The sequence below is a fragment of the Thalassococcus halodurans genome, assembly GCF_900108225.1.
Lineage (GTDB): Bacteria > Pseudomonadota > Alphaproteobacteria > Rhodobacterales > Rhodobacteraceae > Thalassococcus > Thalassococcus halodurans.
The window spans coordinates 1-57,409 of record NZ_FNUZ01000009.1; the positions used below are offsets into that span (position 1 = coordinate 1).

Genomic DNA, 57,409 nt, shown 5'->3' on the forward strand with positions numbered 1-57,409 from the left:
CCGACGCCCTTGGCGGTTTCGATGTCGGCGCTGGTGAATTTGATGCAGTTCGTGGTCATTGCTCTTCTCCTTGTTTGCGTTGCAATGATGGTCACCTTGCAGCTGGCCAAGGCCCGGTCACACCGAAGGCGAAGCGTAGCGGAGAGGGGCAGGCGCCGGTCTATTTGCTCCGCGCGGAATGGCCCGCAGGGACAGGGGAAAAAGATCGGCGACAACCTTTGTGGACGGGTCGACAGCTGCGACCAGCATGTCATGCAACTCAGACACCAGGAGAAGTGCGGTGGCCGCGAAGAAAGGAGGGTGAACAACCGAATGAGAGAAATGCCTGTGGTGGCGATATTTCTGTCCTCTCGCACCGAGCCGCATCCCGGCCAGTCAGAGCTTTGCTGACCCTGCCTCACGTGCCGCGACGGCTGGTTTCCGTGGCAACCCGATCTGTGTTGTCTGGAAGAGCTGCAGGGAGATCGTCGAAGCCTCGACACCGTTCCGCCCCCCCCGGATTTCGAACGGTCCCTCCACGGCACCCCGTAACGTGCGATCCGCGCAGCACGACCATCACCGGCCTGATGCCAGCTGCGGTCAAGGCAATCCGGCGGTCGTAGAACGCCGTTTGCGACCTATGATGACGGGGCGGCACGGCACGTCCGGCAAAGCAAGGAGCAACACCGGCCGAGACGCGAGATACGAGATCGATGTTGTCACGCGCCCGCCCAAGCGACCGTAACCGGAACGGCCGAGATGAAGCGTTGCCACGACCATGCGACGGCTGGCCGGGCTGGCTCCGGAGGAGACTGCACCGCCAGCAGCACGTCGCAGCGAGAGGCGGCGTTTCAGCTCGGGGCGGGCGGCTGCGTGCAGCCGACCGAGTAGGGCGCGGTCCTGACCAAAGGGCAGGAGGGGCCAATGTTCCCCTTGAATGCTTCAACTTAAGAATCAAAAGTTACTTCAACGGCAGGGCCATTGAGACAGGCGGAACACATTTTGATTGAGCTGAAAATCGAACTTGTTGGCATCAAACCACCCATCTGGCGCCGGATCCTCGTGCCGAATGACATCAGCTTGGACATCCTGCATTCCGTTCTCCAGGGCGCTATGCCTTGGCAAGACTATCATTTGCATGAATTCGAGATTGGCGAAGACAGGTTCGAGGCCCGCGACGAAAGTGACGACAGCTGGGACCCAAACGATGGCCGGAAGGACGAAAAGAGCTTTACTCTTGGCGAGCTGGTCAAGAAAGGCAATCAGTTCATATACACTTATGATTTCGGCGATGGCTGGCGGCACCTCGTCACTGTCGAGAAGGTTAGCAAACCAACCGGAAGACCAGATCTGGACTTTCCCGCCTGTGTTGCCGGAGCGCGAGCGTGCCCGCCAGAGGACTGTGGAGGGCCCTACTCTTACGAAGAGTTTCTCGACGCGCTGACCGACAAACGCCACCCGGAATATCGTGATACAAAGCAATGGGCCGGCGCGTTCGAACCGGAAGTGTTCAGCGTGCAGCAAGCCAATGCTGCCGTCGGTGCGATGTTCGTTTGGGCGAAAGAGTGTCGCGGTCTAAAGTGACTCCTGACGCTGGCTTGGCGCGCGATCCATATGGCGAACCTCGCAACCATTTTGAAGAACTGAGATCGAGGTACCGACGTGACCACAAGCTCGACCATCATGCAGCCGTTGGTGAAAGCATGGGTGGATCAATTCGAAGAAGCGGACCGGGCGGATGCCGCGATCCTCGCGTCCCTCATCCGGCTTGTCCCTGGTGATGCTTTTCGCCGCGATTTGACGCGGGTCCTTGAAGACCGCCTGAGGATCGGTCCCAACCCCGTGGCGCTTTACAACGAAACAGAGCGTAAGAAATGGAAAGGGCAACCCAACCGTTTGTTTCCCGAGACGTCCCGCGCGAGTAAAATTCAAAAAGGGAAGAAGACTGTGCGCGCATATGGCCGCGTCGGACCGCCGCTGGTGCCTCGTCAGCGACAGGTCGCCGAAGAAATAGGCAGTGAAGGGGTTGTCGCCAACGTCCTGACCCAGTTGCACAAGCGCCATCGAAGGTCGATCCTTCTCAACCCTGGGGCCGACATAATTCGCGAGAAGCGCGCGCGCCGGTTCGTTCTGGTAACGGACTTCATCGGAAGTGGAGATCGCGTCATCAACTATCTCAATGCCGCATGGAGGCTGCGGACAGTGCGCAGCTGGTGGTCGAGGCGCAGTCATTCCGGCCTTTGTTTCGAAGTGGTGGCCTACGCAGGGACAGAAGCTGGGGTCGAACGCGTAAAGGATCACGCCTCATCGCCCACCGTCAGCTTGGTGACACGATGCCCAACAATTCAAACGGTCTTTCCCCGAGGAAAAGTCAGGCGGATGGAAGAGCTGTGTCGTCGCTATGCGCCACCAGGGTCCAAACCCCTGGGCTATGGCGAAGTGGGGGCGCTTTTGGCGTTTGATCACGGCATGCCGAACAATGCACCTTCGATGTTCTGGAAGGATGCAAGAAGATGGTCGGCGCTGGTACCGGAGCGTGCATCCAGTACAGCTGGTTCCCCCTACCAAGAACCGCACACGCCAGAGAAAGAAAGAGCGCGTATTGAAGCGTCTGCCAAGGCGTCGGATACCGGGGCAATTCTGCGCCCGACGAGCTTGGAAACGATCATCCTGTCTGCACTGCGCCGATCTCCCCGTCATTCCGAAGCGATATCGGGTCGTCTCGGCATGAACATCGATGATGTGTGCGAAATCCTTGACCGCTTGAAAGGTTGGGGTTGGATAAACGCGTCGCATCAACTGACCGAACGAGGGCGGATGGTTGCGTCACGACTGATTCGCCAAGACCGCAAGAGCCCCCTTCCCCAAGGCGACGACACGATGTACTTTCCGAATGCGTTGAGAGCGCCACGCGATGTCTAGTGGTTGCCGGGGTAACGACCGGCACCGTTGGTGTCACGTCCTGCCCGCAGGAGGTGATGCCTGGGCCGTCGATTGCGATGGGCTCACGGTCAAGCTTTCGCTTGATGCTCAACTTGATCGAACCGCACGACCTTGCGGTCGCCGCAGCGGTAGGCTGACTTGCGATCCGATCAAGCTCACCCTGAAGGGTGGATAGTAGATGCGAACGTGGAACTCTCAACGCTACTTCGCCGAAGGCCTTGCGGCAGGAGTGGATGAATCCATCCTCAATAATGCAATCGCGACAGCTGAACACACATTGCGGCAGCCAAGTCCCGGCCCGCCGATCCTCACCCTTGGCCATCTGGGGCATTTGGCGGGCGTCGATGTCGGTATTTTGAAAACATATGCCTCAAGGCAGGATGCGGACCCTTATCGGGAGTTCTCGATCCGCAAGCGCCCGATCCCGGGCCAACCTCCGCGCTATCGAACAATTGCCGTGCCTGAGCCGCCCTTGCTGAGAGTCCAGACTTGGATCGCGTCCGAAGTCCTGCGCCACGCACCCTGCCATTCGGCGAGCACGGCGTTTGCACCAGGGTCTCGGTTGGCCCAGGCCGCGGCGCGCCACTGCCGCGCAGTTTGGATGGTCAAGATTGATCTGCGGAACTTCTTCGAATCGCTGACTGAAATCGACGTGCATCGGGTGTTTTTGGAGCGGGGCTACCAGCCGCTGGTCGCGTTTGAGCTTGCGCGCTTGTGCACCCGTCTCCGCGACAAACATCGCAACGATACTGCTGTCTTGCCTCAGCGACGAACGCCCAAGTTTCGGCACTCGTCCTTGACATCGCTTTATCCACGAGACCTGCTTGGCGTCTTGCCGCAAGGCGCACCAACCAGTCCAATGTTGGCCAATCTCGCAGTGCGCGACCTAGATGAAAGACTGACTGCTATCGCGAAGACCTTCGGCGTCCGATACTCGCGCTATGCAGACGATCTCACCTTTTCAACGACACGAAAGTCGTTTGGAAGATCCCGCGCACATGATCTGGTAGGGCGAGTCTATGAGACCCTGGCTGCTCGAGGACTGGCGCCGAACCAATCCAAGACGACGATTGTTTCTCCGGGAGCACGGAAAGTCGTGCTCGGCCTTTTGGTGGACGGAGACACGCCGAAGCTGACCCGCGATTTCCGCTCGCGGCTTCGAAAGCACCTGTATCACATAAGCGCTCCCGATCAGGGGCCGGTTCAACATGCAGCGCGGCGCGGATTCGCCTCCGTTGAAGGCCTCCGCCAACATCTGTTGGGCCTGATCGCGTTCGCCGGTCAGATCGATCCGGTCTATGCGGCGAAATGTCGGGCGATTTTAGACTCGTCAGATTGGTCGCAGACAAGGAGGTGAATTTAATCTGTTCGATGGGCGTCTTCTACCTACGGATTTTCATCAATTTGGAGAAGCTTCTGAGCTCAAATCACCACCGGAGAACCTAGAAGGTCTTTCCAGCCTGAGATCGCACTGATTTTGAACCGGTCCTGTGAATTAAGTGTCGGCCTTCTGCGTTGCTCCAGTATCTCTGAAATCCCAGTCACTTCATCAGACTGTTCGGGCCGCTATATCACCGCGCGTTTGGCCAAATAGGTGCAGACCGCGCAGGCTACACTGACAACCAGCTCGGCCTCTGGCGTATCAACCTGCTGTCCTTCCAACCCGTGACGAGCGTTGTTGGACGCATAGCCCCACAGTTTCTCGGCTGCGGTATCAAGAGGTTTTGGAAGGTCCAATCGCTTTACAAGCTGGCCGAATGTTGCTTTGGAATCGCCGGCCAGATCCCGCGCGGTCGCTTCCATCGCTGCGCAGGCATGCTGGATTGCCCCGGTCACATCCGGCTCTGGCCGCCGAGAAATATCGCGCAGCGCTTCGTGGATCTCGCGTGCGGCGGCACTGCGCCCGGTATGTTCGAGGATTTCGACGGCCTCTTGTGTCGCGCCGGTAAATGCTTCGGAGCCGCGATAGACTATCTGGCCGTCGTTCATATGCCAGCCGATGCCATTTTCGACAAAAAACTGGTTCAGCCGGCCATCGAACCTGCTTGCATTGTCGTTGAACCCTTGCGCGAGTGCCGTATGGAACGCTTCAGCAATGTCATAGACCTTGTACCAAGGACAGTCGGCAAGTAGCCCAACGACCTCTTCCCAGATGTTGGGGTGCTCCGACCAGTTGTTCCGGTCAGGCGGGACGAGCAACACCTGACAGATGATCCGGCGCATGGCGGACGGGCTCATGCCGATGTCCTGCCCAATCAGCGGGATCGCATAGCGCAGGTTTTCGGGCGCGTCCTCGTGAACGGTTATCTCCGCGGCTGCGCTGCGGTAGCCGTGCCGGTTCGAAAAACTCTCTGCCATTCTGCCAATCCCCTACGCTATCGGCACTGTGTGCAAATGGGCTTCGATCGCCTTGATCGCATCCGCGGTCAGCGGCAGGTTTCCCTTTTCGGCCTGCCAGTGCTCATGGAAGCGCGCGACAGTCTCGCGTGCGGTTCCCAGAACCAGCTTCTCGGATAAACCGGCGTTTGCAGCCAGGTGCGACAGCTCGTCCTTCGAGAACCCGGAGAACTTCTTGGTGCGGCTAAAGGTGAGCGCCGCCTTGTCGTCGTCTATGTAGGCAATGGTCGAAACAAAATCGTAACACGGCGCGAGCGCTGCCTGCCTACGATCCGGATAGATCAGCGACCAGTTCTTGAGGTGCATGTCGGCATTGCCGATCAGCACATTGAAAGTCAGCCGCCGGATAAACTCGGCGATGTCGGCCTCTCCGCATTCAGCGGCCAGTACCTGTGCGATGTTGCGCTGGCTTGCCTTCTCGTACTTGTCCTTGGGATAAACGCGAAAGACCTGCGCGAAGTCTTCAATGTGAACAGCGCTGCCATCACTTAGACGGTCAAATCTTTCGACCGCCAGCGCCTGACCGCTGACCTTATCCATGCCCTCGGGCAGGTTGCCGATGTCGGCAACATCGATCAGCCTTATCGGCGGAACATCCATGCCGCAGAGACGCGCGAGCGTCATCATCGAGAATTCATTCTCGGGGACAGCATCGAAGCCTTGCGCTGGCAACTTGACGATCCAGGAGCCGCCGACCCCCTTGGCCGGAATCGCAAGACCGCCTTGTTTGTCTCCCAAAGCCGAGAACTTCAACTGAACGCCTGCCAGCGAGAACCTCAGCGCCTGATCTCGATGATCATCGTGATGATCTTCACCATCATCAGCGTCGGGGGGCCACGCCTCACCATCGGCGGGCCGAACAGTGACCGCACCGGGAAGGTCCTCGCCGAGAACCCAGAGCAGGAAAAATTCACGGACGGGCTTCACGCCCGCGCGCTCGGCGAGATAGTCTCGCATGTGACCTTCGGGCAGAAGATTGGAGAAGAAGGGCAGCAGGTGCATGTTCTGCGTACCGAAATCAGTGGTCAGTTCCCCAAGCTCATTCTTGAAACCGAGGCTCAGAACCGGCCTGCCCGCATCGGCGACATAGCCTTCAGAGAAAGCAAAGAGCGAGGTATCACCGCTGACCCGCGTCAACGTACCTATCGGCTCTCCGTAGAGCAGGACTTCAAGGACACTGACATCAGCCATGATCGTCACCATCCAGACGATAGGCCGGACGCGGTAAGGATGGTGCAGATACACCCGCCCCATGGGCGAGTGCGTTGCGCAGCATGCGCAACTGGCTCTGCGCCTGCTCGACCGCTTCCAGATTGCGCGGATCGCTCAGGAACTCCTGCATGGCAGCAGACGCTTCTTGCAACTGAACAACATCATCGGCTGAAAGCTTGAAGTGCATCAATTCGCGCGCCCGGCGCTGCAACTCCTGAACGACAATCTCAGAGAGCGTTTCACTGGGAAGCGCTGCTATCTGGTCATCAAGGCGCTGCAATAGGTTCGTCGCCTTACGCGCGCTCTGAACGTCACGGTGACCATCATCATCACCGCGAATGATCGCCCGAACGGCAGGCAGCTTCTTGCGCGGGACCAGAGTCAATTCCAGATCAAGTACACGTGCAAGCTCGACCAGGCTGGACAGACGCAGATCGACCGCCCCGTTCTCGATCTTGGAGATGTGGCTCTGTGGAACCCCAGCCTTCGCACTGAGCGCGCGCTGAGAGATCCCTTTGCGTTCCCGCGCGGCTTTGAGCGACTCTGCGATGTGCTCTATTGCGTAACTCATGATCTATCTTGCTGCTTCGTTTGCCATCTATGATATTCATAAACATATCACTCACTGAAGCAGACTTCAAGATTGATGTAGAATTCTACATCAAGGCATGCGCGTGATGTTCTTTTATGTATCAAACGCCAGAGAAGTCACTTGCCGAAAAAAGATCCGCTGGAAACTTGGGAGCTTCGAGGATCGACGATCAGATGCTCTTAACAGCAGCCACGGAGCCGACGGCGTGCTCCGTGTGCAGCTTCTAAATGTACTTCCGATAGTCACTGCTGACCTTTTGCCCCGAGGGAACGTATTTCAACACGTCACCAACCTTACGGGCTGCTCGGATCGGAATCGGCAAGCGTTGGTTCATCTGGGTCGAGTTCCAGTTCACCTTCGTGAGGCTGAAAACTTCCTTCGCAATCTGTTCGATCGTGCTCTCGCTTTGCGGGTGCGGACAGAGCAACAGGGGGTTCGGGACATAGAGGCCAGGATAGGTCCCATAGTAGGGAATGCTGCCGTTGGTATAGAGCAGCCCATTGCCGTCCAGTTCAACGAAGGTGCCGCGGAGGACAGGGAAGTCGCCGTCGCGCAGCACCTTGACTGAATAGCTCTCATGAATCCAAACGAGATCGCGCAGTTCCACACCTGCCTCGTCGAGCGCCTTGCCAACACCCTCGGCCTCGTCCTCGCGAAAGCGCGACGTCTTCATGACGATCACGCGTGCCGGCATCGTTCTATGGACCGACTTGTAGGCGGCCAAGGCGCTCTCGGTAAGCTTGTGAGCCTCATCGATAGTGAGGAACGGGTGGCGACCCCGCGACTCTGACTGCGCAGGACCGCCTCTAAGAATGAACCCTCTGCCCCGCTCGTCGAACATTTGCGCAGCACTGGTCCATATCTCGTCGGTTTCGGCATCCTTGAAAAAGCTGATGCCAATGTAACAGGCGGTGAACTCGCCTTCTTCCGGCAATCTGCGCCAGGGCACCTTGCCGCTGCCCTTGTAGTAGAGCGTCGTCATGAGGTTCCATGCGAGGTCAGCTCGATCTTGGGTTTGGCGGTCAGAGTTCTCCTTGATCTTGCGAGGGATCTTGGCATCGGGGTTGATGACATCCTCCCAGACAATCTGAATTGAGAATCTGAGGTCCATCGCTCTGGCCTTGAGCAAGCCACGGAAGTTCGGAGAGGTTTCTCTGCCAGCTTTCGCGTCGGCCGCTTCGCCCTCTATACCTTCGTCATCGCGCGCCCGCTCGTTTCTCCAGACCCGTTCGATCAACTTGACAGGGAGAGAAACCATGACCACGTCCGGCCGTTCATGATGCGCCTCCAACTTTTCCAGTTGCGCCATAACTGCGTCGACGGCTATCTCCACAGCACGCGCATCGCTCGGTTCCTTGGCAATCTTCTCGATCTGACCTTTCGTCAGCACTCCATCTTCGGCAGCCACCATTTCAAACCGGCACCGATAGGGGTTCTGGTTTCTCAACCCAGGGAAGTCCGGGTGCAGGTTCGGGTGCTTTTCGGTCTTACCCTCGAACCCATCTTCGATCGCATTCAGAAACTCGCCTGATTTTTCGACGGTCAGAGCGCTGCCAACAACGCCGACTTTGATCGTGTCCCCCAGGTTCGTTTGCAACGGGCCCGCCTGTAGCAACCCCAATCGTGGATCAGGATGATGGTGTTGGTCACCAAATTCCAGTTCAGGCTCCGGGAAGATCTTTGTCTTGAAGTCGCTCATAGGTCAAAGCTGCCTTGTTCATTCGAGCCGGACGGCTTCTTCGACTTCTGCGCCTTCGCGCCCCACACGTCCTCGGGCACACTCTTTGGCAGTTCGATGGAAGGCGGGTCACCAAACTTGATGATACGATCCGTCTTGGTGTCGGGTGCCAGCAGTTCGCCGGCATCTTCAAATTCCATACCTGACAGCAATCGATGCCACATGATCACCTGGCCTCGAACGGTGTTGTTTGTGTCGAGGCGCTTCTTCCCGGACAACAAGGCATCCGGATAGTTGAGCGCGCGCTCTCCATCCGAAGTGAAATAGTAGGATGGGTTGATGATCAGGTACCATTGGTCCGCCAAGCGCTCGAACCGGGGATGGAATGAATGGTGCCGCACATAGTCGATGGGCCCCTCCCCCTTCGACTTCTGATAGACGCTGACAACGTCTGCCTGTGTCTTCTGCTTCGCACCAAGATAGCGAAACTTGCGCGCGACGCCTACAGGTGTTGGCAAGAAGTAGAACTGCTTTTTCTTTCGGTCCCATCCAAGCAAATCCCGAAAGTCATGGCCCAGAGTATGTCGCAACAGACCCGCAAATTTGTATTGCTGATCCACTGCGTCGTGTTGTGCCAGAAAGTCGGTTTCGATCCGTTCGACCTGATCCCGTTCGACCAGGTCGCGAACGGGTGTGGTTAGTGGGTCGCAGAATGTCCAAAGCGAGGTTTCATCGACCATCCAATCGTACCGCTGGCCGTCCCGGACCTTATTCATCCGGGCGAGCGCCTTCTGGGTAGAGAGCTGTGTCTGTGCGACGAAGATTTCCTCAGGAAGCTGCAATGGCACCATGTTGATGATCGCTTCCTCCCCTCCCCCAAGTGGCGGGACGTAGTAACCGTGTCCTTGCTTGGCGACGGTCAGGGCAGCGAGGTGATTCTTCGCACGTCCGTCCAAGACGTCGCGCTCCTTGTCGAACTGCAATGTGCGTTCGGCCTCGCCAACGAGGTTTTCGAGCGATTTCCAGAAGAACGTGTCATCTGATTGCCTGTAGAGAACAAGGATCACGGGTAGGTTGGAGCCGCGCCAGTAGTCGAAATCTGAAGCGCGGACACGATAGGTGAAACCGGCGTCCGTCTCGCCGACATAGCTGCCACGCTCAGTAGCCTTGACCTGAACGGCAATCATCTTCGCTGTCGGCTGATCATCGTCCATCACCTCAGCGATGCCGTCTATCCCCGCTTCCAGCCGTGAACGCCCATCGAATTGGAACCCAATTCGCAAGAATTGAAGATTAGCCGCCTTCTCCCCGATTTCGCCAATGCGCTGACTGGCAGTAATCTTCTTGTTCACGCCAATAACCCGTACCTTCCATATGAAAGAGATAGCACTTCAATCAGCGTTTCGTAAGGCCTCGGATACTACATGTAGGCCATGATGGATTGAATGATCGCAGATGAACTGGGTAGGCGACCCTTGGACTGACCGGTCAATAGGTCTATCAAGCTTTCCCGACCAGATTTCAAAACGACTGACGTTGTCCTCACGATGGAATTCGTTGCTGCCGACGATGATGCCCAGAGGTAGATTCCGCGAGAGCAAAGTCGGGATGAATTCTATGCCGAGGATTCCAGTTCGTCAGCCGACGCCCACTTGAAGCAGCTACCCCACAACCCCCGCATCCTCCAACTGCTCCCGATCGGGAAGATCGTGCAGACTCTCCAACCCAAAAGCGACCAGGAACTGCTCGGTGGTGACGAAGGTATAGGGGGCCCCTCGCCTGGGCGACTTTGGCCCGGTCCCGATCAGGTTGCGCGAATGCAGCCGCCCTATCAGGTCGCGGCTGATCTCCTTGCCGAAGATGTCCTTGAGCCCGTCGCGGGTGATCGGTTGATGGTAGGCGATGGCGGCCAGGACCGCGACGTCGAACTCGCTCAGATCCAGAAACTGGTTCCCGACATCTGCCGCTGCGCGGATCGCGGGCGCGTAGGCGGCCCGCGTCCGGAACATCCAGCCGCCAGTGACCCGAGCGATCTCGAAGGCCCGCCCTTCCAGATCGGCGGCAAGGTCCTCGACCAGCAATTCGACCGAAGCCGCCTGCCCCACCACGCGGGCAAGGTCTTCGCGCGGCACTGGCGAGGCACTGGCGAAGAGCACGGCCTCGATCCGGCGCATCCATTCCCGCCAGCGCAGCTCGGGCGGCAGATCGGACAACTCGCGGTCAAGCTCAAGTTCGGGGCGATCCTTGGCCATCACTATACCCCGTAAAGCCGGAAGGTGTCCCGCCCGGTCAGCTCGCGCACAGCGCCGAGGTCGACCAACCGATCGCAGAGCCGCCGCGCGGCGCGATCCGGCAAGGGCAGCGCCGAAGGGGCAACCGCATCGCTGGTCAGGAACAACTCGACCGCCTGCCCTGCCCCCTTGGCCCGGAGTTTCGGCGCGACGGATTTCAGATGCGTCGTTCGGCGCTCGAGGTCAGCGGCAAGGCGCACGGCCTCGACTGCCGATGAGACGAGCGCCCGATGACAGGCGAGACGCAGGTCTTCGCCATGCTTGCGCAGGTCGGCGCGTTTCAGGGCTGGGGCCAGAAGCGGCACGAGATGATCCCAGCCGAGTGCCTGAGCGAGGGCCGCATCCGCGAGGATCAGTCCTACTACATCTGCGCGCGGCACCTCGTGCAGTACCGCCTCCAACACCTTCGCGGCCCAGGTTACCGGCGCCCCTTTCCCCACATCAAGCCACGCGGCAATTTGGCGGAGGTCGAAGCTGGGCAAGGCTCGACCCAGAGCCTTGATCGATACCGGCCGTTCCACAGCGCGTCGCCAGGCGAGGCTAGTTTCGCCCGCCGGTCCGGGCAGATCGCCGGGTCGCAGCAGGTGCACCGCGTCGCGCAGCTCCCCTGCCCGCTCCGGCCGCCCAGAGAACGCGATACAAGCCTCGGCCGCGCGCAGCGCGAGCCGGTCCCGAAACAAGGCTTGGGGCACCTCCGCGCGTCCCAACATAAGATGCAGGTGGTTCAGCGCCGAACCCGACAAAAACGCAACATCTTCAAGGGTTTCAGCGCGTGCAGAGGTGACCCAGGCGGGCATCCGGGGTAACGTGTCGAGGTCGACGATGTGATCCGGCCGGGCAAATGTCATGCCTGCAGCCTATATCAGCGCGGCGCTTTCTACCAGAAAATAGCACATAAACCGCCCCACCTTGTCGCTCGCAGTCATGTCCAATAAGTTTGCATTATCGGACCTCAAAAGATATGCTCAGCGACATGTCAAAAATGAATGAGAAATCGATCTCAGACGCACCAATCGGGTCTTCCATCAACGAAGACGACGCGAGAGACCCGACATCCAGCGAGGCTCTGACCCTGCCCTCCCATGTGGCCGGCTCAGGTACGCTGGATCGACTGGCCGAGAACGCACGTGATTACGCCAAGGCCTCGACCGCCGAAAACACCAACAAGGCCTACGCCGCCGACTGGAAGCACTTTGCGCGTTGGTGCAGATTGAAAGGCGCGGAGCCCCTACCCCCGTCTCCAGAGATGATTGGTCTCTATCTGACGGACCTGGCCGCGCCGACCAATGGGTCCCCTGCCCTCTCGGTGAGCACCTTAGATCGCCGCCTTTCTGGGCTTGCCTGGAACTACGCGCAACGTGGGTTCGCGCTGGACCGCAAGGATCGCCACATCGCCACCGTCCTGGCCGGCATCAAGCGCAAACATGCGCGGCCACCGGTACAGAAAGAAGCGATCCTGCCGGAAGACATCCTCGCAATGGTGGCCACCCTGCCCTACGACCTGCGCGGCCTGCGTGACCGAGCCATCCTGCTCTTGGGATATGCTGGCGGGTTGCGCCGTTCTGAAATCATCAGCCTCGATGTCGGTAAAGACGATACGCATGATTCAGGCGGTTGGATCGAGATCCTCGGTGACGGTGCTGTGCTGACTCTGAATGCCAAAGCCGGTTGGCGCGAGGTGGAGATTGGCCGCGGTTCTTCGAACCAAACCTGCCCCGTTCATGCGCTGGAACAATGGCTGCATTTCGCGAAGATCGACTTCGGACCGGTCTTCGTCCGCACATCCCGCGACGGAAAGAAGGCCTTGGAAAAACGCCTCAACGACAAGCATGTCGCCCGCCTCATCAAATCCACCGTCCTGAAATCCGGCATTCGCGCCGAGCTGCCGGAAAAAGACCGCTTAGCGCTGTTTTCAGGCCATTCCTTGCGCGCCGGTCTCGCCAGCAGCGCGGAAGTCGACGAACGCTATGTCCAGAAGCAGCTCGGACACGCATCGGCCGAGATGACCCGCCGGTATCAACGCCGTCGCGACAGATTCCGGGTGAACCTGACCAAGGCCGCGGGGCTTTGATCCGCTGCCCCATTACGCCGCCTGCCCGCTGAGCCTACCGTAGAAGCTACGCTCGAGGTGCAACTCCCCTGCCCCGGCCTTCTGGACAATACCACGGAGATAGCCGCCCGGAGACGCGACTTCGCCGGCGCAATGCTTATCGAAGGTCAGAACCAGCGCGGCGGTTGCAATTTGAGGCCCAAGACGAACCTGCGCGAGGTTCCAGGCATGCTCCGAGACGCCAATCATTGGCCTCAACTGGCCAGCAACCCGGTGCAGATCGCCCCAATCTTTGAGATACCCGCCCATATTGCGCGCCCAGGACGCGAATTCGGGACAAGCCTGCATCACAGTCGGCAAATCAAGCGCTGCTCCACGTTTTTTGCGGGTCTCAGCAACCCACTCTTCCAACTCCCTATCAACCTGCTCTTCCGGTGGCGCATTTGGCACCACGCCCGCCGCTTGCTCAGTTTCTGAGCGATTACAGGTTACAGGATTTAGTTGGGTTGTAATTAGTATATGGGGGTCAGAAATGACCTCCCTGGGGTTCATTTTTTGAGTCTTTTCGAAGACTTGTGCCTTGGTTGCAGGCGTGTTTTCCACAGGTTGGACAGCCTCAGTTGCCTTAAGGTAAGCTGCCTCGACACGCTCCTGAAGCTCTTTGAACCAGGTCAAGAGCCGGACAAGCTGTTCGGAAGCTTCGTGGCGGCGCGGAAGCCGGTCCAAAAGCTCTTCGAAGAGCCCCGTGAACTGCGCCCAGGGCCCGCGCAGCGCGTTGCTGACGGCAGCCTCGATCCGCGCCCTGATCATCCGTCGTGCCACCGTGATCTGGCGCTTCAGGCGCTGACAGAGCTCACGTTCGGCCTGTAAATCGGCATGCAACTCCTCGAACTCCTCGACACGGGCCGACAGCGGCGACAGATCGAAGCCGTAGGCCTCGATAATGCGCCCATCGGCGTCCCTGCGCCCCCACCGCTTGCCGTTCGGGCTGTCCTGGAAGGAGATCACGCCGATCTCGGCCAGCCGTCGCGCATGGCGTTTGAGAGCCGAGAGCGAGAAGCCCGTCTGCTCCATCAGATAGGCGTTTGATGCCCAGACGATCGGGCGCTGCCCCTCCTCCCAGTCCTGGGCCTGAGTAAAGGCCCCGAGCGTGTCGAGGAGCATCATGTCTCCGGCCTTGAGGCCAATGTATGCACCGACCCGCTTTACGGCCACGAAGGCCCGCGTCTTGGGTACAGCTAACTGTTCACCGGCTTGGGCAAGCTGCTCTGCAATGCCAAGACCCGGTGTCGGCTTGCGCCAACCTGTATGTTTCATGCCTGTTTCTCACCTCCAGTTATGTGGAGGCAAAAGAAAGCCGTTCGCCGAAGTGGCGTTCTTGTTGACAGTGATTCGCGGGAGAGATATCTTCTAAGCGACCAAACTTTTCAGATTAGCTCTCAGGCCACGCTGCTTGGGGGCTTTTCTTTTGCCTAGATCATTGTTCTGACTGCTCCTCTTTCGTCGCGAGGAATTCACTGTACAGCTGATCAAGCCGGCCCGAGAGAAAATCCCCGAACTCGGTCGAGTCTTGCGCCGTGAGTGAAATGCTGAATGCCTTTCCGGATCGGCCGATGACGCCTTTGATGCGGCCTTTGCCGGCGGTCCAAGTACGTTTCTTGGGCGCGGCACGCGCTTTTCGGCTTTTCGGCGCCCTGCCCGCTTCTGCTAGCTTGCTGTGCAGGAACTCGAAGCGTGCATCGCTGTCGAGACCCTGAAAACCGTCGAACTCCAAAGCTCCTTTGAGGATCTTCTCATTCTTGGGCTCCGAGGCCAACTTCTTGAAATCCTCCCAACGATCGCGCCCGATCTGCTTGGCTGGGCCAATCTGTTCGATGACGTGCCGCGGGACGTTCTGCGCCACTGACAGCATGCGCGAAAGCAAAGTACCGTCAATGGTCAGGGCGGACTGGATCACGTCCTTTGCTTGCCCCATATCCAAAAGGCTCTTCGCAAATAGGGCCTTCTCAATAAATGAGAGATCTGCGCGCGCAGTGTTCTCCTGCCCTTGAGCAAGAATGTGGGCCACGTCGTCCATCGGCTTTACAACTGCGCGAACCTTACGGCCGAGCGCCGATGCAACTCGCACACGGCGATGCCCGAAGACGATCATGTAACGACCATCTGCTTCTGGATGCGGTCGAAGTAAAACCGGTGTGTCCTGGCGACCGGCCGCGATCGATGCTTTCAGTTCGTTGAAAGCAACATCGTCATCACTAAGCCGATCCGAAACGAATGACACATCGATCAATTGCGGATCAATCTCGACTATTGTTTCGCCTTCAAGGAGACGCTTCGAGTTCTCCGCAAGGCTATCAATCGAAACCTTCATCGACTTCGAAGCTCCGCGCATTGCGTATCCGGAGCGCCCGGAATCCTTGGGCTGCTCCGGCGAACCAGCCATGACGCTCTTCAGGAGGTCTTTGCGAGCCATCAAGTCATCTCCACTTCGTTAGAATCCAACCGGCGCGCAGTCTGCATTTCGACAGTTGCACGGCTGTCAAAATTGGCGCTCTGCACGGCTGTCAAAACCACAGTCATTCTCGCCCCCAAGCCTTGTGGATCAATTCGGCGATTTCGTCGTTGACGTCGTTCAGGGAGGTCACTGCACGGTCATAAGTGGTTCGAACGAACTGAGAGCGCTCAACTTCGTAAAGCGTCTGTTTGGTGATCCCAGCGTCGGAGATCGCCGTCGATTTCAGTACAGGAGCCGAAAGCATCTGGTTTGGAAACATCGCCTGGAGGAACCCGACCATCTGCTTTTGAGGACCATCTGTTGGCTCAAACCGCGTTACGAGGTAGCGGAACCACTTCAGGCGCATGTTTGCTCCGGCGTCACGGATCGTCTTCATGATCCCGCCCAGCATCAAAAGAAACTGGCTCATCGACATGACGTCCAGCATCTGAGGATGGACCGTCACAATTACCGAGGAAGAAGCCGTCAGAGCAGTGAGCGTGAGGTAGCCCAGCTGAGGAGGGCAATCGATTACGACCACGTCATAGCGGTCATCAACTTCACTGAGCGCCTTGGATATCCGAGTGAAGAAGGTGCGGCCCTCATGGGGATCGCTGCTCGTCAAAGCAACCGGCGTATCGTATTCGTACTCCTGAAGTTCGAGGCTTGCCGGAACGATGTCTAGGTTTGGGAAGTTTGTCGGCCGGATTACTTCAGAGATGGGCTTGCGCTCATCGTCATACCGGAGCGTCTCATAAAGCGAGGGCACGTTGTCGAGCTCAGGCTGGATACCGTGCAAAGCTGTTAGTGAGGCTTGAGGATCCAAGTCGATCGCAAGAACACGATGGCCCTTCAGCGCTAAATGCTGAGCGAGATGAGCTGCGGTAGTGGTCTTTCCGCTGCCCCCTTTGAAGTTTACGACAGAAACAACGTGCAGTTCTTCGCCAGGCTGTCGATAGGGGACATAACGGCGCCTTCCGGGACGGCCATGCTTGTCCAGATAGGCTCTCAATTCCAGCATTTGCTCAGCCGAGTAGCTGCGCCTGCCGGAAGACGACGTTTCGGGCTCGGGGCCTTTGCCCTCGAGGTGAAGCTTCTTGATCGTCGATTGGGTCACGCCGAGATAGTAGGCAACCTCTGCCAGAGAGAACTGACGTAGACCTTTCTGGGCGTCTGGAGGATACTGTTCCTGTCGCAACATGTTGAGACGGTCAGAAATCAGCTCTCCCTGCTGAAGGATGATCTCGTCGAAGGGTTGATCCTTCGTATCAGCCTCAAAAGACCGTTGTCGCATCTGACTGCCCTCTAAATATCGCTTTTTCAGCGATTTCGCTCATTAAAGTGTCATCTACACGGAAAAATGAGTCTTAACAATGATTTTCGCCCGGCGGCTCGACCCCACCCAATCTGCCAGCGGGCCTAGATGCCTCGACAAACTGTAGTGATCACGGATGGCTCCTACCCAATATCTTGGGATGACCTGTCGTAAGCTCTGACTTCCAGCCAATTAGCGCGTCACATGACCACGACCGCAACCTTATGTTATTATTTATTTTTCCTCCATTGCACGGCTGTCAAAATGCAAGAGGTACTAAGCCTTAAAGTGCGTGGGGGACGACGGAAAAGTCTTCTCCGAAACGGATTGCGTCATCATCTCCCTTATGCCCGATCAGCTTTCAGTTGCTTCCACCAAGCACACCAACCAGTGCGCGCCAACATGCAGGCAATGCATGTCAATGCGAAGGGACGCGGGGGGAAATCGGCTGGGTTGCCCCGGCCGATTCTTTGCGTCACGCGGCGTCTTTGGGGCCCCAGGGGATGACGGCCTGCAGGGACAGATCGTCCTGGTTCGCGGCCTTGCCGAGGTTGGCGTTGAAGCCGTGGTCGCGGATGGTCAGCGTGTAGTAGTCGGCGCCGGTCTCCTTGCTCTGCTTTTTCCAGATACCGCCGCACTCGACCAGCTTGCCGCGCGGGGAACGGCCGAGGACGCGGTGCGTGGGGGCCATCGGGTTCGCGCTCGCGACGGGTTCGACCGTGATGTCGAGGTCGAAGGTCAGGGTCGAGATGGAGCCGACGCCCTTGGCGGTTTCGATGTCGGCGCTGGTGAATTTGATGCAGTTCGTGGTCATTGCTCTTCTCCTTGTTTGCGTTGCAATGATGGTCACTTTGCAGCTGGCCAAGGCCCGGCCACACCGAAGGCGAAGCGTGAGCTGGAGAGGGGCAGGCGCCGGTCTTTTTGCTGCGCGAGGAAAGACCCGCAGGGTCAGGGGAAAAAGATCGGCGACAACCTTTGTGGACGGGACGACAGCTGCGACCAGCATGTCATGCAACTCAGACATTGGGAGAAGTGCGGTGGCCGCGAAGGAAGGTGGGTGAACTGCCGACAACTAAGAACGCCGAAACGATCCTTTCACAGTCACACCTGATCTTTCGATACATACCACGACCCGTCGCAACGCAACACCGGCCCGTCTTGAGGTCCTCGGTCGAGTTACCAATGGCCTAGAGCAGAAAGTGATCTCACAGGCTGGAGAAGTTGAAATGCCCAGGCGAGGACGCGCACATCTTTTCCCGACAGCTTCAATCCCGGCCGCGTTGCGAACTTCGAAGATGTCCCGTATGGCAGCGCAAAACTGAGCAAACGACGTGTGCGACTCGGAAGATCAGGCAAACGCCCGAGCCCGCTCCAATCCCGACACGTGTCGGGATGAGTGAAGAGGATAAGCAGTTGGACGGCGCAACACAGAATGTGGTCACCGAGGATGGCCTGCGCGATCTGCTCTCAGATGGCTACCTCATCGAGGTGATCTGCAACCAGACTGCCGAGAAGCGCCATAACAGTTGGTATGGCGCGTGGATCGTGCACGCGGTGACGAAGGACGGCCAGGACGCGAAGATGCTTGTCACGAGCCGCAGCGTCTTCAAATTGCGCGAGTTCAAGACGATCGTCGGATTGGTCAGTTTCCTGGCCGAAATGGGGCGCCTTTCGGCGAACATCCCGCTGATCCCGGGACGACGTGAGCGTCACGAGGCTTTTGGAAGTCCCGCGACAGCGACAAACTAGAAATACTCATCCACACACTCAGCAGTCTGACAGACCAAATCCTGCAATACTGCGCACCTCCGCGAACTCAAAGTGCGAACCGCACTGGGCGCTCTGACTGATGTCATTGTAGAACCGGGGCCTAAGCCCCGATCCTCTTGATGCGGATCCCGAGCTTGCGGGCCTTGTCGACGATGTTCTCTGTGATACCCGAACCTGGGGTGGCGATCAGCCCTTGGGGCATGGTCTCCAGCATCTTGTCATTGCGCTTGAAGGGGGCGGCCTTCCCGTGGCTCTTCCAGTCGGGCCTGAAGACCACCTGGGTGACACCTCGGGTATCTGCCCAGCGGGCCGCGATCATCTCGGCGCCTTTGGGCGTGCCACCGTGCAAGAGCACCATGTCGGGGTATTTCGCAAGGGTGGCATCGAGGACGGACCAGATCAGGTCGTAGGCCTGATAGTCGCCGCCCGAAAAAGCGATCCGTGTGCCTTCGGGGCAGTGCACCTCGGTCTCCTTGCGGCGCTTGGCCGAGAGATAGGCCCGACTGTCCACCACGGCGGAGATCAGACCCCGATGCGAGACCTTGGATCCGGTGCGGGGCAGCCAGGGCGAACCGGTGGCGGCCGAGAAATGGTCCACGGCCAGATCGCGCATCTGCTCGAAAGCGTCGCGATGGTCCCAGAGCTTCAGCCCGATCATCTGGAGGCGTTCCAGCTCGACCGAGGCGACCTCAGAGCCGTCCTGGATCGCGAGGCTTTCCCGGACCTCGAATTCGTTGTCGTCGAGAAGCTTCTGGATATGGGTCAGCCGGCGATGGAAGATCGAGGTGAGGGACCAGAGCATCTCTTCAATATTGTCCTCCAACTGGCTGCCGGTGAGGAGGCCGATGGTGGTCTCAAAGAGGGTCGCCATGGCGAGTTCGACCTCGTCGGGTTGGGGCAGGGGGCGATGATCGGTCTCGCCGGGTCCCGGTGTTGCGCCGTGAAGTGCGAGGTGGTCGAGGATGGCGGAGGTCACGCCGGTCTCCTCTTGGATGTCTGTCTGATGGGGCATTGTCTGGTTCCTCTGTTTGATCTGACCCGATTTGGATGGGGCGATGTCAGGACCGGCGGCGACCGGGCCGCATCCGTCAGGATCGGAGCGAAGCGGAGAATGTGACCCGGACCGGAAAATTGGTCCCGCGAGGAATGCCCTGAAAGGGGAGGGGAATTTTCCGGGTAGCGGGCGCATTGCTGCCCGGGCGAGGGGCACTCAGCCCCGACCCGCTGGTCCATCGCTCCCCTTGTCCAAACGGGATCAGATCGAACCGGCGGAACCTTTGCCCTGTCGGACATCAATGGGTAGGCAGGCGGTCATCCGCCCCCAATCTCCAGACCTTGCGCTTTCATGGCCTCTAAAAGGGACCGGCGCAGCGCATCCTTGCCAAGTGCCCGCAGATCGTCGTTGAAATCGCCCATTGCCGGCACGAGATCACCACAGGCAATTCCTCGCGATTCCAGTTGGTTACGCAATCTCTTTGATGCATTGCGTCCTGCTTCATCATTGTCCCGCGCGATCCAGATACGCTTGATCCCCGGCGGCGGGATGAAGAGGCCGAGATGGGTGGCGGTGAGACAAGACGCGAGGTCGAACTCAAGCAGAGCCGTGCCAACCGAAAGGGTGTTCTCGAGACCTTCGCCGACGATGAGATCAGTGCGCCCGGTGCCAGACCAGAAGCGGATGGCATGGCCATGAAGCTGCCCAAGGATCCGCTTCGGGTTCTCGATCGCGGCCAGACCGCCGGTGGAGGGGTCGAGATAGGTGCGCGCGCAGCCAGTGATCTGGCCCCGATTGTCCGTGATCTTCGCCAGCAGGGCAGGGGCTCTGTGCGGCGGATCAGGCCCGTCCTCGCCGTGGCGCAGGAAGACCTGCGGGTGATAGCGGAGCGCTGGACCGAAGCGCGAGATCCCGCGCCCCTGCAAATAGGTGGCCGCCAGAGTGCCGAGGACCGGCTTGCCTGCGGCAAAGAGCTTCCGCGCCCGCGCGATGCGTTTGCTGGAGGCTGCATCCGGGCGCTCAGCCTTTCGGGTTTCACGAGGTACGGCAGCGCAGGGGGCCTCGCCGAGAAAGGACTGCGCCTCCCTCAGCGTTTCCTTGAGCGTGACCGAACCAAGCCGTTCCTGCAGCAGGTCTATCAGATCGCCATATTGCCCCGTCGCAAAGTCGGCCCAGGATCCGGCCTTGCGCCCACCTTGAGCTTGCAGCCGGATGGCGAGGCTTTGACCTTTGGCCCCCGAGGTATCGCCAACCTGCCAATAGTTGCCCTGCTTGCGCCCCTCGGGGAAATACTGGCGGCAGAAGCTCTCGGCCCGATCTGCCAGATCGGCCGAGAGGTCTGCGATGCTGCGCCGCGCGTTCATGCGGCGGCATTCGCAGCGTTTGCGCCAACCGGATGCTCGCCGAGCACGCGCGCCAGCACGTCAATGCCGTCCACCGGGATGAACACCCGCGTCTTCCACTGGATCACCTCGGTGAAGCAGCCCAAAGCCTTCAAACCGGGCAGGGCCGCACCGGACGCGCCGATCAGCTCACATCTCGGCTGCCCCATCACGAGCGACCGGCGCAACTGGTAACCGCCGAGCAAGCTGAGGGTCGTCTTTGCGTCCATCACCGCGCCGAACACCTCCTGCGGTGCCATCTCGATCTGACAATCGAGACCGAGGCGCGCGTAGACATTGAGAAGCTGATCCTGGCTGACCAGACGGCCGATGGCGCGTTCCCCATCCTCGGTCTGCAGGCGATAGATGCGCATGTTGTCAGCGGGCAGCCGATCCCAGATCGGCAGGAGCAGCCCGCAGATCAGCGTGATCTTCGAGGTGGTGAACTCCGGCACGGCGGCGACTTCGGTCTGCCAGAGATGTTCGAACATCGAGTCATCAATCTCCTCCCAATGCGAGGTCGAAAATTCGCTGGCCGCGAGGATCTCGGTTCCCATGGGCCGCAGCAGTTTCACCCGCAGGATCGGCACACCGTCTTCGTCCATGAAGGCGGGCGCCTTCACCATCAGCGCCGCGCGTTTGGAGGTCGTGTTCCAGCAGAGCGTCGCGCCCTCTGTGTTTGCGCAGATCGATTTGACCCGGGGCAGGGCGAGAGGATCGTTGCGGTCTGTGCGCTCCACGGTCAGCGCAGTGGCCGTCGCCCCCGTCGCCTCATGCTCGAAGATGACCTTGCGATCGACGATCTCGAACTTCTCCGCGCGCAGGGTCTCGAGGCCGACATCCAGCGTGCCCGCCTGCCGCGCGTCTTCGATGATCGCCGAGAGGAACCCGCCGAAGGCCTCGAAAATTGCGTCTTGCACGTCAATCCTCAGAGCAAGGCAGCGGTTCAGGAACTGCTGGATCGGCGGCAGGGTTTCCTTCATCGTGCCGTCCGCGTCATCGAGCGTCAGCCCGGTCATCTCCTGGAATTTGGCGTAGGAGCAGGCGTCAATCTTGCCCGCGCGCAGCTTGTAGAAGAACTGGCGCCGCGCCGCGCGTGCGTAAGGGCTTTCGAGGTTGTCCTCGGCGCGAAACATGTTCTGACCGCCGGTCTCGCGTTGCCCCTTGGTGATCGCCCCGAGCGTGTCGAGGCGGCGCGCGATGGTGGAGAGGAACCGCTTCTCGCCTTTCACATTGGTGGCCACCGGCCGGAACAGCGGCGGCTGCACCTGATTGGTGCGATTGGTGCGCCCGAGCCCCTGGATGGCATTGTCGGCCTTCCAACCGGGCTCGAGCAGGTAATGCACCCGGAGGCGCTGGTTCTTTGCCCCAAGGTCGGCGTGATAGCTGCGCCCGGTGCCACCTGCATCTGAGAAGATCAGGATGCGTTTGGCGTCATCCATAAAGGCCTGAGTCTCGCCGAGGTTGGAGGAGGCGGGGCGGTTCTCGACCTTGAGCCGCCCTTCGCGCGTTTTCACGATGCGCCGCTTGCGCCCCGTGACCTCGGCCACCGCATCGCCGCCAAAATGCCAGAGGATCTGGTCGAGCGCGCCCTGCACCGGGGCGAGGGCACCCAAGTGCTCGATCAGATCGTCCCGCCGCCGCTCCGCTTCGCGGCAGATGATGGGATTGCCGTCAGCATCGAGGGCGGGGCGCGACCGCAGATCGCCGTTCTCGTCGGTGTAGGGCTCGAAAAGCTGCGTCGGGAAGCTGTGCATCAGGTAGTCCATGATGTTTTCACGCGGTGTAAAATCGACCTGCAGATCGTCCCAGTCCGAGGCCGGAATCTCCTCGAGACGGCGTTCCATCACCGCTTCGCTGGTCGAGACGACCTGAATCACTGCAGAATGCCCCGCCGCCAGATCCGCCTCGATCGCGCGGATAAGCGAGGGGCATTTCATGGCGGTGATGAGATGGTTGAAGAAGCGCTGTTTGTTGCTCTCGAAGGCCGAACGCGCGGCGGATTTTGCCTGGGCGTTCAGCGTGCCGGTCTCGGAGGAGATGCCAGACGCCTGAAGCGCGGCCTCAAGATTGGTGTGGATGATCTGGTAGGCATCGGCATAGCTGTCGTAGATCGCGATCTGAGGGGGCGTCAGGTCGTGCACCAGCATCTCGTATTCGACCCCGGCGTAGGAGAGCGAGCGTGCCAGATATAGCCCGAGCGCCTTCAGGTCGCGCGAGATCATCTCCATGGCGGCAATACCCCCGGCCTCCATCGCGGCGACAAACTCTGCACGTGTCACGAAGGGGAAATCGCCAGTGCCCCAGAGCCCGAGGCGGGAGGCATAGGCGAGATTGCCGACGACCGTGGCCCCGGTGGCCGAGACATAGAGGACGCGTGCATCAGGCACAGCGTTTTGCAGTGCGAGGCCAGCGAGGCCCTGCTGTGAGGCCTTCTTGTCGCCGCGGTCGGACTTTTCGCCAGCAGCATTGGCCATGGCGTGGCTTTCATCAAAAGCGATGACCCCGTCGAACCCTGCGCCGAGCCAGGACGTCACCTGGTCGAGACGGGAGGCTTTGCCTTCCCGCTCGGCGGAGCGCAGCGTGGCGTAGGTGACGAAGAGGATGCCTTCGGGCAGGCGGATGTCGCTCCCTTGGCGGAATTTCGAGAGCGGCACGATATCGCTTTCACGCCCCCCGAGGGCCATCCAGTCGCGCCGCGCATCTTCGATGAGCTTGTCGCTCTTCGAGACCCAAACGGCCCGGCGGCGCCCTTTGAGCCAGTTGTCGAGAATGATGCCCGCCACCTGCCGCCCCTTGCCGCAGCCGGTGCCATCGCCCAGGAACCAGCCCTTGCGCAGACGGAAGGCACCTTCGTCACCCTCCGCCGCGGCCATAAGCTGACCCTCGATCTCCCCGCGCTTGAACCAGCCTTTCAGGTGCGCCTCGTGTGCATTGCCCGCGTAGATCACGCTTTCGAGCTGCGGAGCGGAGAGGAGGCCGTCAGCGACAAGGGACTTCGGCAAGACTGGGCGATAGGTCGGCACGGGCGGCGGGACAGACGCCATGGCTGCGGATTGGACAAGTGCTGTCGGGTGCTCCGCTGCGCCGCCGATCCGCATCGCCTGAAGATTATAGGTCTCGTAAACCGTGTCCTGCAGCGCGACGCCCGGTACGCTCCAGGCTTTCGGCAGGTAGTCGAGCGGGGCCGTCACGACATCATCAAAGGGATGCCGGGCGCGCTCCTCGGCGCGGGCGCGGGTTTCCTTGCGGGCGGCGTTACGCAGAGCGTACAGGTTGGTGCGGGACTGGCGGTTCGGCACAGACAATGCCGCGCTGGTAGGGCAGGGCGGGGGGTTGCGGCGCGCGGGACAATGGGTGAGCACTGCGGAGAGAAGATCGCCCGTGGTTGCGCAGATGGGATGATAGACGGCCTCGATTTCGACAGGTGCGGTCTCGCGTTCGCCCGCCGCGCGCTTGTCGATTACCGTCAGCCGCGTGTCGATCGTGGTCCCATGCCGCGCGAAGACCTTGCCGTCGATCGCGGCGGAAAACACCACGTCTGCGCTCTGGCCTATGCGTTGAAACGTCGGCTGGAAACTCTTGGTGGAGGGCCGAAAGCTCTCGCCCGTGATGATGACAAGCCGCCCACCCGGAGCAAGACGTGCCAGCGCGGACAGAACATGCTGACTGGTCGCCTGCCGAAACCGACCTTCGACATGGTTCGCAGCCGAAAACGGCGGGTTCATCACGATGACCGAGGGCGTGATTGCGCGGTCGAGACGGTCGTCGATCGAGGCGGCATCGTGATCCGAGACAACAGCATCCGGAAACAATTGTTCCAGCAAGGCACGGCGCGTTTCCGCAAGCTCATTGAGAACAAGCCGCGCGCCTGCAGTCCGGGCGAAGATCGCCAGCATGCCGGTGCCAGCGGATGGCTCGAGCACCAGGTCGCCCTCGCGAAACCCCGCCGCCTGCGCGACAATCGCCGCAAGGGGCAGGGGGGTCGAAAATTGTTGCAGGCGGACGCTATCTTCAGAACGCCGTGTGTGCGAGGGCGCCAGACTGGCCAGCCGCTCGATCATGGTGAGGAAGGCCTGCGGCGAGGCCGCCTGGCGCTGCATCAGCGCGCCATAGCGCGCGAGCATCAGGATTTGCGCAACCTCGACGGCCTCGTAGGCGTCCTTCCAAACCCAGGCGCCGCTCGTGTCGCTGGCACCGAAGGCCTCCTCCATCACGGCGCGAACAGCGGCGGCGTCAATGGGTTTGCCAGCCTCGAACAAAGGGACGAGGGCATTTGCAGCCTGCATCAGGTTTTGAGCAACGCCTGCAGCCTCGGGCAGGGCAGGGGCCTCTGAAAGACATGCAAGCGGGACGGAATGGGGGTGAGCGTTCATCGGCAATCTCCGGAGTTGAGGGTTGGCCCCAGGCCCCGCGCGCACTCTCGCACCCGGGAGGGGTCACCCCTCCCGCCCTGTCTCTCGCTCTTTCATGGCAAAGCCCTGGTGCGAATTTGCCCTGCGTCAGGACGGCCGCAGATGGCGAGGCACGTCCATCGATTGATGCAGGATCCGGATCACAAATATCCTGTCCGGGTCCACCTCATAGAACACGAGGTGCCGGCCCGTGATCAGTTTACGCGCACCCTGCAGGAGATCGGAGCAGTCCGACCCCATTTGAGGATTGGCGATCAGCCCCTTCAGGGCACGCTCGATGTCGTCGAGATAGCGGTCCGCCTGCGCCGCGCCCCACTGTCGGTCTGTCTCGACCCAGATATCGACGAGATCGGATTTAGCCGCTTCAGAGAGATGGATGTCACGCATCAGAAGCGCCGGAGCGGCTCCGCGCCTCGCGCTTGATCGCATCCATATCGAGCGGACCAGCGTCGCCGGATTGCTTGCCCTCCATCAACGCAACGCGAAGCCGCGCCCGCTGACCTTCCTGTTCTTCCATCAGGCGCAAGGAGGCGCGGATCAACTCGCTGGTTGACCCGTAGCGCCCTTCCTTCAACATCAGGGCAATGAATTCGTCCCAATGGGGGCCCAGTGTGACGCTTGTGCTTGCCATGTTCACCTCCGAAATACGCATGAATAACATATATGAGTACTTCACGCATTTCAACTCGGAGGTGGGCTTGCGCCCAGTTCTTCGGCGGCGACGGCTCTGGATCTCGCCTGTAAAACGAGATGGTCTACAAACGCTCGTGCCTCGGACAGGCAGTCCAGCTCATAGTCGCCGAAGAAGCCCCAGCAGGCGTCGAGCTCCTCGCCGTCACGCTCGATGACATAGCCATAGACCCGCCCGCCAAGATAGGCGTCGTAGCTGACGATTTCAGCGCGCAGGATGTCGGCTGCCTTTTCCCGCAGTGCCTTGGTGACGCGCTTCACATCGAACTCCTTCCGAACCGCCTCAAGCAACACATAGACGTAACCGGCCTGGCCGGAATCCCACGGGCAGTGGAACCCGATGGTGTTCATCGCGAGGCCGGAATGGTCATAGAGAAACACCGGCAGAAGGATCGCCTTGCGCTCGGCGCGCTCGCGCAACTGGTCCATTGAGAGATCACACTGATCCGAGACACCCGCGAGATCGCGCAGAAACGACTCGGGGCTTGCGAAATGGTGGCTTTCGCCCAGCCGGTATCTCCGATGCCAGCAGATCAGCGTGCCGAGGTTCGACCACTCCCGTGGGCTTTCGGGATCGGGGTCATGGAAAATCTTGATGGTGTGGCCGTGATAGGCCTCCTCATAGACAGGGTCGTGCATGTCGATGTCCTTTCTTGGAACGAAATCGACTCGCCAGGCCGATTGGGCGCAGGCGAGTCGATCTGGTTGTGATGAGTTGGTTGGTGAGGTTGCCGCCCGTCGGATCAGGCGGCGGCGCGGTTCTGGCGGTGCTGAACGTGTTCGACCGAGACCTTCAGCAGCCATTCCTCGAAGCCGAGAATGGTCTGGTGATTTGCCACCGCGTGGCTCCAGACCGCGCGCGGATCGCTGCCGATCTGCGTCGGGTCGTTGTCGATCCGGCCGTTGGCCATCCACGGTTCCGGTTGGATGCGTCCAAGCCAGTCGGCCAGCGACGGGATGCGCCCTTGGCAGTCTTCGCGCACATGTTGTTCGCCGATCCAGCGGATCGGCACGACCCGGCCCGCGCTGTTGGTCAGGCTTCGCCCAAACAAACGCTCAGCTTCGAAGATCCCGAGCGTGTGGTGCCGATGTGCTCGGTGGGTGAAAAGTGCGAGGTGTTCCTTAGATGAGTCGAACCAATCGTGCACATATTGGTAATCATCTGGAACACCTCCGAACTTTCGGGCCGAGCTTTCGGCGTGGTGGAGGGGATGTGCCATATCAAAGCCCCTCATGTTCGGTGGTATTGGTCGCGATGTAGCGGTTCGAATGACTGACATCGATGTTGTCAGTCGCGAGCACCCAGGTCAGTTCGCCATAGCCACCTTCGTTGTTCTCGAACCCGGGGCTGAGCGCATAGGCGAAGTCCCAGCCGAAATCTTCGACCCGGCGGCGCAACTCTTCTGAGAGAGAGATCGTGTCTGGCGTCACGACGACATCTTCGATATTGCCGGAATCGCCGTAGCCTTCGTATTGCACCTCGATCTTCGTCACGCCGACGGCACGCAGTTCGGAGAGAAGGGCCACGCGGGTCACAACCCTCTGTTCGGCGGCGCGTTGCTGGGCTTCCAGCATCTGCGCGTAAAAATCATTCACTTGTGTCATGTCTTCGATCCTTTGGAATTGAGGGAAGGGGAGGGCGACCTTTGCATCAGATCGCCCAGGAGGTTTCCTGCGGGGGGCTTCAAGCCGCGGCGTCGCCGCGTTCGTCACCCGTCCGGTCAACCAGGTTGAAATACAGATTCTCAGTCGCGCGCTTGAACCCCGGCGGTTTGCGCGGGGCGAGGCAGCGCACTGAGGCACTGCAGCTCTCGCCATGCTCCATCGCGAACTGCGTCACTTGGTCGATCAGGTCGTCCATGCCCGCGGCCTGGATGCGCTTTTCCGGGTAATTCGCCATCATCTGGAACTGTGTGACGACGAAGGCGCCGTCGCGGTGCGCGGGATAGAGGGTGATCTGATAGTCGAGTGTCTTGGCCATCTCTGGTCTCCTGCGGCGGGCGGAACGCGACCATCGCGCCCCATGGAAACCCGCCAGCGCGAAAGGACCGCCCTTTGTGCAAGGGCGATCCGAGGTGATGTTGAAGAAGAGGGGCGTCAGTATTCTGACGGCAGAAGCAGGGTCAGGACGCGGCGGGTTTGCGCGGGATCGGATGGCTCGGGAGAGCCATATTGATAGTCGACGTCGTACAAATCGAGCTTGAACCAGGTCGTGGTCCCGTCGAAGTCGATGACCCCCATCTCGTGCCAACCATGGGGGTCACTGTCAGCGTTGAACGCGTCAAACGAAGCGACGCGGCGGGTGAGAGCGAGCTGGGCGTCCGGCCCTAGTGCTGCAACACCACGGGTCATGACAAACTGGCCCTGCGGCGCATCGGCGACGGGGGTGGTCCTGAGAATGGAGCGACGAAAGGCATCATTTTGCCCGGCGATCAATTCGGTTTCCTTGACGGGATCGATATCGAGTGTGGTGGTCATGAGAATTCTCCGGGACGGGCCAGCCGATCAGACACCGGCTGCGTGAAACCCGTCAGCGGGAAAGGGCCGCCCTCTGCGCGAGGACGGCCCAAGGCTTAGGTCATGATCGGATCGGTTTTCGCCGCGTCAGGCCGCATCCTCGCTCAGGAAGGCGGGCAAGGACGACGGTTCATTGCTCTCAGCGTCGCTCAGAGAATCTTCGGCGGACAGATCTCCCTCCTCGGTCTCCGGCGCAGCGCCTGCCGTGTCGGCACCAGCCTCCGTCGCACCGGCAAACACCATCCCGTCGGGCAGCCACCGCGTCGTCTTTGCAACCGTCGCGGCGTCGAAACCTTCCGTCTCGCTCGCCGCTTCTGCGAACGCCCGCTCCATCGCGGCCGCGATATCGCCCTTGCGTTCGCGATTGCGATCCTCGGCGTAGTCGTCACCGATCAGCTTGCGCGCCGTGGCCACCGCATGCCCCTTGTTGACCCGACCCCAGTAGTTTTGGGCAGTCGGGCGCCAGCAGGCAGCCACATCAACATCGAGCCGCGCGCCGATCTCCTCGATGATCGGGGAAGGACGATTGTCGGAGGAAAGCTGGGGTTTGACCGCGAGACCCGTCGCCCAGGCGAAAAGCGCCTGCTTGTCCGCAATGGGCAACGCCGACATCGTCCGGAAGTCCTCGGGTTTCTGAAGCTTCATCCAGTCCGTGGCGAGGTCTTGTTCCAGCGCCTCGAGCATTTTTTGGGCGACGGTGTCCGCGTGCAGCACTTCGCGGTCTTGCGCCTGGAAGGGCCGGATCGAGATGTCGAGTGCCTCGTTGCCGTAGGACCGCCCCAAAGCCTGTTCGCAGAGCGCGTAGAGCATCGCATCGAAGGCCACCTCGAAATCAGCCGCCAGATGCGCCCTGAGGATGTGCTGGCGCGTGGCACGCAGATCATCCGCCAGGCTCGCCGAAATGCCGTCCGCCTTGCGCAACGTGGCCGCGGGGTCAGAGGTCGGCACTGGCGTGGAGGACGTCGGCGGCGTCACATGTGGGCGGGCGGGGGAGGAGGCATCACCCGCATCAGCACTATCTTCGTCCGGCATGGCCGCAGCAGGGATATCTTCTGGCCGCACCAGGCCTTTCTCGACACGTAGCGCACCGTCATGACCGATGGTCAGAACCACGCCCGCAATGGCGCGATCTGCGTCCGCGAAAGGTTGCCGCTCGCGCTGCAGGGCTTCGATCTCGCGCAAACGCGGCTCGATGGCGTAGTATTCTTCGGTCTCGGCGTCGGTCCAATCCTCGCCGTCATTCTGCGCCGCCAATTCCTCTTCGCGGGCGATGAGATGCTCTTCCTCGGCGAGCAGATCGGGATCGGGTTCGATATCCTGCGGATAGACACGCCCGAAACTGCGAAACGCCCCGTAATCCACAGAGAGATGCACCTCGACCCATTTCCATGTCCCTTCAAAGGGTTTGGCCGCGGCCTGCAGCTTCTCGATGGCGAGACGCTCGAGGAGCTCAGGGTTTTCCATATGGGCGCTGGCGCGATCGTCGAAGAGGTCGCGCAGCAGAACGCCTCCCGCCGCCTCATAGGCTTCGATGCCGACGAAACGCCCCAAGGCCGAGTTCGCAGAATGCGCGGTCTCGGTCAGTTGGCGTTTGATGCTTTGCGGGTGGATGTGATAGCCGCCCTTCACCGCGTTCCAGACCGCCAGTTGCCGATCGTGGTCGTCGGTCAGCGTAAACGCCATCACGCATTCGAGGGTCAGATCCCCCGCGCGAAATCGCTCGATGATTTCGGGCGCGACACGGGCGAGTTTCAGCCGACGGCGTACCAGGTCGACGGAGACACCGAATTTCAGCGCAATTTCGTCCTCGCTGCGCCCTTCGCCAATCATCTTGTCGAAAGCTTCGAACTGGTCCGCCGGATGCATGGCTGCGCGCTGAAGGTTTTCTGTGGCGGAGGTGAGGATGGCGTTGCGTTCGTCCTCGACGAGGCAGGGCACCGGGTGGTCTGCGGGGATCACACCGTCCTCGGCCAGCTGTTTCAGCGATTTGAGGCGACGGCCACCGGCGTCAACAGCAAAACGTGTCTCTGACAGCGCATGAACCACTAGGTTCTGTTTGATGCCTGTCTCGCGGATGCTGGCGAGGAGTTCGGCGTCGTCGCTAGCGCTCGCGGCGACTTTGCGGACGTTGAGTTGGCTCGGCTCCAGCTGGTCGAGCGGGATCATCCGGATGTCGGCGGCGCCGTCAGGCGCAGCCGATCCGGCGGTTTCGGTTTTCTTTGAGGTGGCGGGTTTCGAACGCGTCGTGGTTTTGGTCTTGGCCATGGTCAGGATCCTTGTCGCGCCGGACCCGGAAGAGGCTCTCTCTTTCCTTTCAAGCCCGGCACACGGGCTTCCCTTTCTCTGGCTCTTTGCAATTGCGAAACACGTCAGCAATCGACCGTTTGTAAATGAATGCAAGGGCGCGCTCTGTGGCGCTGTTCATCAGAAAGCCCTTGGTTTCCATACGCAGAGCGCGATCAGGGAGGTCTCGCGGACCATCGCGCGCGCGTGCTATGTAAGGTGTACAAACGCACTCTGATAAAACCCTTGGGTAAAGCTCAAAATAGCTGTATTTTGCGCATATGAGGCCTGGAACCCCCGCATTGTATGATGAATCCGACGCGCTCGGCATTTATGCTGAGGAGGTCGAACAGGCGTCTGAGGACGACCTGTGGTTTCTGCCCGGTCCGATGGACGACGAGCCGGACTATTTGCCGCCGGGACCACGGGCCGAACCGCGTGAAACCGAGGTCCTCGACGAATGGCGGAAGGCAGAGGGCGGGCAGGCCGCGCGTCTTGCCCGTGTGGCCGGTCGCGTCGGCGCGCTGGACGACCGGTTGAAGCGCGGACCGGAAGGATGGCGGCATCGGCTTGCGCTGATGGAGGCCGCAGATTTGAGCTGGCACACCGGTGACCGCATCAGCCAAGACCGGCTGGCGCTCTGGATCTCGCTGCGCCTGTCCGGTGTCCAGGACGACACGGCGGCGCTGGCGCGAGTCGGATGGGCGATTCGGCGACTGACGGGTGGACCGGGACCGGAGCAGGACCTTTCCGCCTTCCTCGACCGTCGCGACCCCGAGAACATCAGTGATGAGACCGAGCCGTTCGTGGATCGCGCGAGCGGTTGGCTGGATCTGATGGGGCAGGCCACGGACCTGCACCCGATCACTCGCGCTTGCGCGGGCTTTCACCTCTGGCGCCTCGCGGGGCTCGGGCAGCACGACGACCGTATGGAAGCGGCTGTCGCAGCTGCGCGGATCGCGGCCAGCGATGGAAGAGGCGCAGTCTTCACGCCTCTGGCCATGGGCGGGGCAGGGGGACTACGAGCCGGTGGTTCACCGTTCGAACGTCTGGAACGCTGGCTATACGGGATGGAAGCCGCGTGCCTGACCGCGGTGCGGCACCTTGACGATATCGAGGCATGGTCGGCGCGGGCGGAAGCCGAAATGACATTGCTCTCGGGCAGGACGCCGCCGGCCTTGCGCGCAGTGCTGACCGAATGGCCGCTCGTCTCTGCGCCAATGGCCCAGGCCCTGACGAGTGCCAGTCGCGCCGCTGTTCAGCGCAACCTTGCATGGATGCAAGAGCGGGGTCTGATCCGCGAGGTGACAGGACAGGGGCGGTTCAGGATGTGGAAGGCGACAAACTGAAGGTTAGCGTGGGTCTCACCCGCTCACTCGACAGCAGCGATAACCGCGAGCACGCGGCAGGGCGCGCAGAAACTCACCAACACTTAATGCATTTGTTGCACTTATTTCATATATGGTGGTAGAGAACAGAAACCGGAGAGGAGACCACCATGAACATGCTGGCACACCGACATCTTCCGCCCACGCCGCAGGACGCAGCGATTGCGCGCGTCTCTGGCCAGGCATTGTCACGCTTCGCCCAGGCGCGCGCGCCGTTGAAACTTCGTGTGACGGACTCCGAGCAGATGGAGCCGATCGAGCTTCCTGCGGGCGCCGTATCGCTGCTCATGGAGATCCTCGAGGCGATGGCAGCGGGGCGGGGGGTCACCATCATCCCCGAGAACGCCGAACTCTCGACCGTACAGGCCGCTGAGGTTCTGAACGTCTCGCGTCCGTTCCTGATCAAGCTGCTCGAGGATGGTGCCATACCGCATCGGAAGGTCGGCAAGCATCGCCGCGTCCGCATGGAAGACGTGATGTCCTACAAGGCCGCGATCGATACCGAGCGTGAAGCTGCGCTCGATCAACTGGCCGCCGACGCTCAAGAGCAGGACATGGGCTACCGCTCGAAATGAGCCAGTACACGGTCCTGTTCGATGCGAACGTCCTTTATCCCGCGCCGATGCGCGATGCACTGATGCAGTTGGCGGTCACAGACCTTTTCAAGGCCAAGTGGACGGCCGATATCCATCGGGAGTGGATTGATGCGCTTCTGCGCAATGAACCTCATCGGGAGCGCGCCGCGCTGGAACGAACTCGCGACTTGATGGACAGGGCCACACGCGACTGTCTGGTCACCGGCTACGAGGCATTGGTGCCGGCCCTAACACTGCCGGACCCTGACGATCGGCACGTTCTGGCGGCGGCAATCGTTGGGCGCTGTGACGCGATCGTCACGCAGAACCTGAAGGACTTCCCACCAGCGGCACTTGCGCCCTTTGGCATCGAGACCCAACACCCTGACGACTTTTTCCGGAACCAACTGTCTCTCGCGCCCGGTCTGGTCTGTTCCGCGCTGCGGAAAGTTCGCGCGCGCCTCAAGAATCCGCTCAAAAGCGTCGACGAGTATCTCGCGATCCTGACACAGCAGGGGTTGGTCGCCACGGCATTGCCAACTTATTTGCACCCGGCTGAATGCGGCCTGCTCCGCGCCCGTCATGCGGTCATCTCGAGTGCGTAGCCGTTCCAAAGATCAAAGGCATCGGATCGGGCGTGGCGGTACGATGTGGCGGTAAGACGATAGCGGCGGGGACGGAAGAACATGTTGATCTGGTCATGTGCGTCCAGAAATCTCTGAGCCTGTCCGGGTGACTTGAACCGCCCCATGAGTTTCTCTCGCTTGCGGGTTGGCCGATGGGATCCTTCGATCCGGTTGTTCAAGCCCTTGTGCGCCCGATGATCAGCATTCGCCACGAGGTTGCGGATCGGCCTGATGTAACTGCGCAGCTTGTCGGTGATCACGACCCGCGGCGCGCCAAACCGGTCGATCAGCCGCTTCAAGAACCGGCTGGCGGCCTTTGCATTACGTTGCTTTTGCACGAGAATGTCGAGCACATTCCCATTCGCGTCGACTGCCCGCCAAAGCCAGAACTTCACGCCATTGATCGGAACAACGACTTCATCCAAGTGCCATTTGTCACTGGCGCCCGGCCTGTCGCGCTTGATGCAATCGGCGAAATGGCGGCCAAACCGGTTCACCCAGTTCCGGACGGTTTCCCGGCTGACCATCACGCCGCGTTCGGCCAGCAGATCCTCGACATCTGCCGTGCTCAGCGCAAACCGATGGTAAGCCCAGACGGCATAGGAGATGATCTCGCGGGGAAAACGAAAGCCCTTCAGGCGTCGAATTGTCGGCACGGTTTTCATGATGACCGCCTATCCCGACGGAACCCCGTGATCAACTTGGCAATGCCGCGGTGTCTGGTTGGCCAGGGACGAGTGTGGTCTGACCGTATTGTAGTCGTAGCGCCAGAGGGCCAGCTTACGCCGCGCATCTTCCAGGGTGTCGAATATTTCCTCGTTCAGCAGCTCGTCCCTGAGGCTGCCGTTAAAGCTTTCGATGAACGCATTCTGCTGCGGCTTGCCCGGATCGATGTAATGCCACGGCACCTCGTTCTGATCTGCCCACTTCAGCATGGCCCGACTGGTGAACTCCGTCCCATTGTCACTGACAATGCAGCCGGGCTTACCGTAGATCCGGATCAGAGCGCTGAGCTCCCGGGCGCCCCGTGCGCCGGACAGGCTCGTGTCTGCTACATGGCACAAACACTCGCGCGTGCAGTCGTCGATCACCGCCAGAATCCGGAACTTCCGCGAGGTGCCGAAGCTGTCGGACACGAAGTCCAGGGACCACCGCGCATTGGGTTGTCCCGCGATCGGCATCGGCGTCCTCGTCCCACGTGCGCGCTTGCGACCGCGCCGCCTTTTCACGGACAGCCCTTCCTCGCGGTAGATGCGATACAGCTCTTGTGGTTCATGGTCATGCCCTTGCGCTCCAGCAGCAAGCCGATCCGGCGGTAACCGAACCTGCGCCGCTTACCGGCGATCTCCTGCATCTCCTTGCGTATCTCGGCATAGTCCGGCGGGCGTTCACGCCGAACTGTTTTGGGATCGACACCGACCAGCCGACACGCCCGGCGCTGCGAGATCTCATGATCCCGCATCACCCGGAGCGCTGCCTCTCACCGCTTGATCAATGTCGTCAGTTCTTTCCCAAAAGATCTTTCAACACGACATTATCCAGCATGGTGTCCGCCAGCAGGCGTTTGAGCTTGGCGTTCTCATCCTCAAGCGCTTTCAGCCTTGCAGCCTCGGACACTTCCATCCCGCCATACTTGGCCTTCAGTTTGTAGAACGTAGCGGTGCTCAGGCCATGCCTGCGGCATACCTCGACCGTCGGCATTCCGGCCTCCTGCTCTTTGATCATCCCAATGATTTGCGCCTCGGTGAAACGGCTCTTTCGCATGTGTCTGCTCCTTCAGAGTTGGCGCAGACTCTACATCACGGTGAGGGATTTCGCGGGGGGCAGGTCATGTCGAATATCTCCTCATTCAGAAGTTCGTCACGCAGGCTGCCGCTGAATGACTTGATGAACGCATTCTGTCGTGGCTTGCCGGGGTCAATGTAGTGCAGGGAATGGCATTGTGGTCGGCCCATCTCAGGATGGCCCGGCTGGTGAACTCCGTTCCGTAACACCTTCGGAACAGCGCTGATTGAAGGCTATGATTGCCTGCGGAGCCCACAGATTGCGCAGTAGGCGATCATAGCCGGGTTTCAGGTCCCTACAGTGGTTTTGCACAAACTACACCGCAAGGCAGACCGACCATGGCCGGTAACAGTATTGCACAGGCCGAGCCCGTTTTGGCGGTGATTGATATTGCCATGCCCCGCCACGAAGTTTTGACAACTATTCCCGGCAGGAAGCGACACCAATCCTCAAAATACCTCGCCAGGGTACTAGTGAGACATAAAAACCGGAACTTTACTGGTCCTCGTTACCTCATGCGTGACACCACCAAAAAGGTCTTGAGAGAACTTGCTATGTTCGTACGCCCCCATCACGATTAACTTTGCGCCCAGTTCTCTGGCCGTCTCTTGAATAACCTCGGCGATACCGCCCTTGCTTTTTGGACGGGTAACATGCTCTGCGTCGACATTATGACGCTTCAGATGCGTCAAGATATCCGCCCCCTCCGGCATTTTCGGAAAGCTAGACCCAACACTTAGTATTGTCACCCGACGCCGCTTTTCCTCGAGGATCGTCATTGCATCGTTGAGCGCCCGGGCCGCAGAACGCTTTCCGTCCCATGCGACAAGTGCATGCGATGCAAGCTGATCCGTAGAATATCCATTCGGAACCACAAGAACGGGTCGGCCGCTCTGCAATGACATCATATCCGGGCTGACGGCCCGAAACTCATCTGTTGGCAGGTTGGAATGATAGCCGGTAACGACAAAATCGAAATTTCGCGCCAGCTCTGGCAAGTTCATTTTGCCAATCTCATTCGGCATAATAAAGCGGGACCGCTCTGCAAGGCCTGCCTCGGCAGCCGCCTGTTGGAACAGATCACGTGCTGCTGCAATTTTCTCGTTTCTTGCACTGCCAAGCTTGTCGAGAAGATCTTCTGTCAAACCAAGAACATGCTCGAAATACGAGGATGCGTTCCCATAGACACAAGTCAGCCATGCATCGTGCTTTGCGGCGATTTTTGCCGCGTGCTTAACGCTGCTTGGGAAGCCTGCGCTACCGGAATGTGCAATAAGGATGTTCTTGATGCTCATTTTATCCTCACAATTCGAACTTCATAGGCAAACTAGCAATCACAATCTTAGAAGTCTATGATTTTATGAGGAACAGTACACGCCCTGCATCCCGACAAAGAAAAGACTGGGCAAGCAAGCTGCCCAGTCCCCTGGTGATACAAGCCCTACATTCCGCTTCATGAGGAGTGCAGGATGCTTGATCACCCTTTCTTGTTCGCTTCAATCTCGTCGAGGAACGGAATGTCTGACCTGAGACCCGTTTCCTCCTCCGTTTTGAGGTAGAATCCGTCCCAACGAAGGAGACGGAAGAATGAAGCGATCACGGTTCAACGAAGAACAGATCATCGCGATCCTGAAGAAGCAGGAGAGCGACATTTCGAAGGCGGTTGTGTGCCGAGAGCATGGGATCAGTTCATGATCAGCCCCACCTGCGTGGTCCGGTTTGATTGTTAGTGCATGACCGGTCTCGGGTCCATCAGAGCGATGGTTTCCGGGGCGGGTGGGCGATATCAAGGCACTATGTGGTCGTTTGGTATTGTAGTGTTTCCTCCATTGCTCGATCAGGATTTCCGCTTCCCGAAAGCCGTAGAAGACTTCTCCCGTGAGCAGTTCATCGCGGAACCTGGCATTGAAGCTTTCGCAGTAGCCGTTCTCCCAAGGTGACCCGGGCGCGATGTAGGCAGTCTTGGCGTCGGCGGCCCTGATCCAATCCTGAACGGCCTGAGCCACGAACCCCGGGCCGTTGTCAGACCGGATGTAAGACGGCACACCCCGCATGATGAACAGGTCGCTCAAGGCATCGATCACGTCATCCGAGTTCAGCTTGCGCTTCACCTTGATCGCTAGGCATTCCCGGCTATGCTCGTCCAGGATGTTGAGCGTCCGGCAGTGGACAAAGTCATAGCTCCAGACGTGGTTGCGATACTCAGGGCGCAGCCGGACACGGGATCCGTCATTCAGCCAGAGCCGTCCCTTCTTCGGTTGCTTCATTGGCACCTACAGCCCCTCTCGCCGCCATACGCGCTCGACCCGCTTGTCGTTCGCCTCCCAGCCCGCATGTCTCAGAAAAGCGGCGATCCGACGATAGCCGTAGCGGCCATACTGCCGCGCCAGTTCGATCATGTCCGCGACCAGACGCTCCTCATCGGCACGGCCATGCGGCACTTTCCTCTGTGTGGATCGGTGCTGCCCCAGGACACGGCAGGCGCGTCTCTCTGACAGATGGAACCGGGTGCGGACGTGATCGATGCAGGCACGGCAGCGAGCGGGGCTCAGAAGTTTTCCTTTGGCGCCTCCGCCAGGATCAGCTTGTCCAACGTCAGATCCGAGACGGGTTTTCTCAACCGTTCGTTCTCTTTCTGGAGGCGCTTCAGTTCCCTGAGCCGGTCGGTTCCCATACCCCCGTACTGCTTGCGCCAGCGATAATAAGTCTGCTCTGTAATGCGAACCTTGCGGATCGCATCCACCCGGGACATGCCTTGCCCGACAAGCACTTCAACCTGCCGCAGCTTCGTGACATTCTCTTCCGGCTTGTGTCTCTTCGTAGCCATTCTGATCCTCCATTTTCCTAAACATAACGGCGGACCACTTCAGTGTGCGAGGATCAATGCAGGCGGCCCGCCTTGCAACAAATCAAGCATCCCAGGGATTTGACGAAGACGAACTTACCGTCTTCTTTGCGGCGATGGACAAGCTGATCAGCAACCTTTCACATAGCTGACCGTCCCTCGGCGTTCACTCAAGCGTCGGAGCAATCGCAAGGATGATGACCCCCGTCGCAGCCAGAGCAGCCGCAATGTAGAACCTGGGGCCAGGCCGTCTTTCGGTTTTGAAGATATGCCCAGCAAGCCAGGCTGCAAAGAACATCTCGATAGATGACATGATGGCAACGACGGTCACACTGGTGAACATCAACGAGAAAAACAGTGCGACTTGTCCGATTGTCATCGCACCACCAGCCAGCAATTGCCACCCGCTTGGCTTATGCAACCTCCATGAAAGCCCTACCCGGCCACGCAATCGAAAAAGCCCCCACCCAACGAACCATACCAATCCCGTCAACGCACCAATGAACACCCCGGCCAGCGGATCAGGCAAGGTCTGCATCGCGAGTTTGCGCGCTACGAAGGAGCCACCATAACCCGCAGCAGAGCCAAGCGCCAAAACCCGACCCTTGGTCCTGTCCTGTGGCGAAGGTTCCGTAGAGACCAGGGTCGATACCGCCTTGGCGGACTTGCGAGTCATCATGATCAACACGCCACCTGTCACCAGAATAAACGCAATCACAATAGAAGTCGTAATCACCTCTCCAAGCAGGAGAAATGCGAAAATCGCTGCAAAAACAGGAATCAGACGCCGGATGAAGCCTGTCTCGATCGCGCCAGCCAGCTCCACCGACCGAAACAACGTCAGGCGGCCAACCACATTCCCCAGAACACCCGCCAGCACAAAATAGGCCACCCCGATCAGTACGGGCTGGCTAACAGAAGGCAGCTCTGGCCCCCAAACCAGCCAAAGGGCACCGGAAACGAAACCTGTCATCAACACTGACAGCAGAACATCATTCCCGCGCCCTTGGGCGGATTGAGAGCTTTTGGCAATTGCGACCGAGCTAAGCGCATAACAAAACGCACCAAACGCGGCCATCAGACCACCAAAGCCAGCAGTCATTGGTCTAATCGGGCAACAAGAGCGGCGCTATTCATCCGCGACAAGCTGATCCAGGAAGCGTTCTGCCGACATGATTTCACGCATGGGCAGCTTTTCCTGCTGCTGCATAAGCTCTGTCGTGTATGTCAGCCCCTTGCCATCCCAGAACCACCAGTAAATGATCTCGCCCTTCTTATCCCGAATGGGCATTCTGAAAATTGGGAACTCCCTTTCAGCACGGGGAATTTCAACCGTACCCACCCGGGCGTGTTTCAGCCCGAGCTTTTTCAGAACACCACTCAAAGGCACCATCGCGATGGGCGAGGCCTCGCGTGCCAGAACGGTTACAGCTTCGGGCCGTTTCTGGAATGGGCCTTTCAAGAACTTCACGACCGGGGGATAGCTGGGATGCGTATGCGTAAGCTGCACATAAGCCAAACCAGCAGATGTTTCGATCTCAACAATGTCGCCAGGTTGATAATCTTCCATTCTCGGCATTCCTCTTACAGGCTATAGGCTTCCAGGGTCGACGGATGGAACAGCTCTTCGATCTCCACACGGCGCGGCGACAAGCCCTGGCTTACGTGGTAGTCCAAAAACTTGTTGAGCACATGCGCATTTCCACTGACGCCATAGCTCCAAGGGTCATCCCCCATCAGCGCGTGGACACGGTTGAGATTGTCCTCCACGAAGGGCATCGTCACCTTGGTGGCAGATGTGTCCGAAAGGGCCTCTTCGGCCAACCGTTTTGACTGCGTAAATGCCTTGAGCAATGCCGCGGGCAAGAACGGGTATTCTTCTGCCAGGCTCCGGCGTACGCCCAGTACGTGCATGATCGGGAAGATTTTGGTTTTCTCGAAGTAATATTCCGCCGCTGTAATGCTGTCTGCGAACAGTCGCCCAACATGCGGATGACGTTCAGCAAAGCAACGCGGCCAGCGCGGCCCGATAAAGCCATCAATTTCACCCGCTTCAAGCATGCTGTTCAGCGTGCTACCTTCTGGGGCTTCCTCCATACGAATGTCATCGGGCAACTGAACCTTGATTTTTTCAGGCCGGCCGGGTGTGTCCATGCCGCCGCGCACCCAGATGATATCCGAGGGCTTAACGCCATATTCCTCTTCCAGGATACCACGCACCCAAACGTTAGCTGAAAGCTGATATTCGGCGATACCGATACGTTTGCCCTTCAGGTCTTCTGGTTTGTTAATCCCTTTGTCCGTGCGGATATAGACAGAGGTGTGACGGAACGCACGGCTCAGGAAGACCGGGATTGCCACATAATGCGGATTCCCTCGGGCAACCGAAATCGAATAGGACGACAGCGAGATCTCGCTGATATCGAAAGCCTCGTGGCGGAACGCGCGAAAGAACATTTCTTCCGGCGACAACAGCATCGGAACCGGGTCTACTCCGTCGATCTGAACACGCCCATCCACGATTGCCCGTGTGCGGTCATAGTTACCCATTGCAAGGGAAAGTTTGAGATTGCTCATCCTGTCGGCTCCTAGTGATTTGTTTTACATTGCCGCTGAAGATCGACCGCTTGTCCGGTCTCTGCGGATTGCAAGATCGCGTGGCAAACCTCCAGGCTTGCCAGCCCCCATTCCCCTGTTTGGTCGGGGGCCTTGTTATGACGCACGGCATCCACCAGCGCATCCAGAACGGTTCTGCGTGGTGCCGGTCCGAATTTGGCTTCGATAAAGCCGCGTTCGGTGTCACCGAACACTTCTATCCCATCCGGGGTCAGTCGCAGATCGGCACGGTCACAAAGCGCGATCACCGGACCGAAATGTTCGTTATGTTCAGCCTCAATCGTCGTGCCGCTGCCGAATGTTCGTGTAGTTTTCAGCCGGACCTCGTCATCAGGGTTGAGATCCAGCAAAGCACGCCTTGCTCCACCGTAAGCCCCTTCTGATTTACGCTGTCCAAGCTCTCCGACATTGTTCATCCAGATATCACTGTCGAAATGCGCATAGCCCGAGTACGTCATGTTCGCGACACACCCCCCGGCAAAATTCATCAGTGCAGTGAATGCGCCCTCGGTCGGGCGCTTGGGATCCCATGCGCCCGTCATGGCATAAATTTTTTCGGCCATGCCGCCGGCAAGCCTGCGAACCACATCAATCTGGTGGATCGCCTGACTGAACAGCACGCCCCCACCCTCTTCGGTTCGCAGCTCTTCCGGGCGACGCGGACGATAGAGGAAGTCCGTATAGTTAAAGGCCTGGATCATGCGCAACTGACCGAACTTTCCGCTGGAAATAAGTTGCGTGGCCAATTCAACCGGCGGGTCGAAACTGTGACTCGGCCCAACTATCAAATGCACCCCAGCCTCCTTGGCTGCGGACACCATTACTTCGGCATCCTCCATCGAAACGGCCAACGGCTTTTCGACAAGGATATGTTTGCCCGCGCGCGCCGCAGCTAACACATGATCCACATGCATCTGGTGCGGCGTCGCAATGTAAATGGCCTCAACGTCAGGGTCTGCGCACAATTCCTCGACGGTGGCATACCCTGTGCCACCGTACTCTTTTTCGAATGCGTCGCGGCTTTCCTCCCTTGGGGCGGCGGCAGCCGTCAGCTTCACACGGGTGTCGGCATCAAACGAAGGCACCATGAGCATGAAAGCACGCCCAAGCCCCGCCACGCCAAGACGAACGGGATCAGAGGTCAAGAACCAGCCTCCCGGATTTGGCGCGCGAAACGCAAATCATGATCTGGCTGCCTTTTTCTTCTTCCATCAGCACCATATCACGATGATCTGCCTCGCCTTCCAGTAGGCGGGTTTTACAAGTACCGCACGTGCCACTTTCGCAAGAACTGCTTGTTGCGAAGCCAGCATCACGCAGTGCTTCGAGGATAGAACGATCCTCAGGAACAGTAACCGTTTGGCCGCTTTTCTTCAGCTCGACTTCGAAAGCAACGTCATCCTGACGAACCACATCAACAGGCTTGAAATCCTCGAAGTGGACACGGCCTTCGGGCCAGTGACCCGAGAAAGCTTTGATTTCTTCCATCAGCGGTTTGGGTCCGCAGCAGAAGACATGGGTCGCGCGCGGCGTCACCAGATCGTCCCAGAAATCATAGACAGCGTTCGGATCGCCGTCATCGTGGTGCACGATGATCCGGCCTTCGAAATCTTTCATCAGCTCATCAAGATAGGCCGATTCTTCCGCGCTCCGGCTTACGTAAATGATCCGAAGCATCTTACCTTTCTTATCCAGATAACGCGCCATCGAATAGATTGGCGTGATACCGATACCGCCGGCAATCAAGAGGTATTTCTGCACATCCGTCAGCGGGAAATCGTTTTCCGGGTGCTCGATATTCAACTCTGTCCCGACAACAGCTTGCTCATGCATGGAGGCAGACCCCCCGCGCGACTGCGGCTCTCGCTTGATGGCGACCACATATTCTTTTGGGTCGCTCCCATCATTTACCAGAGAGTATCGGCGCATAGCACCCGATGGTGTCTCGATCGTGATATGTGCACCTGGGTTGAACTCTGGCAGGGACTCGCCGCCAACCGGAGCCAAAGTGAATTCTGCAATAGTAGGTGTCAGATCGCGCCGTTTTTCGACGCGCATTTTGATCTGCTCCATGGGGTCCTCCCGTCCGTTCGCTTCCGAAATATAATTAGATAGCTAAGTTCAAGATGTCAACTGGACGCACCGCCCAGCCACGCGCTAATTGTGTCTAGAAATCACATATTTGGCCCTAAACGGTCTTCTCGTCCGCCAATATCCTTGGCCGACATGACAACCCCTGCTTCAGACAGGTCCGAAACGCCATGACATCCCGTAAAAATCATGGTCCTGCGCATCTCGTCTTCGAGAATCGAAAGCGCGCTGGAAACCCCCGCACGCCCCCGCGCCGCCAGGCCGTAAAGAGGTGCCCTGCCCAGCAGCACAGCGTCCGCCCCCAACGCAAGCGCCTTGACGATATCACTGCCGCGCCGAACACCACCATCAAGCAAAACTGTCATATGTTGGTCCAAGACGGACACAATCTCTGAAAGAATTTCAATCGTCGCCGGAGCTCCATCAAGCTGCCTGCCACCGTGGTTGGAAACAACCACCCCATCAGCGCCTTCGCGTTGTGCGGCCATTGCATCCTCAGCACACATGATCCCCTTAATCACAAGTGGCTCCTGCCACAGCTTCCGAAGACGCCTTACATCGTCCCAGGAAAAATTCGGGTTTCGTTGCGCCCGCGTAAATTCGGCAAGCGCCTTGTCGCTGACATCATCCCCCTAAAAGGCCGCCAGATTTTGCAGTCGCGGCCTATGTTGGCTCAGCCATACGGATTTGAACCATCTCGGATGCAACAATCCGTCCAATACGACAGAGGGGCTCATGCGGATTTCATGCGCGAAACCATGCCGCAAATCCCTCTCTCTTTTGCCACCCACCAACGAGTCGACAGTGATTACAAGAACACTGTAGCCCGCAGCCGACGCCCGTTCGATCAATGCATTGGAAAATGCTTCTTTGCCCCATGGGTACAGCTGAAACCAAAGTGGCCAATTATTTTTCTACGCGATTTCTTCCATAGTCGTGTTTGACGCTGTCGAAACCGTAAATGCGACCCCGGCCTGCTTTGCTGCGGCTGCAAGGTGCAAGTCCCCTTCTGGCCAATAAAGCCCGTTCAGGCCGGTTGGTCCGATTTGGAAAGGCGCCGCATACTTCTGACCGAACAGCGTGACAGAGAGATCGACATCCCCACCCTTGAGAATACGTGGCTTGAGTCGGATATCATCAAATGCGCTACGGTTCCTGTGCAGCGTGATTTCGCTCTCGGCACCACCATCCAGAAAATCAAATACCACACGGGGCAAACTCCGCCTGGCTCGGGTGCGAAAATCTTCGATGTTTACTTCTTGCCGCATCCGGCCTCCTGCCTCCTGCCAATTTCAACATGGCCACCAACCATGCTCAGGGCCAGAATCAAAATCCGCCCAAGGTCTATGCGGCCCCGGGCGGATCTGTTTGCAAACGTCGGACCGGTTATTCAGCTGCGGCTGTTTTGCCCGAAGTATTCAGCAAGGTGCGCCAATCCACATCTTTCGGATAAACGCCTTCATGAGAGTTGATCATGCTTTGCGGGATTTCATAATCGGTGCCGATTGCTTTGCCACCCTCTGCCACTTTCTTGGCGGCATCCGCCATCAAGCGACGGAACTCGACGATAGCCAGGTCCGAAGCACCAAGCACATCGGTATGGCGCTGAACGCGCGCGCCCATCGACACCCACATGGCGATATCTTGGTTCGGAATACCTTTGATCCCAGTGAAGTTACCTTCTTTCATGGCATCACGGTCTTGCAAGAAGTCGTTCTCGACAGTCCGCAGGCAGCGCCACTTGTCGTCAACATCCACTCCTGGAACAGCATGGGTAAACTTGCGCCATTCTTCGGTCGACGGCACATTCGGGCCATCCCAAGCGATGAAGTGGAACGCGGTCTCTTCATCATTGATCGGCACGATAACGGCCGCCACACGATAGTTGTTGTTCGGTGGGATCAACGAATAGTAGGGCGCAACAAATTCGGTCACACGGATATAGTTATGGGTCGCCGCGTTTTTGATCGGCGTACGGATTGCAGCATAGTGGAACCCGTAGCTGGTTGTCTCTGTCTGCATACGCGGAGACTTGTCCGTCGAGGGACGGTACCAGGATTTTTCATCGGCAGCAGCACCTTCCACGCGGGCCGGAACCATGTCCGACGAGTGCAGCGAGGACGAGTGGGCACTGTCGATCTGACCTTCGTGGATCTGCGCCCAGTTTGCGGGAATGCGGATTTTAAGGATAGCGATCGCCGAATCCTCGCGCGGGGCAAACGCCGGCGGCTGGAATTCAGGCATATCTTCTTTGTCACCCAGCCAGGCCCAAACGAAACCACCCCATTCTTTCACAGGATAAGAGCGATGCTTCACCTTATCCATAAGGGGGCTACCTTCGGGTTCGGAAGACATGGCAACGACATTGCCATCAACATCCATTTTCCACCCGTGATACAGACACCGCAGCCCGCATTCTTCGTTCCGGCCATAGACCAGCGATGCCTTGCGGTGCGGGCAAAGTTCATCAAGCAGGCCAAGACGCCCTTTGGTGTCGCGGAACGCTACATAGCTTTCCCCGAGCACCTCAACACGAAGCGGCTTGCCGTCGGGCTCTTCCACTTCTTCAATCAGGCATACAGGGGTCCAGTGCTGACGCATAAGACGTGCCATCGGTGCATCACCGGTCACGCGCGTCAGCAGTTCATTTTCTTCAGGTGTAAGCATTGAATCTCCTCCACAGGTCGCCGCATCAGAATTTGCGAAATTTTATTGGGAAACGCCATTATTCTTAGCTCTCTAAGTTTAGTCTGTCAATGGTCAGAGCGATATTCCCTTCACCTCACAAGTAAGAAAAACCCACGTAAATAAAACTACTTATGGGTTTGCGAGCAATTGGTATTATTCCGCGCATGATCGGGCCTTGTGTTCATACAGATCTGCTCTGCCGGTTCCTCTCTGGTTGTTCTATGGCCTCGGGATTCGTACACCCCGCTTGCGCAGCTCCCTGCATCGATCAGAATCACCGAAGTGTATTTTGATCAATAACCTCTTGGGCAAAAAAGCCCGCAGACAGTCATCCGAACAGACCGCGATTGGAACCAAAGACGCGGCCTGAAACTTTTCCGTCTCTCAGTCAAAACGGCAAGTAGCCGCCAAACCTGGCGGCCACTTTGGATTCGCATTCAGCACATTACACGTGGCTGACGTTACCCGCTTGCGGGGACTTCTTCCTTCAACAAGGCCTGTCGTCCAACCAGAGCGATGATAAGCAAGGTACACACAATTGAGACCGCGAAGTACGGGCTAACCGCGCCAATTGCAAAAATCGTCAGGAGACCTCGCTCCAACGAGCTGAGCTGGGTTTTGATAAAGCCTTCCATTGACGCCGAGACTGCAAGAGCACCAGCAACGGCACCAATAACAGCAAGCGTATTTGCCAACGGACCAAGCTCAAGAACGATGCCGGGGTTCCAGACAAAAGCGAACGGCAGAAGGAAGCCAACAATTGCAAGCCGCACAGCCGAGAATGCGATCTTGAATGGATCGTCATCAGCAATCGCAGACGCTGCGATTGCAGCCACAGCGATTGGCGGCGTCAGAGCAGACAGGATTGCATAGTAGAGCAGGAACATCTGGCTCGGCAGCAGAGGGAAACCCAGCTTGGAAAGAGCGGGGCCGACAAGCACAGCCGCCAGAATATACGCACTCGGAGTCGGCATACCCAAGCCCAGCACAATGGTCACCACAGCAGCAATCACTAGCGTCAACAGCGGCTGCGCATTACTGACCGTCAGGATCACGTTAGCCGATTTCATCCCCAATCCTGTCATAGACAGGCCACCAATAACCAGACCAGCAGCAGCACATGCCCCAGCGACAGGCAAAATTTGCAGGGTGGTTGTGCCAAGGCCTTCCACCATTGCCCACAACGACATCCGCGTTTGCTTGAGGATCATCGACGCAAGGATTGTCACCAGAACACCGACACCTGCGGTGAAGGTCGGCGAATAGCCAAGTATCAGCGCCACAATGATCCCGATAATGGGCAGCAAGAAAACCCAGCCGGTTCTGAACGTTTCCTTCGTCGTCGGGATTTCATCCTGAGAAGGCCGCAGATCGTATTTCACTGCGCGGAAGTGCACCTGGGTAAACACGCCCATATAGTACAGCAACGCAGGAATAAGCGCGGCAAGCACGATCGCATTGTACGAGATACCCGAATACTCTGCCATGATGAAGGCAGCCGAACCCATAATCGGCGGCATGGCACTGCCCCCCGTGGACGCCGCAACTTCAACCGCACCCGCAAACCGGGCCTTATAGCCCAAGCGCTTCATCACCGGGATCGTGATGGACCCCGTGGCCACAACATCCGAGGTTGGGCTACCAGACATGGTTCCATACAGACCCGACGAAATGATGGCGATCTTTGCAGGGCCGCCTCGTGCGCCCCCGGTGACCAGAGCCGCCAGGTTGAAAAAGAAGTCCCCTCCCCCAGCCTTGGCAAGGAAAGTCCCGAACATCACGAACAGGAAGACGTAACTTGCCACAACCTGAAGCGGGACACCGAACAACCCATCTGTGGTGAAGATCAGAATATCGAGCAGATAGCTGAACTCGCTGACGCGATGCCCGAACGGCGGCGGCAGAAGATAGCCAAAAAGGTTGTAAATCAGGAACAGCATCACAACGCCTGTCAGCCCCAAGCCAGTTGTCCGGCGCGTGGCTTCGATGGTCAGGAACAGCAGTGACGACCCAAAGAACAACTGATCCGTCGTGAACTGGTCCAGCAGGCTGATACGGTCCGAAATCTCGCCAGAGCTTACATAGAAGTAAATCCCGCAGGCCAAGCTGAGCGCAGACAACATCCAGTCATAAAATGGAATGCTATCTGGCGCTTTCGCGGTTGCACCAATCGCCAAGAAGAGAATCGTGAAAATCCCGGATACGAACAGGATCCCCTGAATGAGCGGGTCTGCGATAATGAACAGATTAGAGTGAATCACCCATGCCGCGAACGCCGCGGCCAGAACCATGACGACGGTCCGCATGGGTGGCTCTAGCTTCCGACGGCGTCCAGTTTCGGTAAGAGAAGGGAAATTCATGCTGGCACCATTTCCATGTTTGTGAGGTTTGGTCAGCTTTGAGTGCGCAAAATCATCCTACTGCCCGTGATCAGCACGGCCAGAGCACGACAGAGGCACTCTTGCAAACGAATCCGGTGCGCTTTGGTCAGCGCACCGGCATTGTTTTCCGAAGGCTTACTTGAGAAGCCCCAGCTCCATGTAGGCGCGCTTCGCGCCCGGGTGGAACGGCAGCGTTCTCTGCGAAACCAGCAACTCAGTTGAGAGCTGTTTCATTGCGTTATGAACGCCGCGGATTTCATCAATGTTCGAGGCAATGCTCTTGGCCAGCATGTAACCGGTTTCTTCGGGCAAGGCATCAGAGGTGATTACCATCGCGCCAAGTGCCAGCGTGATAACATCGGAAGTCTGGTTCTTATAGTTTCCGGCGGGAATGACGTAGGTCCCGGTGCCAAAACGCTCATTGGTCTTTTCGATGATATCCTGAGGCACGCTCAGCAGAACAACGTCGTTGCCTTCATCAACCTTGCGGAACGACGAGTGCCCAACGAAGATACCGTTGATCACCATATCCGTACGGCCATCGCTGATCAGGTCTGCCTGCTGGGACGAACCGCCACGCACCAGAACGCCGCCATTCGCTTCAATCGTTCCTTCGTCATAGCCTGCTTCTTCCAGCATGAAAGTGGCAATATTGGCCACGATGTTACCTGCGTTGTTGTTCGCCACACGGATTGCAGCGCCCGACTTCGCCAAGTCGTCGATGCTGTCGATGTTATACTCTTCGGCAAGAGACTTCTTGATGAAGAAATGCATCGGGGCCCAGTTGTACATGTACCCGATTGCCTGAAGGTTCTCGATGGGCGCCTTGAACGGCTCATCACCCGCTAGCGCCAGCTTGATTTCTGCATCATGGGCCAGACCCAGATCGGTCCGGTTTGCACCCAGCAGACCGATATTTGCGAAACCGCCACCAGTGGCCTGGTAGGTCACGACACCGCTTGCATCGTCAACCTTCACAGCCCGGTCGATCCCTGCGCCCAGCAGCGACCAAAGACCTGACGGACTCCCCCCGGACAACGTGACGTTGACGCTGTCCGCCATGACGCCGGTCCCGATAACGGAGATGCTCAGCGCCGCAACGGCAGCCTTGATTTGCTTTTTCATGGTTTCCTCCCTGTCATATTATCATAGATTTCTAAATTTAGATATCTATCTTATAGATCATTATTAAAAACCGAACTTTGCGTCAACCATGATCGAAACCGAGACACCGTCCAAAAATTTAGGTTAAGAACTGCGAATGGCTTGAACGCTCTCGCAGAGCATCCAAACCCCTACTCACATAAGGTTGCAGCACGCCCAAGGCCTAGCACAAGACTATTCCGAACTCTCTCAGAGCTTCCCCAAAACCATACATCTCAGCGGAAGTAGCCCAACGGAATCACCCGAGCCTAAAAGGCCCGGCTATCGCAGATGAAGCTAAAGAGACCTTCAGGATCCAAGGTTACTTCTGGTCGGTGGGACGCGGACACCGCTCAAAGCAGCTTTTTCCTCATCATCTTCGAGGTTTCGAATCATTACAGCAAGGGCCTTGCGCAATGTTTTCTCTTCGGCACCACTCAGGCCTCTGATGGCGGCGTTATTCACTTCGTGTGCCAAAGGCTCCAGGAGCTCCCGCAACTCCCAACCTTTTTCCGTGAGGAAAGCATGCTGACGACGACGGTTCCCAGCCACATTGCGGCGTTCAATATATCCAAGCTCTTCCATTCGGCTGAGTGCAGTATGCGCAGTAGGCTCTGTCAGATGTGCTCTTTCGCTTAACTCTCGTTGCGACAAACCATCTTCCTGCCAAAGGATTCGAAGGAATATCCACTGCCCGAAAGTCACATTTTGCGTCTGTAACCGCAGCTGCAACGCACGGTTAAACCCTCTTGCCGCAAGACGTACCAAGCGAGCAATGCGCTCGTTATATTGGGTCAAACCGTCGTCTTTCAACGCGGAATCAGATTTTTCGTTCATGTATGCTCAGACCACAAACATCTATTGCCCAAAATCAGTTCTGGGCTTCTACAGGTCCGAGACTATCCCTGTCATCTTACGAAGATGCAAGCCTCAACAATGTCACTACTTTTACAGCTAGTGACATGCGGTGCGCGCAAACCGACGTAAATCTTGCAGCAAACCCTGCTTACAACTTTTCGATTTTTTCTCTCCATATTTTTCGATTTGGGGGTTTCTGCGCGCTTGATGCGTGTTGCGTTTTCGACGAAGATGTCGGGCAAGACGGTGTAGAGCTCAATGGTGTGTCCCGGGATATGCGGGGGGAGGATCACCCGGTCGAAGCCGCGCAGCGGGCGGGCAGCGGTTCGGTTTCCGTCACGCCTAGCCTAGCACCGGCTAGGTGTCCTGCTGTCATCACCCGCACCCGCGCATCCTCATCAATGAAACCCCGCGCGAGGTGTTGATTAACACCGCATCCGGCTTCATCATGCGCAGTTCGGCCTCGCAGATCATTCCTCGTGTCAGCGCGTTCAACGGCACATGGAGGCTCACCAACATCACACATGGCCAGAAGCTCAGCGCGTTTCACCAGCCCCACGCCCGTAGGTGCGGTGTCCGGTATCAGGAACGGATCGTGCACCAGTATCTGTGCCGGATCTGTGCCGGCTCGAACGCCAACTGTCGCTCGATCACCCGGTCCTATCCGCCCCGAATCGATCAATCCGATCGCCCGGCCTCGCACCATCCGCGCAAATATCTGTTGCGGTCGGCCCGCATTCTCGCGCAGCAGGCGCTCGGATTCATGCAGCCGGTACAGCAGCACCAGCATCAGCATCCCTATCGCTTCGGGCATCCCCAAAAAGTTCTCGGGCGTTACACCATTCGTCACGATCAGACCGCGCGCGGCACAGGCCTCCCAGATCTCCCGCACCCACCCCGATCGTTGGAAGTACTAGCGCCCGCAGCCGTGGCGAGGCGTCCAGATCCGCGTCGCTCAGCCCCGACCGCGAACTGACCACGATGATAGCAACGTCCGACAGCAGCGCCTGCCGCTGTTCCTCCGTCAGCCGCAGCGGAACACCTAGGGTGATCTGGGGGCCGCGAACGACCTCCCAGCCTTCGGTCCGCAGACGATCCGAACCCTCGAAGTCCAGTGGGTGACGGAAGTGCCACGCCTCGCCCGCCCAGCCCAACGGCAAACACACAAAGCTGGCACAGACACCTTCCAGACCTTCGCCAAGCGCCCCGGCCTGCGTCATGATATCAAGCTCAACCTCTGCATCGGGGGCGTTCAGCGCAGGTTTGATCGGTAAATCACCGGGCATCTCGCCCGCCCCTACACCCAGAGCATCGGCAATCGCATGCATCGCAACATCCGGACCGCAGGCAGCGCTTGATGCTCCATCCCCCAGCCATTGTGCAGCTGATAATCCAGCGACGCCTGGATCACCTGCGCCTTCACATCGCCCGCCAGTTTCAGCGTGCCCGCGACATCCAGCCAGTCCAGGCTCAGGATCACATCCGCCTCGCGCAGCACCGCGCCCGCCGCATCGTCAATGAAGAAGGCCGGTTTGCCGCGATGCTGCGGGTGATCCGTCGGGAAGGACGCCCCGTTCCGGATATCCGTCAGAACCTTCGCCCCAGCGCCTTGGCGTTCTTCGGCAGATCTGCCGCCCGCGCCACTCCTTCGGCCGAGGGTGCCGCCGGAGGCGACGGCTGGTAACGCGCAAAATCTGGCAACTCCGGTGCCTTCTCGTGCTGCTTTTCCTGGATCGACACGTCGAAGTTCACATAGGTCGGGCCTTTCGGTTCGCTCCACGCGATTACATCCGCACGCAACATCGATTCCAGCGCCGCATCAACCGGCCCCGTCGCCCCATAAATCAGAACCGGCACACGGTCGCAGCACACGTTGAAGATCGCCATCGTACCATGCATCAGACCCACGTTGCTGTGCAGGATCACCGCCAATGGCTCCCCCGCCACCTTCGCATAGCCATGCGCAATCGCAACCGCATGCTCTTCGTGCAGACACAACAGCATCTGCGGATCTTCATTGCCAAGGTGGTTCACAAGGCTGTCGTGCAAACCCCGAAAGCTCGACCCCGGGTTCAGTGCAACATACTTCACTCACCCCCAAACCTCGCAATATATCCGCAAATACATCGCTACCCCACACCCCCAAACTATCCGACGATACTGGGCGCTCAACCTGATACAGCCTGTGGTCTGTCATGTGTCTTGACCTTTCCTTATGAAGTGTTGATGCAACAGCGCCCCATTTTGAAAGGCGTACGCAATAGGTATCCATTGCCCGCCGAAAGGGCGGGCATTTTGCATTTCAGACGGTCTGGAGCGGCTCAGAGGATCAGAAATCCAAACCGAAATCGACGGTTCCCGCCGAATGGGTCAAAGCACCGGAGGAAATATAATCCACATTTGCCGATGCGATTTCGCGCAAACGGCCAAGGGTCACATTCCCGCTGGCTTCGGTCTTCGCCCGCCCGTCAATGCGCTTTACAGCTTCGGCCATGTCTTCGGTCGACATATTGTCGAACATGATGACATCTGCGCCCCCGGTCTGAAGCACCTCGTCCAACTGATGCAAACCGTCGATCTCGATCTCTACCACGACCATGTGACCCACATTTCGTTGAACGGCTTCCAGCACCTGTTTGATGCCACCAGCCGCTGCGATATGGTTGTCCTTGATCAGGATCGCATCGGACAGGGAAAACCGATGATTGTGGCCGCCGCCATGCAAAATGGCGAGCTTTTCGACAAGTTTCAGCCCCGGTGTGGTTTTGCGTGTACAGGTGATACGTGTCTTGGTACCCGCAAGCTCCTGAACATAGGACGCTGTCAAGGTTGCCGTCCCAGACAACCGTCCGGCAAAGTTCAGGGCAACACGCTCTGCGGCAAGGATCGACGCCGCCGATCCCTCTATACGCATCAACGTATCGCCCGCTTTGCAGGCCGTACCATCCGCCACGACAGTCTCGACCACAAGATTGGGATCAATCAGCCGAAACGCGAGAGAGGCCACCTGCATCCCAGAAACAACCGCGTCCTGCCGTGCACGCATTTGCGCCTTGTAGCGCGTGCCTTCAGGCAGAACGGAACGGGTTGTCACGTCGCCTGCGGCACCCAGGTCCTCCATAATAGCGTTCCGAACCATGGGTTCGAGGATGATATCGGGGACGTTCGCAACATTGCTCATTATTTTTTAGATCCTTATCGGTTTGCAAAAGGGGCAGGAAGGGATGGCCTCATCCCGGCCAAAGCAATCAATACAGAAAAAGCTTTTGGATCCCAGACCCCGTTCGCACATTACCTACGCACCGGGTCACTGACCCGACAGATTGATATGCACATTCTTTTCATGGGTGAAGGAAATCAGTTCGCCAATACCTACTTCGCGCCCGATACCCGATTGCTTGACCCCACCGAACGGGGCACCAAGGAAATGCCGACCGACTTCGTTAACCCAAACAAACCCGGCCTCGACGCGTGCAGCCGTACGATGAGCCATCACCAGATCCCGAGTCCAAATTGCACAGGGCAGCCCAAGCTCAAGTGCATTGACCTCGTTCAGCATGGAATCTTCGTCCGACCATTTGCGAACCGCAAGAACTGGCCCGAAAATCTCTTCACGGGCGATACGCATCTGCGGCGTTACATCCGCAAAAATCGTCGGCGCGATAAAGCTGCCTTTCGCCAGCGGACTATCCGTGACCGCATAACCGCCAGTAACGGCGCGCGCACCCTCACTTTTGGCAGAGTCAATGAAACCCATGACCCGGTCGAACTGCGCACGGCTGACAATCGTGCCTATCGTGGTTTCAGGATCCGTCGGAACGCCCGGCTTATATCTTTCAACAGACTCGGCCAGATAGGAAATGACTTCGTCGTGGATATCCTCGTACAGGAATGCGCGACTTATCGAGCCACAGGACTGGCCGCACCAGCCAAAGTTCATTCTAGCGACAATCGCGTCCGCAATCTTTTTCGGATCACTGTCGGGATAGGCAATCAGCGCGTTCTTGCCACCCAGTTCCAGCAGTACAGGTTTGCCCGTAGCGCTGGCGCTTCGCATCACAGCCCGGCCAGCCGACACAGAGCCAATAAGCGTGACCTTTGCAGCGCCAAGGTGCTCGGCCAGGCCAGCACCTGCCTCTAGATCACCCGGCAACACGTTGAATGTGCCTTTGGGCATCAGGCCATAAACAATCTCTGCCAGGCGCTATGCAGACAAAGGCGCCTGTACCTGCGGCTTGATGATGACAGCGTTCCCTGCCGCCAAAGGCGCCGCCACTTTACCGCCACAAAACATGAACGGATGATTGAACGCCAGGATACGTGCCACAACACTAAGCGGCTGGCGCAGGGTCATATTCACCCGATCCGGCCCCAAAGGGATCGTGTCGCCCTTCATTTCAGTCACAAGACCGGCGAAAAACTCCATCTGGGCCGCCGCGATGGCCGCGTCGCCGCGCACCTCGGTATATGGGTTGCCGCAATTGGCCGCGTCCATCATCGCAAGCTCATCTCCGCGCTTGTGCAAGAGAGCCGCGATTTCCTGCAGAATACTGGCACGCTCAAGAGGAGCAACATCACGCCATTCCTTCAAACACGCAGGCGCTACGTCCACCTCGGCCCGGGTCGCCGCAGCCACTAATCCGATCAGCTGACCTGTGCCCGGGTTAAAAGTCTCCTCGTAATTTCCTGCGCTTGGCGGAACCCATGCGCCCCCACAATACAGCTGCTCCTTACCAGAGAGAGCATGGTTTGCATCCATATTCACCATGCGCATATGACGTTTCCTCCCGCGATTGCCCTTGATTACTTAGATTACTAATATATTCAACCAATGAACCCCATCGCCTGCCAAGTGAAATCGTTGCGCGTATGAAAGGTTTTCGCCGGGCGGCACGCAGGTTAGCTGCCCTGTCAGGCACCCCCCACCGGGTGCCGCTGATCGCTAGCGCATCGGCTGGGGTGACTAATGCCTTCCAAGCTACCAACATTCAAGTGAAATATTGGACCCTCCACTAGCAAGCAAATTACCGCCATACGCTCACTATCTGCTATATTAGATCACTAATTATTCGCGTAAATACTCTCTTGGATTGAATTATTTTCTGGGCATTCAATTGATTAAGAAAAAGACAGCCTGGCCCTTTCAGGAAGGGTTTATCATCAACGGAACGGCGGAAACCCATGTGTTTACCGACTACCGCTGGAATGATGGAAGCGTGAGCCGCCGCCAGTTTGTGGATCCAAACAGTTACGACCACACGCGTATCACAGTACGGCCGATTTCACTAAAGCTGCCAAGCAGCCAGGATCAGTAGGAGAACCACTCCGAGTGACCCACCGTGCCCTCGTAGTCTCCGTATTCGACCATGATGCTGCGCAAATAGAAGTACGAGGAACTTCCGCCGCTCGGAAAGGCAATCTCCTGCCCGCTTTCCGAGATGAATGTCACGGGCCAGGGCGTGTGGGATCGGTAGACCCGCTGGATGTACCGGCAGGTGCGGTTCTCTCGGTCGCAGGAACGAAGCGACCAGTCCCAATACCGATCACCTCCCCTTTCTCTATAGGCTTGACCGGTGAACCAGATCACATGGGTCCGGTTCAGCCATTCGTATTCAGGCAAGTTGGTGTCGAGCTCGCCCTCGCCGCCGGGTCCGCCCAGTTCGGCCGGCACATGGGCAAAGGTGCAGACCCCGAAGGGCGGCAGGCTCGGCCAGGGTGTGATGCGGCGGATCATGGTGCGATAGGCGCGCGCGCAGACCGCGCTCGGGGGGAAGCCTCCCGCCATGCAGAGCATGATGGCGCAGTCGACGTCATAGGCCCGCGCTTTCTCCGGGGCTCCGAACACCGCCATCACTCCCATTGCAGCTGCCATCATCTGTCGCTTCATGTCGCTCTCCCGCAAAAGTTGCGCAGACTATCGCGCAATATGTGTTTATCTGCAATATGTCGTATTGACTCCATATGACTTTATGGCCTTAGTGTCGTGAAGTAGAAGGGCTCTCGTGGGGAGAGTCCGAACATGCCGATAGCGCGCAACCAGATCCTGATCACCATCGATGGTGTCAAAGACCTGTCCGAGAAGGGCATAGCGTTCCGCTGCCGGTATGAACTCGTGGGGTTCACGGACGATGGCAAGCCGCGCTACCAGTGCATCTACCTGCGCGAGGGCGAGCCGGAAGCCATTCTGGTCTCGACCCGGATCACCCCGCACGGGCCAGAGCCGCGGTATTTCAACATATGGCCGGGACTCTTCAAACATCATCTCGAGTTCGGTGACGGGCGCGATCTGCGCTTTGGTCCTGACTACAGCATTACCCTCGAGGAGCGCGGCTGACGTCATCGCCTTCGGCCGCGACGGGACAGCCCGGACCTCGGGCTGGACCTTTCATGGCGAACGACCTGCCTGGGCGGGGCTGGGTGATAGCGCTGAGGCCGGGGTGGTTCTTGCCTCGCTGGATGCCACACCGCCGTCCGGACGCGACGACATCCTCTCCCTGATCCGCACGACTGCTGACCGGTACCAGGGGAACCGCGCCCTGCGGCAAGTCGGCCTCGATGAGGACGACTGGCTGGTCCTTTTCCAAGCCCTGGTCGAGGCCGAAAGCAGCTACAATCCGACTGCCGTGAGCCCCAAGGGTGCCTATGGTCTTGGCCAGCTGATGCCGGATACTGCCCGTGCGCTCGGCGTCGATCCGCGCGATCCCTCACAGAACCTCGACGGCGCCGCACGCTATCTGCTCGCGCAGCTGGCCACATTCAAGGACATCAACCTGGCGCTCGCAGCCTATAATGCCGGGCCGCACCGCGTGGTCGAGTATTCCGGCACCCCGCCTTTCACCGAGACTCGCGACTACATCGCGCGCATCCATCGGATCCGGTCCCGGCTGGCGGGTGCGCCTTTTTCCGCGCCGGATATCCGTGTCGCGACCCGCGTGCCTGCCCGCGCGCCGGTCCTTATCGAACTTCAGTAAAACAAGGGAACTTCGCATGCTTCGACATCGCCTCAGCCGCCTCTTGCCTGCCGCCACAACCCTGGCGGCTTTCGCAACGCCCGTCCTCGCGCAAGACTTGTCACCGATCCAGACCATGCTGGAAACCGTCGAGGCCGCGCTGACCGGTCCCATCGGGATCGCGGTCGCCACGCTCGCGGTCATCGGCACCGGTTTCATGTGCATGATGGGACGGCTGAACTGGGGCTGGTTCGCCTCGGTCATCATCGGGATCGTGCTGATCTTCTCGGCCGGCACCATCGTCGACGGCTTCTCGTGACATTCCGGCAAAATAGCGTCCTACGAGCGACCCGAACGCGTTGTGCTACGCAAACGCTGCCTCGGGCCCCTCTCCGGACACACATTTCCTTCTAAGCCGGAATATCACCCAATGGCAGAACGATCTCCCCTCTTTCTGGGCC

Annotated in this window: 51 protein-coding genes and 6 pseudogenes (1 of these 57 cut by a window edge); 13 read left to right on the plus strand and 44 right to left on the minus strand. The window is 58.7% G+C overall.

The window, feature by feature from the left end; translation table 11 throughout:
• The first annotated feature begins 981 nt into the window (after positions 1-981).
• The 3 genes from C4S59_RS18520 (at position 982) to C4S59_RS18530 (ending at position 4,279) form a co-directional block, all read left to right on the plus strand.
• Complete coding sequence (locus C4S59_RS18520; protein ID WP_200813253.1) at positions 982-1,563, plus strand: plasmid pRiA4b ORF-3 family protein; 582 nt, start codon at positions 982-984, stop codon at positions 1,561-1,563.
• Between the two features lie 78 nt (positions 1,564-1,641).
• Positions 1,642-2,901: a phosphoribosyltransferase-like protein gene (locus C4S59_RS18525; protein ID WP_139199595.1), complete on the plus strand. Its 1,260-nt coding sequence runs from the start codon at positions 1,642-1,644 to the stop codon at positions 2,899-2,901.
• Positions 2,902-3,100: 199 nt separating this feature from the next.
• Positions 3,101-4,279, plus strand: coding sequence for a reverse transcriptase family protein (locus C4S59_RS18530; RefSeq protein ID WP_050772053.1), 1,179 nt, complete (start codon positions 3,101-3,103; stop codon positions 4,277-4,279).
• 209 nt (positions 4,280-4,488) lie between these two features.
• Here the strand turns inward: C4S59_RS18530 and C4S59_RS18535 are convergent, their stop codons facing one another.
• The 7 genes from C4S59_RS18535 to C4S59_RS18565 form a co-directional block, all read right to left on the minus strand.
• Positions 4,489-5,280 carry an AbiJ-NTD4 domain-containing protein gene (locus C4S59_RS18535; protein WP_008335632.1) on the minus strand — a complete coding sequence of 264 codons (792 nt, stop codon included), beginning with the start codon at positions 5,278-5,280 and terminating at the stop codon, positions 4,489-4,491.
• Positions 5,281-5,292: 12 nt separating this feature from the next.
• A complete protein-coding gene (locus tag C4S59_RS18540; RefSeq protein WP_027246249.1) occupies positions 5,293-6,510 on the minus strand; it encodes a type II toxin-antitoxin system HipA family toxin in 1,218 nt (405 codons plus the stop codon).
• Positions 6,503-7,102: a helix-turn-helix domain-containing protein gene (locus C4S59_RS18545; RefSeq protein WP_008335637.1), complete on the minus strand. Its 600-nt coding sequence runs from the start codon at positions 7,100-7,102 to the stop codon at positions 6,503-6,505. The genes C4S59_RS18540 and C4S59_RS18545 overlap by 8 nt, the downstream gene beginning before the upstream one ends.
• Positions 7,103-7,346: 244 nt before the next feature.
• On the minus strand, positions 7,347-8,822 hold the full coding sequence (locus tag C4S59_RS18550) for an argonaute/piwi family protein (RefSeq protein ID WP_008335638.1): 1,476 nt from the start codon (positions 8,820-8,822) through the stop codon (positions 7,347-7,349).
• Complete coding sequence (locus C4S59_RS18555) at positions 8,819-10,153, minus strand: DUF4365 domain-containing protein (RefSeq protein WP_103911891.1); 1,335 nt, start codon at positions 10,151-10,153, stop codon at positions 8,819-8,821. The genes C4S59_RS18550 and C4S59_RS18555 overlap by 4 nt, the downstream gene beginning before the upstream one ends.
• Before the next feature lie 309 nt (positions 10,154-10,462).
• Complete coding sequence (gene scpB / locus C4S59_RS18560; RefSeq protein WP_027246250.1) at positions 10,463-11,053, minus strand: SMC-Scp complex subunit ScpB; 591 nt, start codon at positions 11,051-11,053, stop codon at positions 10,463-10,465.
• 2 nt (positions 11,054-11,055) lie between these two features.
• Positions 11,056-11,940, minus strand: coding sequence for a DUF1403 family protein (locus tag C4S59_RS18565; RefSeq protein WP_008335645.1), 885 nt, complete (start codon positions 11,938-11,940; stop codon positions 11,056-11,058).
• 113 nt (positions 11,941-12,053) lie between these two features.
• On the opposite strand from C4S59_RS18565, the gene C4S59_RS18570 reads away from it, so the two are divergent.
• On the plus strand, positions 12,054-13,163 hold the full coding sequence (locus C4S59_RS18570) for a tyrosine-type recombinase/integrase (protein WP_093455152.1): 1,110 nt from the start codon (positions 12,054-12,056) through the stop codon (positions 13,161-13,163).
• Between the two features lie 12 nt (positions 13,164-13,175).
• On the opposite strand, the gene repC is transcribed toward C4S59_RS18570, so the two are convergent.
• The 4 genes from repC to C4S59_RS18590 all read right to left on the minus strand — a co-directional run bounded on the left by repC (position 13,176) and on the right by C4S59_RS18590 (position 17,765).
• A complete protein-coding gene (gene repC, locus C4S59_RS18575; protein WP_093455151.1) occupies positions 13,176-14,459 on the minus strand; it encodes a plasmid replication protein RepC in 1,284 nt (427 codons plus the stop codon).
• A 160-nt stretch (positions 14,460-14,619) separates the two neighbouring features.
• Positions 14,620-15,615 (minus strand): plasmid partitioning protein RepB, encoded by a 996-nt coding sequence (repB, locus tag C4S59_RS18580; protein ID WP_093455150.1) that lies wholly within the window; start codon positions 15,613-15,615, stop codon positions 14,620-14,622.
• A 103-nt stretch (positions 15,616-15,718) separates the two neighbouring features.
• On the minus strand, positions 15,719-16,930 hold the full coding sequence (repA, locus tag C4S59_RS18585) for a plasmid partitioning protein RepA (RefSeq protein WP_093455149.1): 1,212 nt from the start codon (positions 16,928-16,930) through the stop codon (positions 15,719-15,721).
• A gap of 496 nt (positions 16,931-17,426) precedes the next feature.
• The gene (locus C4S59_RS18590) at positions 17,427-17,765 is read right to left on the minus strand and encodes a DUF736 domain-containing protein (RefSeq protein WP_103911892.1); all 339 of its coding nucleotides are present in this window, start codon (positions 17,763-17,765) and stop codon (positions 17,427-17,429) included.
• A 599-nt stretch (positions 17,766-18,364) separates the two neighbouring features.
• Between C4S59_RS18590 and C4S59_RS18600 the strand changes: the two genes are divergently transcribed.
• A complete protein-coding gene (locus tag C4S59_RS18600) occupies positions 18,365-18,700 on the plus strand; it encodes a hypothetical protein (protein WP_234994833.1) in 336 nt (111 codons plus the stop codon).
• Between the two features lie 121 nt (positions 18,701-18,821).
• On the opposite strand, the gene C4S59_RS18605 is transcribed toward C4S59_RS18600, so the two are convergent.
• From C4S59_RS18605 to C4S59_RS18655, 11 genes are all read right to left on the minus strand, one after another.
• On the minus strand, positions 18,822-19,733 hold the full coding sequence (locus C4S59_RS18605; RefSeq protein WP_093455093.1) for a DUF2493 domain-containing protein: 912 nt from the start codon (positions 19,731-19,733) through the stop codon (positions 18,822-18,824).
• Positions 19,734-20,032: 299 nt separating this feature from the next.
• Complete coding sequence (locus C4S59_RS18610; protein WP_093455094.1) at positions 20,033-21,079, minus strand: DUF7146 domain-containing protein; 1,047 nt, start codon at positions 21,077-21,079, stop codon at positions 20,033-20,035.
• Positions 21,076-25,473 carry a strawberry notch-like NTP hydrolase domain-containing protein gene (locus C4S59_RS18615; protein WP_093455095.1) on the minus strand — a complete coding sequence of 1,466 codons (4,398 nt, stop codon included), beginning with the start codon at positions 25,471-25,473 and terminating at the stop codon, positions 21,076-21,078. The genes C4S59_RS18610 and C4S59_RS18615 overlap by 4 nt, the downstream gene beginning before the upstream one ends.
• Before the next feature lie 126 nt (positions 25,474-25,599).
• Positions 25,600-25,899, minus strand: a complete 300-nt coding sequence (locus C4S59_RS18620) for a type II toxin-antitoxin system RelE/ParE family toxin (protein ID WP_103911893.1) — start codon at positions 25,897-25,899, stop codon at positions 25,600-25,602.
• Positions 25,892-26,143, minus strand: a complete 252-nt coding sequence (locus C4S59_RS18625) for a type II toxin-antitoxin system ParD family antitoxin (protein WP_036784147.1) — start codon at positions 26,141-26,143, stop codon at positions 25,892-25,894. The genes C4S59_RS18620 and C4S59_RS18625 overlap by 8 nt, the downstream gene beginning before the upstream one ends.
• Positions 26,144-26,193: 50 nt before the next feature.
• Positions 26,194-26,841, minus strand: a complete 648-nt coding sequence (locus C4S59_RS18630) for a hypothetical protein (RefSeq protein WP_093455097.1) — start codon at positions 26,839-26,841, stop codon at positions 26,194-26,196.
• Positions 26,842-26,945: 104 nt separating this feature from the next.
• Entirely contained in the window at positions 26,946-27,422 is a 477-nt protein-coding gene (locus tag C4S59_RS18635; protein ID WP_093455098.1) for a DUF6915 family protein, read from the minus strand.
• 1 nt (position 27,423) lies between these two features.
• A complete protein-coding gene (locus C4S59_RS18640; protein ID WP_103911894.1) occupies positions 27,424-27,807 on the minus strand; it encodes a DUF6878 family protein in 384 nt (127 codons plus the stop codon).
• A 79-nt stretch (positions 27,808-27,886) separates the two neighbouring features.
• Positions 27,887-28,183 (minus strand): hypothetical protein, encoded by a 297-nt coding sequence (locus C4S59_RS18645; RefSeq protein ID WP_093455100.1) that lies wholly within the window; start codon positions 28,181-28,183, stop codon positions 27,887-27,889.
• 116 nt (positions 28,184-28,299) lie between these two features.
• The gene (locus tag C4S59_RS18650; RefSeq protein WP_093455101.1) at positions 28,300-28,680 is read right to left on the minus strand and encodes a DUF3768 domain-containing protein; all 381 of its coding nucleotides are present in this window, start codon (positions 28,678-28,680) and stop codon (positions 28,300-28,302) included.
• A 126-nt stretch (positions 28,681-28,806) separates the two neighbouring features.
• On the minus strand, positions 28,807-30,984 hold the full coding sequence (locus C4S59_RS18655; RefSeq protein WP_093455102.1) for a ParB/RepB/Spo0J family partition protein: 2,178 nt from the start codon (positions 30,982-30,984) through the stop codon (positions 28,807-28,809).
• 299 nt (positions 30,985-31,283) lie between these two features.
• Here C4S59_RS18655 and C4S59_RS18660 point away from each other — a divergent pair, with 299 nt between their 5' ends.
• From C4S59_RS18660 to C4S59_RS18670, 3 genes are all read left to right on the plus strand, one after another.
• On the plus strand, positions 31,284-32,351 hold the full coding sequence (locus C4S59_RS18660; protein ID WP_007803223.1) for a helix-turn-helix domain-containing protein: 1,068 nt from the start codon (positions 31,284-31,286) through the stop codon (positions 32,349-32,351).
• A 149-nt stretch (positions 32,352-32,500) separates the two neighbouring features.
• Positions 32,501-32,965 (plus strand): excisionase family DNA-binding protein, encoded by a 465-nt coding sequence (locus C4S59_RS18665; RefSeq protein WP_007803221.1) that lies wholly within the window; start codon positions 32,501-32,503, stop codon positions 32,963-32,965.
• Complete coding sequence (locus C4S59_RS18670; RefSeq protein WP_234994834.1) at positions 32,962-33,570, plus strand: PIN domain-containing protein; 609 nt, start codon at positions 32,962-32,964, stop codon at positions 33,568-33,570. Before C4S59_RS18665 ends, C4S59_RS18670 begins: the two co-directional genes overlap by 4 nt.
• On the opposite strand, the gene C4S59_RS18675 is transcribed toward C4S59_RS18670, so the two are convergent.
• The 4 genes and pseudogenes from C4S59_RS18675 to C4S59_RS19840 all read right to left on the minus strand — a co-directional run bounded on the left by C4S59_RS18675 (position 33,546) and on the right by C4S59_RS19840 (position 36,671).
• Entirely contained in the window at positions 33,546-34,256 is a 711-nt protein-coding gene (locus C4S59_RS18675) for an IS6 family transposase (RefSeq protein ID WP_008335478.1), read from the minus strand. The two genes, C4S59_RS18670 and C4S59_RS18675, sit on opposite strands and share 25 nt — an antisense overlap.
• A 9-nt stretch (positions 34,257-34,265) precedes the next feature.
• Positions 34,266-35,355: pseudogene (locus C4S59_RS18680) on the minus strand (IS3 family transposase).
• 68 nt (positions 35,356-35,423) lie between these two features.
• Positions 35,424-35,578 (minus strand): annotated as a pseudogene (locus C4S59_RS18685) (integrase core domain-containing protein); the annotation flags it as partial.
• Between the two features lie 268 nt (positions 35,579-35,846).
• Complete coding sequence (locus C4S59_RS19840) at positions 35,847-36,671, minus strand: universal stress protein (RefSeq protein ID WP_234994835.1); 825 nt, start codon at positions 36,669-36,671, stop codon at positions 35,847-35,849.
• Positions 36,672-36,963: 292 nt separating this feature from the next.
• Here C4S59_RS19840 and C4S59_RS18695 point away from each other — a divergent pair.
• Positions 36,964-37,065: pseudogene (locus tag C4S59_RS18695) on the plus strand (transposase); the annotation flags it as partial.
• A 37-nt stretch (positions 37,066-37,102) separates the two neighbouring features.
• Here C4S59_RS18695 and C4S59_RS18700 read toward each other — a convergent pair.
• The 18 genes and pseudogenes from C4S59_RS18700 to C4S59_RS18775 form a co-directional block, all read right to left on the minus strand.
• A pseudogene (locus tag C4S59_RS18700) lies at positions 37,103-38,203 on the minus strand (IS3 family transposase).
• Between the two features lie 184 nt (positions 38,204-38,387).
• Positions 38,388-39,299: a DMT family transporter gene (locus C4S59_RS18705; protein ID WP_234994836.1), complete on the minus strand. Its 912-nt coding sequence runs from the start codon at positions 39,297-39,299 to the stop codon at positions 38,388-38,390.
• A gap of 51 nt (positions 39,300-39,350) precedes the next feature.
• Positions 39,351-39,791: a hypothetical protein gene (locus tag C4S59_RS18710; protein ID WP_008335528.1), complete on the minus strand. Its 441-nt coding sequence runs from the start codon at positions 39,789-39,791 to the stop codon at positions 39,351-39,353.
• Positions 39,792-39,805: 14 nt separating this feature from the next.
• Positions 39,806-40,798 carry an ABC transporter substrate-binding protein gene (locus tag C4S59_RS18715; RefSeq protein WP_027246167.1) on the minus strand — a complete coding sequence of 331 codons (993 nt, stop codon included), beginning with the start codon at positions 40,796-40,798 and terminating at the stop codon, positions 39,806-39,808.
• Positions 40,799-40,809: 11 nt separating this feature from the next.
• The gene (locus tag C4S59_RS18720) at positions 40,810-41,982 is read right to left on the minus strand and encodes a Gfo/Idh/MocA family protein (RefSeq protein WP_027246168.1); all 1,173 of its coding nucleotides are present in this window, start codon (positions 41,980-41,982) and stop codon (positions 40,810-40,812) included.
• A complete protein-coding gene (locus tag C4S59_RS18725) occupies positions 41,972-42,910 on the minus strand; it encodes a PDR/VanB family oxidoreductase (RefSeq protein ID WP_027246169.1) in 939 nt (312 codons plus the stop codon). The genes C4S59_RS18720 and C4S59_RS18725 overlap by 11 nt, the downstream gene beginning before the upstream one ends.
• A 101-nt stretch (positions 42,911-43,011) precedes the next feature.
• Positions 43,012-44,196, minus strand: a pseudogene (locus tag C4S59_RS18730) (alpha-hydroxy acid oxidase).
• A 118-nt stretch (positions 44,197-44,314) separates the two neighbouring features.
• A complete protein-coding gene (locus C4S59_RS18735) occupies positions 44,315-45,595 on the minus strand; it encodes a Rieske 2Fe-2S domain-containing protein (protein ID WP_008335543.1) in 1,281 nt (426 codons plus the stop codon).
• 482 nt (positions 45,596-46,077) lie between these two features.
• The gene (locus tag C4S59_RS18740) at positions 46,078-47,922 is read right to left on the minus strand and encodes a TRAP transporter permease (RefSeq protein ID WP_008335545.1); all 1,845 of its coding nucleotides are present in this window, start codon (positions 47,920-47,922) and stop codon (positions 46,078-46,080) included.
• Positions 47,923-48,132: 210 nt separating this feature from the next.
• On the minus strand, positions 48,133-49,122 hold the full coding sequence (locus tag C4S59_RS18745) for a TAXI family TRAP transporter solute-binding subunit (RefSeq protein WP_008335546.1): 990 nt from the start codon (positions 49,120-49,122) through the stop codon (positions 48,133-48,135).
• A gap of 327 nt (positions 49,123-49,449) precedes the next feature.
• The gene (locus tag C4S59_RS18750) at positions 49,450-49,977 is read right to left on the minus strand and encodes a MarR family winged helix-turn-helix transcriptional regulator (RefSeq protein ID WP_232237206.1); all 528 of its coding nucleotides are present in this window, start codon (positions 49,975-49,977) and stop codon (positions 49,450-49,452) included.
• Positions 49,978-50,287: 310 nt separating this feature from the next.
• Positions 50,288-50,788 carry an NAD(P)-dependent oxidoreductase gene (locus C4S59_RS19845; RefSeq protein ID WP_232237205.1) on the minus strand — a complete coding sequence of 167 codons (501 nt, stop codon included), beginning with the start codon at positions 50,786-50,788 and terminating at the stop codon, positions 50,288-50,290.
• Positions 50,760-51,326, minus strand: coding sequence for a hypothetical protein (locus C4S59_RS19850; protein WP_234994837.1), 567 nt, complete (start codon positions 51,324-51,326; stop codon positions 50,760-50,762). The genes C4S59_RS19845 and C4S59_RS19850 overlap by 29 nt, the downstream gene beginning before the upstream one ends.
• Entirely contained in the window at positions 51,296-51,478 is a 183-nt protein-coding gene (locus C4S59_RS19740) for a hypothetical protein (RefSeq protein WP_200813254.1), read from the minus strand. The genes C4S59_RS19850 and C4S59_RS19740 overlap by 31 nt, the downstream gene beginning before the upstream one ends.
• Before the next feature lie 107 nt (positions 51,479-51,585).
• A complete protein-coding gene (locus C4S59_RS19745) occupies positions 51,586-52,089 on the minus strand; it encodes a thiamine pyrophosphate-binding protein (RefSeq protein ID WP_170848853.1) in 504 nt (167 codons plus the stop codon).
• A gap of 238 nt (positions 52,090-52,327) precedes the next feature.
• Positions 52,328-53,179: a carboxylating nicotinate-nucleotide diphosphorylase gene (gene nadC / locus C4S59_RS18760; protein WP_008335572.1), complete on the minus strand. Its 852-nt coding sequence runs from the start codon at positions 53,177-53,179 to the stop codon at positions 52,328-52,330.
• A gap of 126 nt (positions 53,180-53,305) precedes the next feature.
• Positions 53,306-54,772 (minus strand): annotated as a pseudogene (locus C4S59_RS18765) (aldehyde dehydrogenase family protein).
• 534 nt (positions 54,773-55,306) lie between these two features.
• Entirely contained in the window at positions 55,307-55,885 is a 579-nt protein-coding gene (locus C4S59_RS18775; protein ID WP_040885919.1) for a hypothetical protein, read from the minus strand.
• A 132-nt stretch (positions 55,886-56,017) separates the two neighbouring features.
• Here C4S59_RS18775 and C4S59_RS18780 point away from each other — a divergent pair, with 132 nt between their 5' ends.
• From C4S59_RS18780 to C4S59_RS18795, 4 genes are all read left to right on the plus strand, one after another.
• The gene (locus C4S59_RS18780) at positions 56,018-56,332 is read left to right on the plus strand and encodes a hypothetical protein (RefSeq protein WP_008335576.1); all 315 of its coding nucleotides are present in this window, start codon (positions 56,018-56,020) and stop codon (positions 56,330-56,332) included.
• 103 nt (positions 56,333-56,435) lie between these two features.
• Positions 56,436-56,969 carry a lytic transglycosylase domain-containing protein gene (locus C4S59_RS18785; RefSeq protein WP_008335578.1) on the plus strand — a complete coding sequence of 178 codons (534 nt, stop codon included), beginning with the start codon at positions 56,436-56,438 and terminating at the stop codon, positions 56,967-56,969.
• A 16-nt stretch (positions 56,970-56,985) separates the two neighbouring features.
• Complete coding sequence (locus C4S59_RS18790) at positions 56,986-57,267, plus strand: TrbC/VirB2 family protein (RefSeq protein WP_036761582.1); 282 nt, start codon at positions 56,986-56,988, stop codon at positions 57,265-57,267.
• A gap of 111 nt (positions 57,268-57,378) precedes the next feature.
• Positions 57,379-57,409, plus strand: partial view of a type IV secretion system protein VirB3 gene (locus tag C4S59_RS18795; RefSeq protein ID WP_008335580.1) — the beginning only. The gene runs 248 nt beyond the window's last position; 31 of the gene's 279 nt are visible here — the first part of the coding sequence; the start codon lies at positions 57,379-57,381; its stop codon lies beyond the right edge, outside the window.

Excerpts from the sequence above, each read along its gene's own strand:
- C4S59_RS18625 (WP_036784147.1), bottom strand. The coding sequence starts at position 26,143 with ATGGCAAGCACAAGCGTCACACTGGGCCCCCATTGGGACGAATTCATT.
- C4S59_RS18620 (WP_103911893.1), bottom strand. The coding sequence starts at position 25,899 with ATGCGTGACATCCATCTCTCTGAAGCGGCTAAATCCGATCTCGTCGAT.
- C4S59_RS18750 (WP_232237206.1), bottom strand. The coding sequence starts at position 49,977 with ATGAACGAAAAATCTGATTCCGCGTTGAAAGACGACGGTTTGACCCAA.
- C4S59_RS18650 (WP_093455101.1), bottom strand. The coding sequence starts at position 28,680 with ATGACCACCACACTCGATATCGATCCCGTCAAGGAAACCGAATTGATC.
- C4S59_RS18545 (WP_008335637.1), bottom strand. The coding sequence starts at position 7,102 with ATGAGTTACGCAATAGAGCACATCGCAGAGTCGCTCAAAGCCGCGCGG.
- C4S59_RS18735 (WP_008335543.1), bottom strand. The coding sequence starts at position 45,595 with ATGCTTACACCTGAAGAAAATGAACTGCTGACGCGCGTGACCGGTGAT.
- C4S59_RS18790 (WP_036761582.1), top strand. The coding sequence starts at position 56,986 with ATGCTTCGACATCGCCTCAGCCGCCTCTTGCCTGCCGCCACAACCCTG.
- C4S59_RS18710 (WP_008335528.1), bottom strand. The coding sequence starts at position 39,791 with ATGGAAGATTATCAACCTGGCGACATTGTTGAGATCGAAACATCTGCT.
- C4S59_RS18630 (WP_093455097.1), bottom strand. The coding sequence starts at position 26,841 with ATGCACGACCCTGTCTATGAGGAGGCCTATCACGGCCACACCATCAAG.
- C4S59_RS18530 (WP_050772053.1), top strand. The coding sequence starts at position 3,101 with ATGCGAACGTGGAACTCTCAACGCTACTTCGCCGAAGGCCTTGCGGCA.
- C4S59_RS19850 (WP_234994837.1), bottom strand. The coding sequence starts at position 51,326 with ATGCATGCGATTGCCGATGCTCTGGGTGTAGGGGCGGGCGAGATGCCC.
- C4S59_RS18610 (WP_093455094.1), bottom strand. The coding sequence starts at position 21,079 with ATGAACGCGCGGCGCAGCATCGCAGACCTCTCGGCCGATCTGGCAGAT.
- repC (WP_093455151.1), bottom strand. The coding sequence starts at position 14,459 with ATGAAACATACAGGTTGGCGCAAGCCGACACCGGGTCTTGGCATTGCA.
- C4S59_RS18715 (WP_027246167.1), bottom strand. The coding sequence starts at position 40,798 with ATGAGCAATCTCAAACTTTCCCTTGCAATGGGTAACTATGACCGCACA.
- C4S59_RS19840 (WP_234994835.1), bottom strand. The coding sequence starts at position 36,671 with ATGAGCATCAAGAACATCCTTATTGCACATTCCGGTAGCGCAGGCTTC.
- C4S59_RS18605 (WP_093455093.1), bottom strand. The coding sequence starts at position 19,733 with ATGCCCCATCAGACAGACATCCAAGAGGAGACCGGCGTGACCTCCGCC.
- repB (WP_093455150.1), bottom strand. The coding sequence starts at position 15,615 with ATGGCTCGCAAAGACCTCCTGAAGAGCGTCATGGCTGGTTCGCCGGAG.
- C4S59_RS18645 (WP_093455100.1), bottom strand. The coding sequence starts at position 28,183 with ATGGCCAAGACACTCGACTATCAGATCACCCTCTATCCCGCGCACCGC.
- C4S59_RS18705 (WP_234994836.1), bottom strand. The coding sequence starts at position 39,299 with ATGGCCGCGTTTGGTGCGTTTTGTTATGCGCTTAGCTCGGTCGCAATT.
- repA (WP_093455149.1), bottom strand. The coding sequence starts at position 16,930 with ATGCGACAACGGTCTTTTGAGGCTGATACGAAGGATCAACCCTTCGAC.
- nadC (WP_008335572.1), bottom strand. The coding sequence starts at position 53,179 with ATGAGCAATGTTGCGAACGTCCCCGATATCATCCTCGAACCCATGGTT.
- C4S59_RS18780 (WP_008335576.1), top strand. The coding sequence starts at position 56,018 with ATGCCGATAGCGCGCAACCAGATCCTGATCACCATCGATGGTGTCAAA.
- C4S59_RS18725 (WP_027246169.1), bottom strand. The coding sequence starts at position 42,910 with ATGGAGCAGATCAAAATGCGCGTCGAAAAACGGCGCGATCTGACACCT.
- C4S59_RS18665 (WP_007803221.1), top strand. The coding sequence starts at position 32,501 with ATGAACATGCTGGCACACCGACATCTTCCGCCCACGCCGCAGGACGCA.
- C4S59_RS18660 (WP_007803223.1), top strand. The coding sequence starts at position 31,284 with ATGAGGCCTGGAACCCCCGCATTGTATGATGAATCCGACGCGCTCGGC.
- C4S59_RS18640 (WP_103911894.1), bottom strand. The coding sequence starts at position 27,807 with ATGACACAAGTGAATGATTTTTACGCGCAGATGCTGGAAGCCCAGCAA.
- C4S59_RS18540 (WP_027246249.1), bottom strand. The coding sequence starts at position 6,510 with ATGGCTGATGTCAGTGTCCTTGAAGTCCTGCTCTACGGAGAGCCGATA.
- C4S59_RS18570 (WP_093455152.1), top strand. The coding sequence starts at position 12,054 with ATGCTCAGCGACATGTCAAAAATGAATGAGAAATCGATCTCAGACGCA.
- C4S59_RS18675 (WP_008335478.1), bottom strand. The coding sequence starts at position 34,256 with ATGAAAACCGTGCCGACAATTCGACGCCTGAAGGGCTTTCGTTTTCCC.
- C4S59_RS19845 (WP_232237205.1), bottom strand. The coding sequence starts at position 50,788 with ATGCTGGTGCTGCTGTACCGGCTGCATGAATCCGAGCGCCTGCTGCGC.
- C4S59_RS18590 (WP_103911892.1), bottom strand. The coding sequence starts at position 17,765 with ATGACCACGAACTGCATCAAATTCACCAGCGCCGACATCGAAACCGCC.
- C4S59_RS18740 (WP_008335545.1), bottom strand. The coding sequence starts at position 47,922 with ATGCGGACCGTCGTCATGGTTCTGGCCGCGGCGTTCGCGGCATGGGTG.
- C4S59_RS18635 (WP_093455098.1), bottom strand. The coding sequence starts at position 27,422 with ATGGCACATCCCCTCCACCACGCCGAAAGCTCGGCCCGAAAGTTCGGA.
- C4S59_RS18745 (WP_008335546.1), bottom strand. The coding sequence starts at position 49,122 with ATGAAAAAGCAAATCAAGGCTGCCGTTGCGGCGCTGAGCATCTCCGTT.
- C4S59_RS18550 (WP_008335638.1), bottom strand. The coding sequence starts at position 8,822 with ATGAGCGACTTCAAGACAAAGATCTTCCCGGAGCCTGAACTGGAATTT.
- scpB (WP_027246250.1), bottom strand. The coding sequence starts at position 11,053 with ATGGCCAAGGATCGCCCCGAACTTGAGCTTGACCGCGAGTTGTCCGAT.
- C4S59_RS18670 (WP_234994834.1), top strand. The coding sequence starts at position 32,962 with ATGAGCCAGTACACGGTCCTGTTCGATGCGAACGTCCTTTATCCCGCG.
- C4S59_RS18775 (WP_040885919.1), bottom strand. The coding sequence starts at position 55,885 with ATGAAGCGACAGATGATGGCAGCTGCAATGGGAGTGATGGCGGTGTTC.
- C4S59_RS18535 (WP_008335632.1), bottom strand. The coding sequence starts at position 5,280 with ATGGCAGAGAGTTTTTCGAACCGGCACGGCTACCGCAGCGCAGCCGCG.
- C4S59_RS18565 (WP_008335645.1), bottom strand. The coding sequence starts at position 11,940 with ATGACATTTGCCCGGCCGGATCACATCGTCGACCTCGACACGTTACCC.
- C4S59_RS18655 (WP_093455102.1), bottom strand. The coding sequence starts at position 30,984 with ATGGCCAAGACCAAAACCACGACGCGTTCGAAACCCGCCACCTCAAAG.
- C4S59_RS18615 (WP_093455095.1), bottom strand. The coding sequence starts at position 25,473 with ATGAACGCTCACCCCCATTCCGTCCCGCTTGCATGTCTTTCAGAGGCC.